General features: G+C 62.6%; 55 protein-coding genes, 1 tRNA gene and 2 pseudogenes (1 of these 58 cut by a window edge). 25 read left to right on the plus strand and 33 right to left on the minus strand.

What is annotated here, in order from left to right:
• Positions 1-862: 862 nt before the first annotated feature.
• Positions 863-1,642 carry a hypothetical protein gene (locus KHO23_RS29820; protein ID WP_211615890.1) on the plus strand — a complete coding sequence of 260 codons (780 nt, stop codon included), beginning with the start codon at positions 863-865 and terminating at the stop codon, positions 1,640-1,642.
• Between the two features lie 20 nt (positions 1,643-1,662).
• Here KHO23_RS29820 and KHO23_RS29825 read toward each other — a convergent pair whose 3' ends face one another.
• Together KHO23_RS29825 and KHO23_RS29830 are read right to left on the minus strand one after the other, a co-directional pair.
• On the minus strand, positions 1,663-2,751 hold the full coding sequence (locus KHO23_RS29825) for an asparaginase (RefSeq protein ID WP_211615892.1): 1,089 nt from the start codon (positions 2,749-2,751) through the stop codon (positions 1,663-1,665).
• Positions 2,752-2,911: 160 nt separating this feature from the next.
• Positions 2,912-3,832, minus strand: coding sequence for a LysR family transcriptional regulator (locus KHO23_RS29830; protein WP_211615893.1), 921 nt, complete (start codon positions 3,830-3,832; stop codon positions 2,912-2,914).
• Between the two features lie 123 nt (positions 3,833-3,955).
• Here KHO23_RS29830 and KHO23_RS29835 point away from each other — a divergent pair, with 123 nt between their 5' ends.
• Entirely contained in the window at positions 3,956-4,861 is a 906-nt protein-coding gene (locus KHO23_RS29835; protein ID WP_211615898.1) for a DMT family transporter, read from the plus strand.
• Between the two features lie 114 nt (positions 4,862-4,975).
• On the opposite strand, the pseudogene KHO23_RS29840 reads toward KHO23_RS29835, so the two are convergent.
• From KHO23_RS29840 to KHO23_RS29860, 5 genes and pseudogenes are all read right to left on the minus strand, one after another.
• A pseudogene (locus tag KHO23_RS29840) lies at positions 4,976-6,237 on the minus strand (MFS transporter).
• Between the two features lie 455 nt (positions 6,238-6,692).
• Positions 6,693-6,962 carry a hypothetical protein gene (locus tag KHO23_RS29845; RefSeq protein WP_211615900.1) on the minus strand — a complete coding sequence of 90 codons (270 nt, stop codon included), beginning with the start codon at positions 6,960-6,962 and terminating at the stop codon, positions 6,693-6,695.
• 86 nt (positions 6,963-7,048) lie between these two features.
• Positions 7,049-7,357: a hypothetical protein gene (locus KHO23_RS29850; RefSeq protein ID WP_211615902.1), complete on the minus strand. Its 309-nt coding sequence runs from the start codon at positions 7,355-7,357 to the stop codon at positions 7,049-7,051.
• A gap of 116 nt (positions 7,358-7,473) precedes the next feature.
• Positions 7,474-8,277, minus strand: a complete 804-nt coding sequence (locus KHO23_RS29855) for a maleate cis-trans isomerase family protein (RefSeq protein WP_211615904.1) — start codon at positions 8,275-8,277, stop codon at positions 7,474-7,476.
• Positions 8,274-9,518, minus strand: a complete 1,245-nt coding sequence (locus KHO23_RS29860; protein WP_211615906.1) for a D-amino acid dehydrogenase — start codon at positions 9,516-9,518, stop codon at positions 8,274-8,276. The genes KHO23_RS29855 and KHO23_RS29860 overlap by 4 nt, the downstream gene beginning before the upstream one ends.
• A gap of 418 nt (positions 9,519-9,936) precedes the next feature.
• Here KHO23_RS29860 and KHO23_RS29865 point away from each other — a divergent pair, with 418 nt between their 5' ends.
• The 9 genes from KHO23_RS29865 (at position 9,937) to KHO23_RS29900 (ending at position 18,926) form a co-directional block, all read left to right on the plus strand.
• On the plus strand, positions 9,937-11,136 hold the full coding sequence (locus tag KHO23_RS29865; protein ID WP_211615908.1) for a branched-chain amino acid ABC transporter substrate-binding protein: 1,200 nt from the start codon (positions 9,937-9,939) through the stop codon (positions 11,134-11,136).
• 25 nt (positions 11,137-11,161) lie between these two features.
• Positions 11,162-12,061, plus strand: coding sequence for a branched-chain amino acid ABC transporter permease (locus KHO23_RS29870; protein WP_211615910.1), 900 nt, complete (start codon positions 11,162-11,164; stop codon positions 12,059-12,061).
• 3 nt (positions 12,062-12,064) lie between these two features.
• Positions 12,065-13,870 (plus strand): branched-chain amino acid ABC transporter ATP-binding protein/permease, encoded by a 1,806-nt coding sequence (locus KHO23_RS29875; RefSeq protein WP_211615912.1) that lies wholly within the window; start codon positions 12,065-12,067, stop codon positions 13,868-13,870.
• Entirely contained in the window at positions 13,858-14,589 is a 732-nt protein-coding gene (locus KHO23_RS29880) for an ABC transporter ATP-binding protein (RefSeq protein WP_211615915.1), read from the plus strand. The genes KHO23_RS29875 and KHO23_RS29880 overlap by 13 nt, the downstream gene beginning before the upstream one ends.
• A 371-nt stretch (positions 14,590-14,960) precedes the next feature.
• Positions 14,961-15,659 (plus strand): YfiR family protein, encoded by a 699-nt coding sequence (locus tag KHO23_RS29885; protein WP_211615917.1) that lies wholly within the window; start codon positions 14,961-14,963, stop codon positions 15,657-15,659.
• Positions 15,656-16,915, plus strand: coding sequence for a diguanylate cyclase domain-containing protein (locus tag KHO23_RS29890; protein WP_211615919.1), 1,260 nt, complete (start codon positions 15,656-15,658; stop codon positions 16,913-16,915). The genes KHO23_RS29885 and KHO23_RS29890 overlap by 4 nt, the downstream gene beginning before the upstream one ends.
• A gap of 97 nt (positions 16,916-17,012) precedes the next feature.
• The gene (locus KHO23_RS29895; protein WP_211616031.1) at positions 17,013-17,522 is read left to right on the plus strand and encodes an OmpA family protein; all 510 of its coding nucleotides are present in this window, start codon (positions 17,013-17,015) and stop codon (positions 17,520-17,522) included.
• A gap of 301 nt (positions 17,523-17,823) precedes the next feature.
• On the plus strand, positions 17,824-18,249 hold the full coding sequence (locus KHO23_RS35255) for an Arm DNA-binding domain-containing protein (protein ID WP_236067049.1): 426 nt from the start codon (positions 17,824-17,826) through the stop codon (positions 18,247-18,249).
• The gene (locus KHO23_RS29900; RefSeq protein WP_236067045.1) at positions 18,237-18,926 is read left to right on the plus strand and encodes a tyrosine-type recombinase/integrase; all 690 of its coding nucleotides are present in this window, start codon (positions 18,237-18,239) and stop codon (positions 18,924-18,926) included. The genes KHO23_RS35255 and KHO23_RS29900 overlap by 13 nt, the downstream gene beginning before the upstream one ends.
• Positions 18,927-19,007: 81 nt before the next feature.
• Here the strand turns inward: KHO23_RS29900 and KHO23_RS29905 are convergent, their stop codons facing one another.
• Positions 19,008-19,448: a DUF4279 domain-containing protein gene (locus KHO23_RS29905; protein WP_211615921.1), complete on the minus strand. Its 441-nt coding sequence runs from the start codon at positions 19,446-19,448 to the stop codon at positions 19,008-19,010.
• Positions 19,438-19,719: a hypothetical protein gene (locus KHO23_RS29910; protein WP_236067046.1), complete on the minus strand. Its 282-nt coding sequence runs from the start codon at positions 19,717-19,719 to the stop codon at positions 19,438-19,440. The genes KHO23_RS29905 and KHO23_RS29910 overlap by 11 nt, the downstream gene beginning before the upstream one ends.
• Here KHO23_RS29910 and KHO23_RS35710 point away from each other — a divergent pair.
• Positions 19,667-19,981 carry a hypothetical protein gene (locus tag KHO23_RS35710; protein WP_407946085.1) on the plus strand — a complete coding sequence of 105 codons (315 nt, stop codon included), beginning with the start codon at positions 19,667-19,669 and terminating at the stop codon, positions 19,979-19,981. The genes KHO23_RS29910 and KHO23_RS35710 overlap by 53 nt on opposite strands.
• 25 nt (positions 19,982-20,006) lie before the next feature.
• Here the strand turns inward: KHO23_RS35710 and KHO23_RS35715 are convergent, their stop codons facing one another.
• The 6 genes from KHO23_RS35715 to acs all read right to left on the minus strand — a co-directional run bounded on the left by KHO23_RS35715 (position 20,007) and on the right by acs (position 27,452).
• Positions 20,007-20,270, minus strand: a complete 264-nt coding sequence (locus KHO23_RS35715) for a helix-turn-helix transcriptional regulator (protein ID WP_407946086.1) — start codon at positions 20,268-20,270, stop codon at positions 20,007-20,009.
• A 64-nt stretch (positions 20,271-20,334) separates the two neighbouring features.
• Positions 20,335-20,425: transfer RNA gene (locus tag KHO23_RS29920), tRNA-Ser, on the minus strand.
• Between the two features lie 60 nt (positions 20,426-20,485).
• On the minus strand, positions 20,486-22,504 hold the full coding sequence (locus tag KHO23_RS29925) for a sodium:solute symporter family protein (RefSeq protein WP_211615923.1): 2,019 nt from the start codon (positions 22,502-22,504) through the stop codon (positions 20,486-20,488).
• A 4-nt stretch (positions 22,505-22,508) separates the two neighbouring features.
• Complete coding sequence (locus KHO23_RS29930) at positions 22,509-22,883, minus strand: DUF4212 domain-containing protein (RefSeq protein ID WP_211615925.1); 375 nt, start codon at positions 22,881-22,883, stop codon at positions 22,509-22,511.
• Between the two features lie 111 nt (positions 22,884-22,994).
• On the minus strand, positions 22,995-25,088 hold the full coding sequence (locus KHO23_RS29935; protein ID WP_211615927.1) for a cytotoxic necrotizing factor Rho-activating domain-containing protein: 2,094 nt from the start codon (positions 25,086-25,088) through the stop codon (positions 22,995-22,997).
• Positions 25,089-25,469: 381 nt separating this feature from the next.
• Complete coding sequence (gene acs, locus KHO23_RS29940; protein ID WP_211615929.1) at positions 25,470-27,452, minus strand: acetate--CoA ligase; 1,983 nt, start codon at positions 27,450-27,452, stop codon at positions 25,470-25,472.
• A gap of 1,171 nt (positions 27,453-28,623) precedes the next feature.
• Between acs and KHO23_RS29945 the strand changes: the two genes are divergently transcribed.
• Positions 28,624-31,185: a hypothetical protein gene (locus tag KHO23_RS29945; RefSeq protein WP_211615931.1), complete on the plus strand. Its 2,562-nt coding sequence runs from the start codon at positions 28,624-28,626 to the stop codon at positions 31,183-31,185.
• 213 nt (positions 31,186-31,398) lie between these two features.
• The gene (locus tag KHO23_RS29950) at positions 31,399-32,517 is read left to right on the plus strand and encodes a DUF1521 domain-containing protein (protein WP_211615933.1); all 1,119 of its coding nucleotides are present in this window, start codon (positions 31,399-31,401) and stop codon (positions 32,515-32,517) included.
• 443 nt (positions 32,518-32,960) lie between these two features.
• Here KHO23_RS29950 and KHO23_RS29955 read toward each other — a convergent pair whose 3' ends face one another.
• Genes KHO23_RS29955 through sctC form a run of 17 tightly spaced genes read right to left on the minus strand, consistent with a single transcriptional unit; the run spans position 32,961 to position 47,022 of the window.
• The gene (locus KHO23_RS29955) at positions 32,961-33,389 is read right to left on the minus strand and encodes a hypothetical protein (protein ID WP_236067050.1); all 429 of its coding nucleotides are present in this window, start codon (positions 33,387-33,389) and stop codon (positions 32,961-32,963) included.
• The gene (locus KHO23_RS29960; RefSeq protein ID WP_236067047.1) at positions 33,389-34,717 is read right to left on the minus strand and encodes a FliI/YscN family ATPase; all 1,329 of its coding nucleotides are present in this window, start codon (positions 34,715-34,717) and stop codon (positions 33,389-33,391) included. The genes KHO23_RS29955 and KHO23_RS29960 overlap by 1 nt, the downstream gene beginning before the upstream one ends.
• An 8-nt stretch (positions 34,718-34,725) precedes the next feature.
• Positions 34,726-36,804 (minus strand): flagellar biosynthesis protein FlhA, encoded by a 2,079-nt coding sequence (locus tag KHO23_RS29965; RefSeq protein ID WP_211615939.1) that lies wholly within the window; start codon positions 36,802-36,804, stop codon positions 34,726-34,728.
• Between the two features lies 1 nt (position 36,805).
• Positions 36,806-37,546, minus strand: a complete 741-nt coding sequence (locus tag KHO23_RS29970; RefSeq protein WP_211615940.1) for an EscU/YscU/HrcU family type III secretion system export apparatus switch protein — start codon at positions 37,544-37,546, stop codon at positions 36,806-36,808.
• A complete protein-coding gene (locus KHO23_RS29975; RefSeq protein ID WP_211615942.1) occupies positions 37,543-38,265 on the minus strand; it encodes an EscT/YscT/HrcT family type III secretion system export apparatus protein in 723 nt (240 codons plus the stop codon). The genes KHO23_RS29970 and KHO23_RS29975 overlap by 4 nt, the downstream gene beginning before the upstream one ends.
• A 2-nt stretch (positions 38,266-38,267) precedes the next feature.
• The gene (gene sctS, locus KHO23_RS29980; RefSeq protein ID WP_211615944.1) at positions 38,268-38,543 is read right to left on the minus strand and encodes a type III secretion system export apparatus subunit SctS; all 276 of its coding nucleotides are present in this window, start codon (positions 38,541-38,543) and stop codon (positions 38,268-38,270) included.
• Entirely contained in the window at positions 38,540-39,184 is a 645-nt protein-coding gene (gene sctR / locus KHO23_RS29985; RefSeq protein ID WP_211615946.1) for a type III secretion system export apparatus subunit SctR, read from the minus strand. Before sctR ends, sctS begins: the two co-directional genes overlap by 4 nt.
• Positions 39,181-40,152 (minus strand): FliM/FliN family flagellar motor switch protein, encoded by a 972-nt coding sequence (locus tag KHO23_RS29990; RefSeq protein ID WP_211615948.1) that lies wholly within the window; start codon positions 40,150-40,152, stop codon positions 39,181-39,183. The genes sctR and KHO23_RS29990 overlap by 4 nt, the downstream gene beginning before the upstream one ends.
• Positions 40,149-40,928, minus strand: coding sequence for a flagellar biosynthesis protein (locus KHO23_RS29995; protein WP_211615950.1), 780 nt, complete (start codon positions 40,926-40,928; stop codon positions 40,149-40,151). Before KHO23_RS29995 ends, KHO23_RS29990 begins: the two co-directional genes overlap by 4 nt.
• Entirely contained in the window at positions 40,922-41,497 is a 576-nt protein-coding gene (locus KHO23_RS30000) for a hypothetical protein (RefSeq protein WP_211615952.1), read from the minus strand. Before KHO23_RS30000 ends, KHO23_RS29995 begins: the two co-directional genes overlap by 7 nt.
• Positions 41,494-42,423: a type III secretion system inner membrane ring lipoprotein SctJ gene (sctJ, locus tag KHO23_RS30005; protein WP_211615954.1), complete on the minus strand. Its 930-nt coding sequence runs from the start codon at positions 42,421-42,423 to the stop codon at positions 41,494-41,496. Before sctJ ends, KHO23_RS30000 begins: the two co-directional genes overlap by 4 nt.
• The gene (locus KHO23_RS30010) at positions 42,423-42,746 is read right to left on the minus strand and encodes an acyl carrier protein (RefSeq protein ID WP_211615956.1); all 324 of its coding nucleotides are present in this window, start codon (positions 42,744-42,746) and stop codon (positions 42,423-42,425) included. Before KHO23_RS30010 ends, sctJ begins: the two co-directional genes overlap by 1 nt.
• 1 nt (position 42,747) lies before the next feature.
• A complete protein-coding gene (locus KHO23_RS30015) occupies positions 42,748-43,206 on the minus strand; it encodes a tetratricopeptide repeat protein (RefSeq protein WP_211615958.1) in 459 nt (152 codons plus the stop codon).
• 55 nt (positions 43,207-43,261) lie between these two features.
• Positions 43,262-43,576 (minus strand): hypothetical protein, encoded by a 315-nt coding sequence (locus tag KHO23_RS30020; RefSeq protein ID WP_211615960.1) that lies wholly within the window; start codon positions 43,574-43,576, stop codon positions 43,262-43,264.
• 36 nt (positions 43,577-43,612) lie between these two features.
• Entirely contained in the window at positions 43,613-43,870 is a 258-nt protein-coding gene (locus KHO23_RS30025; protein WP_236067048.1) for a hypothetical protein, read from the minus strand.
• Entirely contained in the window at positions 43,848-44,945 is a 1,098-nt protein-coding gene (locus KHO23_RS30030) for an FHA domain-containing protein (RefSeq protein WP_211615962.1), read from the minus strand. Before KHO23_RS30030 ends, KHO23_RS30025 begins: the two co-directional genes overlap by 23 nt.
• Positions 44,935-47,022 carry a type III secretion system outer membrane ring subunit SctC gene (gene sctC, locus KHO23_RS30035; protein WP_211615964.1) on the minus strand — a complete coding sequence of 696 codons (2,088 nt, stop codon included), beginning with the start codon at positions 47,020-47,022 and terminating at the stop codon, positions 44,935-44,937. The genes KHO23_RS30030 and sctC overlap by 11 nt, the downstream gene beginning before the upstream one ends.
• Before the next feature lie 419 nt (positions 47,023-47,441).
• On the opposite strand from sctC, the gene KHO23_RS30040 reads away from it, so the two are divergent.
• From KHO23_RS30040 to KHO23_RS30085, 11 genes and pseudogenes are all read left to right on the plus strand, one after another.
• On the plus strand, positions 47,442-47,762 hold the full coding sequence (locus KHO23_RS30040) for a ribbon-helix-helix domain-containing protein (protein ID WP_211615966.1): 321 nt from the start codon (positions 47,442-47,444) through the stop codon (positions 47,760-47,762).
• Between the two features lie 138 nt (positions 47,763-47,900).
• Complete coding sequence (locus KHO23_RS30045) at positions 47,901-48,329, plus strand: hypothetical protein (protein ID WP_211615968.1); 429 nt, start codon at positions 47,901-47,903, stop codon at positions 48,327-48,329.
• A complete protein-coding gene (locus KHO23_RS30050; protein WP_211615970.1) occupies positions 48,295-49,044 on the plus strand; it encodes a hypothetical protein in 750 nt (249 codons plus the stop codon). The genes KHO23_RS30045 and KHO23_RS30050 overlap by 35 nt, the downstream gene beginning before the upstream one ends.
• 470 nt (positions 49,045-49,514) lie before the next feature.
• Positions 49,515-49,604, plus strand: a pseudogene (locus KHO23_RS35265) (TIGR00645 family protein); the annotation flags it as partial.
• A gap of 143 nt (positions 49,605-49,747) precedes the next feature.
• Complete coding sequence (locus KHO23_RS30055; protein WP_211615972.1) at positions 49,748-51,271, plus strand: fumarate hydratase; 1,524 nt, start codon at positions 49,748-49,750, stop codon at positions 51,269-51,271.
• Positions 51,272-51,453: 182 nt separating this feature from the next.
• Positions 51,454-51,933, plus strand: coding sequence for a bacterioferritin (gene bfr, locus KHO23_RS30060; protein ID WP_211615974.1), 480 nt, complete (start codon positions 51,454-51,456; stop codon positions 51,931-51,933).
• 191 nt (positions 51,934-52,124) lie between these two features.
• Positions 52,125-53,012: a glutamate racemase gene (murI, locus tag KHO23_RS30065; protein ID WP_211615977.1), complete on the plus strand. Its 888-nt coding sequence runs from the start codon at positions 52,125-52,127 to the stop codon at positions 53,010-53,012.
• Positions 53,013-53,227: 215 nt separating this feature from the next.
• On the plus strand, positions 53,228-53,464 hold the full coding sequence (locus KHO23_RS30070; protein WP_211615979.1) for a (2Fe-2S)-binding protein: 237 nt from the start codon (positions 53,228-53,230) through the stop codon (positions 53,462-53,464).
• Positions 53,465-53,772: 308 nt separating this feature from the next.
• Positions 53,773-54,501, plus strand: a complete 729-nt coding sequence (locus tag KHO23_RS30075) for an energy transducer TonB (RefSeq protein WP_211615981.1) — start codon at positions 53,773-53,775, stop codon at positions 54,499-54,501.
• A 27-nt stretch (positions 54,502-54,528) separates the two neighbouring features.
• Positions 54,529-55,260, plus strand: a complete 732-nt coding sequence (locus KHO23_RS30080; protein WP_211615983.1) for a MotA/TolQ/ExbB proton channel family protein — start codon at positions 54,529-54,531, stop codon at positions 55,258-55,260.
• A 16-nt stretch (positions 55,261-55,276) separates the two neighbouring features.
• Positions 55,277-55,696 carry an ExbD/TolR family protein gene (locus KHO23_RS30085; protein ID WP_211615985.1) on the plus strand — a complete coding sequence of 140 codons (420 nt, stop codon included), beginning with the start codon at positions 55,277-55,279 and terminating at the stop codon, positions 55,694-55,696.
• Between the two features lie 402 nt (positions 55,697-56,098).
• Here the strand turns inward: KHO23_RS30085 and KHO23_RS30090 are convergent, their stop codons facing one another.
• Positions 56,099-56,545: the end of a LysR family transcriptional regulator gene (locus tag KHO23_RS30090; protein WP_211615987.1), read on the minus strand. It continues 540 nt past the right edge of the window; 447 of the gene's 987 nt are visible here — the last part of the coding sequence; its start codon lies beyond the right edge, outside the window; it ends in the stop codon at positions 56,099-56,101.

The following is a 56,545-nucleotide window of genomic DNA, read 5'->3' on the forward strand; positions in this document are numbered from 1 at the left end:
GAGCTGACTGTCCATGTGGCGACAACTGATCGGGTCGACGCCACAGGAGGGAATATACAAGTAGGCAAAAGAAAGCGGCTCACACCGCCAGCTCTTAAGCGGGTCCCCCGCACAGCCACGCTAGTGGTGCATCTGGAATCTGTGTTCTCGCACATTCCACCTCAGTGACAAGGCAGTCATACCTCCGGCGGCGCTGCGCGCGCCGAACCGTAATTCATACCCCCCCTCCGTTTGATGCCCGCGTTTTACCCCCGTGCTATGACTCGTTATCGCATCGTCACTGCAATTGCTAATGCGGGTGCGGGGCGGGTGCGGCTGTAACTACGAGGCGTAGTGGGGCACATGGACATTTCATTTGAAATGGAGAATACCTCTGAGTGGGGAGGCGCTTTGCCGGGGCGAAGGCGACGCCCCCCACCGCGTCTGTGCGAAGCCCTTGGTTTGGAAGATGAATCCTTCTGGCGAGCACGCGGTGCGAGGCGGGAAGCATGACTGCCTTGTCACTTACGTCGACTGTGCGAGAGCACAGATTCCAGATGCACCACTACCGCAACTGTGCGGGGGACCCGCTTAAGAATTAGCGGTTTGAGCCGCTTTCTCTTGCTTACTTCTCTTTGCGGCAGGCAAAGAGAAGTGAGTGCCGCCCCGCACAGGGGCAACGCTAATAAACCACTAACAAATCAAGGAAAGGCCAAAACCGCAAGCGAACAACCAAAAAGCGCCGCGCAGGCAACAAAAATCAAAAAAAGCCCAACACCACAAACCAACAGAAATAAACCACCAAACAGGCAAAAAAACCCCAATTTCTATGTGACCATACCCAAACCCCAAACCCCAACCCGCACGGAGTGCAAAAAGCAAAATGCTACAACCAGACCCACTCCACCCCCTGCGTCCCTTCCTGAAAAACTACGTGTGGGAACACGGCCACATCGGCACTCGCTACATCAGCTGCGCCACCGGCGAAATCAGCTTCGATGACGGCAAAAAATCCCGCTTCGCGACAGAAAAATACCTCTACGTCCCGCTAGACAAAGACGCCGCCGACGACCCGCTGGCCACCGGCCCCTCCACCCAGGACGCCGCCCTCGCGCGCTTCCTGCGCGCCGCACAACTGGGCAAACCCGAAGAAGCCGGCTCCGCCGCGGAAGTCCAACGCGCCGTTCACGATTGCCTCGACCTGGCGATCTTCAGCGCCTATCAGCACGACGCGCTGCAAGCAGTCGACCACTACACGCAAGAAGCCATGTTCGACGACGAAATCCGCGCGGCACTCGTCAGCGATATTCGCCGGGTCTATACGCCCATGCGCGAACAACTCGCGCTCTATGACTTCACCGTGCTGCACGGCCTGCCCACGCCGCTTCTCTTCAGCGATTCGCCATTCATCGACTGGCGCGTGCGCGTCAAGCCGGCCATGCCGTTCGTCTCCCTGCCCCTCGGACCCTACGCATTGCTGGTCGGTACCCCGTCAGGAAGAACCAGCCGCGCCGCACCCGTCGCGTGGAAAACCGCCGTCTCGATGGGCGCGCTAAAGGATCACAATCGACTAATGGTCGAGCGCGCGCGTCTGTGGATCGTGGCCACCAGCGACGATCAACTGGTGGCTATACAGGATCGCTTCAAGAAAGACGACGCGTAACCGACGCCGCCCCCATACCCTCACGCCTCACGGCGCGGATGCGCTTCGAGCGCAAGCGAAAATGCCAGATGGCCGATCTCGATGCCCATGGTGTTGAACATCGGCGGCGCATGAAACGCACCCAACTGCGCACGTTGCTCAGGGCTACCCATTTCAAACCGCGCGAGCAATTCGGCAACGGTCGCATACAGCACGCCGATGTTGCCGTCCTCCACTTTCACGGCAATGCCGAGTGCACCGTCGGCGCCAAGCTGCGCGGTCTGCCGCGAAGCCCGCACGCCGATTGCATAGCTGCCGTCGGCGCCGACCTTGCCGATCAGCGCACCATCGAACGCGCGCATCAACGTGGTACAGAAACGTCCCTCGCCTGCCACCCACTCCGGATGCGCCGCCATCGCACGATAGATGCGCGCGAGCGCAGCAGTGCGTGGCGAAATGGAAGAAGAGGAAGCCGAAGTCTCATCCTCCGCGGCAGCGAGCTTCGCGAACAATCGGGCGAGTCGATCGAGCGGGAACGCCGGCGTCGGCAGATTGCAACCGTCGATCGACCATTGCACCGCGTCGTCCGGCAAGTCGCATACATCGGCGACGGTATGCTTTACGCGCACCTGCAACGGATGCTCCGGCAGTTCATAGCCGCGTATCGCCGCGCCGATCGAACGCGCCCCGGCCAGCATGCCGGCGTGCTTACCTGAGCAATTGCTGCACACCGCGTCCGGTTTGAAATCGCGCTTCAGCCAGTCGACATACACAGCGTCGGACAACGGGGGATGGCCGCCGCAACGCAGGTCGGTTTCGCTGACCTGCGCCTTGGCCAGCATCTGCCGCGCGCGTTCGATGTGGCGCGCCTCGCTGCTGTGCGAGGCGCACATGAGCGCGAGATCGGTATCGTCGAAACCGAAACGCTCGAGCGCGCCGGTTTCCAGCACCGCCAGGGCCTGCGCGGGCTTTGCCGCCGAGCGCACCAGCGTGATGCGCAACGGATCGCCAAATGAATACAGCAGGCGGCCGTCGGCCTGAACCACCGCGACATGGGCAATATGGGTGTTCTCGATCGCTTCGCCGCGATAGACAGTCGCCGCAACCGGCCCGGTTTCACGCAAGGTCATGTTCGTTCTCCTCCTGATCGCTTCAGTCGTTGCGATCGCTATGAATAGCGTTATGAATCGTCGTGACGCGAGCGATTCTACGTTCGTCGTTCGCTCAATCCAAATCGACGCTGTACAGCCACGGTCAGCGAGCGCGTTGCACGACGAGTTGGGCCAGTGCTTAAGCCGCTTTGTCAATATGTTCGATGAGGTAGTCGATCAGCACTCTCACCTTGGGCGGCAAAAAGCGGTTCGGCGGATACAACAGCCACACCGACCCCACGTAAGCGCGCGCTTCGAGATTCCAGTCGGGCAGCACTTGCACGAGTTCGCCGCTGCCCAATGCATCGGTGGCGGCAAATTCAGGCAGGCTCGCAATGCCGAAATCCTGCTGCGCGGCTTCGAGCCGCGCGCCCGCATGATTGGCGATGTAACGCCCTTTCACATCCACCGTTTGCGTCTCCGTGCCACGGCGGAAGCGCCAGCGGTTGTCGTCGGCAGTTTCGCCGAGGTAGATGCAATCGTGCTGAAGAAGATCGCGTGGTTGAGCCGGCGTGCCGCGCTCACGCAGATAAGCCGGCGATGCGCCCAGCAGCCAGCGCACCGAGCCCAGCCTGCGTCCTGCGAGGCCCTGCGGCGGATGCTCGGTCAGACGGATCACCAGATCGACATCGTCGGCGAGCGGGTCGACGTCGTGGTCGGTGAAAAGCAACTGCAGGTCGACTTCGTCGTAGGCACGCAGAAAGCCGGGGATCAGCGGGTGAATCACCGTCTTCGCGAACGCGGTCGGCGCGCTCACACTCACCTTGCCTTGCGGTCTCCCGGCCAGTTGCCCGGCGGCATCCACCGCGCCCGATGCGGCGCTCACCATGTCGCGGCAGAAACGCGCCACCTGTGCCCCGGATTCCGTCACCCGCACCGTGCGCGTGGACCGTTCGAGCAGGCGTGTCGCCAGGGCGTCCTCGAGGCGCTTGATCTGACGGCTGACCGTGGACGGCGTACTGCCGAGCTGACGCGCGGCCGCCGAGAAATTGCCGGCGTCGACAACGCGCGCGAAAACCGCCATGTCCGGCAGCAAGGCGAAAAGGTCGGTTGGGTTCATCGTGAGACGCTCGCCGGATTGAGTCGATTAATGCATCTGCGACATAAATGCTATGCACCGTGACCCGATTATCGCCTCCCGAGCAAAGTTCGACAATACGCGCTCATCTGCTCGAGGTCCGCCATGTCGAAACAAGAACGCCTGCTTCTGCTCTCCGATCTGATGCTGCTCGCGGTCGCCGTGGTCTGGGGCACCAGTTACGGCGTCGTCAAAAGCGCATTGGTGTTCTATCCGGTGCTGGGCTTGCTGGCGATGCGCTTTGGCATCACCTTCGTCATCCTGTCACCCGCTTTGCGCCACTTGCGCGCCGCCGATGCCCGCACCCTGCGCGGCGTGCTGATCGCGGGCGCCCTGTTGCTCGGCATCTTTCTCTGCGAGACCTTCGGCATTCTGCTGACGCGCGCGGCCAATGCCGCGTTTCTGATCAGCTTATGCGTGGTGCTGACGCCACCTGTCGAATGGTGGCTGCTCAAACGCCGGCCGACTCCTATCGAATGGGCGGCGGTCGCGCTTTCGCTGTTCGGCGCCTGGCTGCTGACGGGCGATGGCGCGCTGAGTTTCAATGCCGGCGACGCGCTGATTCTGCTCGCCGCGCTGCTGCGCGCGCTGACCGTGTGTGTGACCAAACGGGTGATGCGCGACTCCGCGTTGCCGCCTTTATCGGTAACGGCAGTTCAGTCAGGTGTGGTGGCACTCGGCAGCGCGGCGGCGGCGCTGCTGTTTGCGCCGCAACAGTGGCAGCCGGTGCCGCCGCTCGCTGGACACGCCATGTTCTGGGGCTATGTTGGCTATCTGGTGCTGGCATGCACGCTGTTCGCGTTCTTCGCGCAAAACTTCGCCATCAAACGCAGCAGCCCGACGCGCGTGTCGTTGCTGATGGGCAGCGAACCCGCCTTCGGCGCGCTGTTCGCGTGCATCTGGTTAGGTGAACGGATTTCAACGGCAGCCTGGATTGGCGGCACATTGATCGTCGCGGCGTCGGTTCTCGCGACGGTGCGATGGACGGCGTTGCGTGTGAGCGCCGCGTGAGCCGTTGCGGACCTGGATCGCCTTCACCGTTGGCGTGAAGGCGATGTCGCCCGGTCTTCAAATCGCGCGCTCGCGGCACCCGGGCAGTCCGCAAACAGCGCGTGGGGGCCTCGATCAACTGGTTGGCGCCAGCTCCTCTTCCCGCTCCAGCGAGCGCGTGCGCTTGAGTTCCGGAAAGAACCGCATCCACAGCAGTGCGATGGCGATCGTCGCGATGCCACCTACCAGCACGGCCGGTTGTGCGCCCCACCACCCTGCCGTCACGCCCGATTCGAATTCGCCAAGTTGATTCGACGTCCCAATGAAAAGTGAATTGACCGCGCTGACACGACCGAGCATGTCGTCCGGCGTACGCAGTTGCACGAGCGACAGGCGTACTACGACGCTAATGGTGTCCGATGCGCCCAGCGCCATGAGCGCGAAAAGCGACACGAGGAATTGATGCGACAAACCGAACACGACGGTGGCGGTGCCAAACGCGATCACGCCGCCGAACATCGCGGCGCCGGGCCGGTTGCGCAACGGGAAATGCGCGAGCCAGATGGTGCCCGCCAGCGCGCCGATGGCGGTGCCCGAGCGCAACAGGCCGAGACCGAGCGGGCCGGTGTGCAGGATGTCGCGTGCGAAGACCGGCAACAGCGCCGTCGCGCCGCCGAACAGCACCGCGAACAGATCGAGCGACAGTGCGCCGAGTATCACGGGTTCTTTGCGAATAAAAGCGATACCGGAGAACACCGACTCGAGCGTCACCGGCGCGCGGTTCGCCAGCCTGGCCTGCAATGGGATGGCCCACACGGAGGCCGCGGCGGCCGCGAATGTGAGCGTGCATGCGAGGTAGGCCGCGCCCGGGCCGATGCCGTAAAGCAGGCCGCCCAATGCCGGACCCGCGATCTGGGCGGATTGATTCGCGGAGGTGGCCCATGCCGTCGCTTTGGGCAATGCCCGCGTGGCACGACGCCCGGCAACAGCGATGCAACGGCAGGCGATTCGAACGCGCGGGCCGCGCCCACGCATGCAGCCAATGCGTAGATGACCGGTGCGCTGATCCAGCCACTGAAGGTGCCGAAGGCGAATAACAATGCAGCGACGCTTTCAAGACTCTGACAGATAGCCGCGATCCGGCGACGGTCGTAACGGTCGGCGACGTGGCCGACCACGAGTGTCAGCACGAACATCGGCAGAAATTGGGCGAGACCGACCAGGCCCAGTGCAAAGGCGCTATGCGTTAGCGCGTAGATGTGCCAGCCCATTGCCACGGCGAGCATCTGGAACGACAGCGATGAGAGGACACGGGTACACCAGAAACGTTGGAACGCAGGGTGTTTTGGCAAACTGAAACCAGGGTCGCCGACGGGGTCGGCTGGAGGCGGGGGCATGGATTTCTTGCTCTCAACTAGGCTGGCTGGGGCGGCACGTAGTGTAGAGCAAGTTTGTTTATTTTGTTTTTACGCTTACGCGAGGTTTGCTATCCGAGCTATCCAGTGCCTTTAGCGCTCGCTCGTAGCGCGGTGACCCAAGCTCCAGAAGCTTGATTTCGTAGACGATGTTGAGAAGACCGTAGTGCTCTATAACGCATACGACCGCCTCAATGCTGCCCCGCATTCAGCAGCATCCAGGTTTGCGTTCCTGGCTCGCCCGCAAGGAGGCGAACAAACGCCGCGCCGCAACGCGTGCAGGTGTAATGCTGCTCCGCTCTCGCATCCTTCACCGCACCGGCTCCGACCAGGGTCAGCGTGTCGTGTGGTTCAACCGTCGAGAGTTGTCCGTAAAGGTCCGCGCATGGCGTGCAGGGCTGAATCCAGAGTTCCATTTTGAACGTATTGAGCGATGGTCAGCCGTTGCCGGCACTCCACCCGCCTTCGGGAATCATGTCGACGCGCCGCTTGCCTTCGACATATCCCGCCTCGCGGGCTTCTTCTTCACTGCGGAAAGTGGCGGCAAGTTCCTCAAAACGAATGCTCTGCCCGGTGAGGTGAGCATGAGCACCGTGACGACAGATGTACGCCGAGTAATGCCACAAGGTAGCCGGAGCCGGCGGACCGTATGCCAGGATCGGAAGAACCCAGACTTCGTATCCGTTGTGCTCGATCTTGTCCCACATGGCAGCCTCCATTCGGAATTTTAACGGATCTTATGCGACTGCCCGCGGCATGAAAGTCGAGACCGCACGAGCATACCGGCGCTTCGTCAAACCTGCGGAAGATCGTCGATGGACTTTTCGACACTTCCGTCGGGCTCCTCTGTATCGATTCCATCGGGGCCATTGGTGTGCGCAACGATTTTTATCTTCGGCCCCAGAAATCTCACGCCGCCGAGGGTAAAAAGGGACCACCCTGCGTCGCCCGCGCGGATCGCCTTGACCACCTCGGCCACCTCGACAATCGCGGTCGGCGACAGCCAGTCATGCGTCCTCAGGTCGACGGGAGCCCAGCGCACGTGCGTGACACGATCCGTTGCAGGGTTAATGCGTACACCGTCGATTGCAAACGTAGTCATCTCTACCTCCATCATCCTGACAAAGGAATCCCAGTATTATGCCTCGCTTCTTTCCGGCTCTCCGACTCATTGCATGGCGAGATCACCTGCGACGCCGACGCGCCTTAAGCCAAATGCTACGCCCCATGGACGGTGTCCGGCAGGCAAAGCGCGAACAACCTCCCCAGATGCGGTTCGCCGTCCTCGACACCGGCGAGGCGCAACGCGTGCCAGGCCATCGCAAAGTTGCTCGATATCACTGGCTTGCCGATCCTTGCCTCGAGTTCCGGAATGAGCCCGGCGATGCGCAGGCTCGTGCAGGAGACAAAAACAGCGTCCACGTCGGCGTTCCGTGCAAGGTGCTCGACGGCGGCTCGCAAAGACGCAGCATCAATCCGCGCAACTTCGTTGTCGTTCGCATGTTCGAACGACGCAACCCGCGTGACGCCGATACCCCGCGCTTCGATGTAGTCGCGCATTGTGCCGTTGATCGCACGCACATAGGGCGTCAACAGTGCGGTGCGCCGCACACCTAGCGCGCGCAACGCGGCGAGCGCAGCGGTGATCGGCGTGGTGCACGCGACACCGGGACGCGCTTCGTGGATGCGCGCAAACACGTTTTCCTCGCCGATCACCATCGATGCCGACGTGCAGCCGAACGCCACGACATCGATCCGCTCGCCAGGCCGGATCAGCGCCACCGCTGCTGGAATGCGAGCGTCCATTTCCATGAGCCGTTCGGGCGTGATGTCCGCCGAGTTGTACACGCGGCTTTCGTAGAACGCCACACCATCCTGGGTGAGCAGCTTGCGCCATTCGTGTTCGATCGTATGGTCGGTGGCGAGCACCACGAGGCCAATGGCGGCACGCCGGCAGATGCCGTCGTCCAGCACGAAATCGAGTCTTGCGTAGGCGTCGTCCCGCCATGCATCAGTGCTCATTTCAGTGTCATCCCTGTCATGTCGATCTCGGGTTGGCGACCGGCCATGATGTCGGCCAGCAGCTTCGCGGTGCCGCACGACATCGTCCATCCCATGTGTCCGTGTCCGGTGTTCAGATACAGGTTCCTGTGACGCGTGCGACCGATCAGCGGCGTCCCCTCCGGCGTCATCGGGCGCAGGCCGGCCCAGTAGGTCGGACTGTCGTAGTCGGCGCCGCCGGGAAACAGTTCGCGTGCGGCCTGCAGCATGGTCGTGAAGTCGGCGGGGGTGTGGCGGGTGTCATAGCCGGCGAATTCCGCGGTTGCGGTAAAGCGCAGCCGCTGGCCAAAACGCGCCCACGCCACGAGGTTGTTCTCGTCGACGCCGCCAAGCTCCGGTGGACGGTGATCCGGTCCGACCGGGAACGTGGCCGAGTAGCCCTTTACCGGATACACCGGCAGCCGATAACCCAGGCGCCGCGCAATAATGGGCGACCAGGAACCGAGCGCCAGGACAAACTCGTCACCTCGCACGAGTCCCGCCGGCGTATGCACGCCGACTATCTGGTCGCCCGACGCCTCGATTGCGCTGACCGGTGTATTGAATTCGAAACGCACGCCAAGGCGTTCGCACGCCGTCTTCAAGGCGCAGGTGAACAGGTGCGCGTCGCCGCTTTCATCGGTGGGGCAATAGATTGCGCCGGCAATCCTGTCACGCGCGGCGCCAAGCGCCGGCTCCCGTGCGACGACCTGCTCCGCATCGAGCGTTTTGAGCGGCAGGCCGTTGTCCTTGAGAATCGCCATGTTCTGCGTGCCGCGCGCAAAAGACGCTTCGTCGCGATAGAGATACAGCAGGCCGCGGCTGATGCGGTCGTATTGCAGGTGCTCGGCGGCAGCCAGTTGTTGCAGTTGCGCCTGCGCGTAGCGGCAGAGCATGACCTTGCGGCTCGTGTTCACGCGCGAGCGCTCCGCTGTGCAGTTTCGCAGGAACTGGAGGCACCAGATCCACATATGCGGGTCGGCGTTGAGTTTGAGCCGCAGCGCCTGTCCTTCGACGAAGAGCGACTTCAGCAGGATTTTCGGTGCGCGCGGAGAGGCCCATGTGTACGAATGCCCTGGCGCAACCAGCCCGGCGTTGGCAAAACTGGTCTCGAGCGCGACGCCCTGCCGGCGGTCGATCACCGTTACCTCGCGGCCCTCTTTCGCAAGGTACCAGGCGGCCGTGACGCCTGCGATTCCGCCCCCCAGCACCACGCTTCTCATACGCGACTCCCTGTCGGCAGGAGTTAGCGCTTTAGCGCTTACTCCTGCCCCATGCACAGCTGTCGGCTGGAGTTAGCGCTTTAGCGCTTATTCCAGCCCCATGCAAAGCTGTCGGCTGGAGTTAGCGCTTTAGCGCTTATTCCAGCCCCATGCAAAGCTGCTAGCCGTTTAAATATAGCGCTGCGGGCACATTGGATGGTGGTTTATACGCGGATACCCTATCCCGCCCAATCTGCGGCGAGACCTATCATGAAAGGAGCACTTTCGTAACGGCGCCGCGATGAGCCTGCCCGACAAGCCATTGATCCAGCGGATCATGCATTGCACGCGAACGCACGTTTTCGTCCGCTCTCTGATGTCACCGGTCTATCCGCGTGGCGGATCGCTTCGATCCCTTTCACAATAAGGAGTCACTAACATGATTGCTCAGAAGAATGGCACGCCCGATGCAGTTCGCGTCTTGCGGCTAACGACGATCGCGGCCGTGGCCGCTCTGGCCGTGCTAGCCGGCACGGTCCCCGGTTCGGCGCGAGGCCAGGGTGCCACGATCAAGATTGGCGTGCCCGTGCCGCTGTCGGGCAGCAGCGCCAATGCCGGCCAGGACATCGTCAACGGTGCCAAGCTCGCCGCCGCCAAAATCAACGCGGCCGGCGGCGTGCTCGGCAAGCAGATCGAGCTTGTTCCGGAAGACGACGCGTGCGACGCACAGACAGCGGTCCAGGCCGCGCAGAAACTGGTCGATGCAGGCGTCGCCGCGGTGGCAGGCGGTTACTGCTCCAGCGCGGCGCTGCCGGAATTGACGACCTTTCACCGCACCGGCATTCCCTACGTGATGGACGCGTCGACCAATCCCAAACTGACCGAGATGGGCTACGAGAACGTGTTCCGCACGATCGGCCGTGACGACGAGCAAGGCCCGTTCGCGGCCAACTTCATCAAGAACTTCCTGCACGCAAAACGCGCGGCGGTCATCAACGACAACACGACCTATTCCAAGGGCCTCGCCGACAACACGGTGGAAGCATTGAAGAAGAACGGCGTCGACGTGGTCTACGACGATGCGATCACGCCGGGCCAGATGGACTACTCGCCGACGCTGACCCATGTCGGCTCACTGAAGCCGGACGTGATCTATTACACCGGCTATTTCGCCGAAGCCGGCCTGCTGGTGAAGGAGGCGCGGCAACTGGGCCTGAAGATGACGCTGATGGGCGGCGACGCCACCAACGACCCCACGCTGATGAAAACAGCCGGCCCCGCAGCCGACGACATGGTCATCACCACGGCCCCGCTGGCGCAGTTCCTGAGCGCCGCGCACGGCTATGTCGACGACTATACGAAGGCCTATGGGCAAGGTCCCGGCCCCTATTCGGTCTACGAATACGATGCCGTCGGGGTCACCGCAAAAGCAATCGCGAACGCAAAATCGACAGCGCCCGCGGCCATCAGTGCTGCTCTGCACAAGATCTCCGGCTATCAGGGCGTGACCGGGACAATCAGCTTCAACCCGAAAGGTGACCGTAGCAACGCGGTGTACATCGTCGTCACCGTGCGCGGCGGCAATTTCACGCCTTACCAGCGGCTCGATTCAAGCGGACACTGGATGGCGATGAAGTAGGCCCTGTCGCGCACCGGGCCCGGCCATGAGCACCTTTTTCCAGTTCGTCGTCGAAGGGCTGACGACCGGCTCGTTCTATGCCCTCGTCGCCCTCGGCTACACGATGGTCTACGGGATTATCCGGCTGATCAACTTCGCTCACGGCGACTTGTTCATGGTCGGTGCGTTCGTCGGCTGGACCGCTTTGACGGCACTTGCCGCGGTGCATCTGCCGCTCGCTCTCGCGCTGCTGATCGCGCTTGTCGCCTCAATGGCGGTCACCGGCGCCCTGGGCCTCGCCATCGAGCGGCTGGCGTACCAGCCGCTTTTGCGCGCGCCGCGGTTGTCGATCCTGATCACGGCACTCGGTGTTTCACTCGCGCTGGAGAACGGCGTCCTGCTGCTCTACGGCGCCGGCTTCGACACCTATCCGCACGTGCTCAGCCAGGCAGGATTCGAGCTGCTCGATGTGCGGGTCAGTTTCACGCAGATCGGCATCATCGTGGCGAGCCTTGCGCTGATGCTGGCGCTGTATTTCTTCGTCCATCACACGTTTCTCGGCACAGCCATGCGCGCGCTGGCGATCGATCAGGATGCGGCACGTCTGATGGGCGTCAACGTCGAGCGGCTGATCCAGTTGACCTTCCTGCTCGGTTCGGTGCTGGCCGCCGTTGCGGGTGTCATGGAAGGGCTCTACTACACGCAGATCAATTTCTTCATGGGCTTCGTGCTGGGTCTGCGTGCTTTCACCGCCGCCGTTCTGGGCGGCATCGGCAACATTCCGGGCGCGATGGCCGGCGGCATCCTGATCGGCCTCCTCGAGGCCTTTGGCGCCGGCTATGTCTCGTCGCAATGGACCGATGTGCTGGTGTTCGGCGTGCTGATCGGTGTACTCGTGATCAAGCCGACCGGCTTGTTCGGCGAACGCGTCGTCGAGAGAATGTAAGCCATGAGCGCGACGCACGCTTCAGCGCGTTGGCGCCGCCCTGCCGGCGTAGCGCTCCTTGCGGCCGCCGTGGCGCTGCCGGCTGTCGCCAGCAGCTATATCGTCGATGTCGGCCTGACCATCGCCACCTATTCGATCCTCGGCCTGGGACTGAATATCGTAGTCGGTTATGCAGGACTGCTGGATCTGGGCTATGCCGCCTTCTTTGCGATCGGCGCCTATACGACGGCGCTGCTGGAAACACTGCTTCATTTCTCGTTCTGGGAAACGCTGCCGTTCAGCCTCGCGTTTGCCGGTGCGTCGGGCATTGTCATCGGCTACCCCACTCTGCGCCTGCGCAGCGACTACCTGGCGATTGTCACGCTGGGGTTCGGCGAGATCACGCGCATCGTTGCCACTAATCTTCGGATAACGGGCGGCCCGAACGGCATCTACGGTATCGACAGCCCCAGCCTGTTCGGCTACGAGATCAGTTCGCCCCATGCGGTCTATGAACTGGGTATCGCGTTCCTCGTGCTGGTGCTCGTGTTCGCGATCCGGCTCGGCCAGTCGAGGCTCGGCCGCGCCTGGACCAGCATCCGGGAGGACGAGGCGGCCGCCGAGGCCGTCGGTGTGCCGACGCTGCGCGTCAAACTGCTTGCCTACGTCATGGGCGCGCTGATCGGCGGTTTTGGCGGCAGCCTGTTCGCCGCGCGCTTCGGGACAATCGACCCGACCGGGTTCACCTATCTGCAGTCCGTCACGATCCTGATCATCGTCGTGCTGGGCGGTCGAGGGAGCATTCCTGGCGTGATACTCGGCGCCGTCATCGTTGCCGGCCTGCCCGAGCTGCTGCGCTTCCTCAACCTTTGGCGCATCTTCGGGTTCGCGATCGGGCTGGTGATCCTGATGCTGCTCCGGCCGCAAGGCCTGTGGCCGGCGCCACTGCGCCGCGTAGCGCCGCCACGCGAGGGCGCCGGCGCAGCCAAGCCCGTGCCCCGCGAAACCGTCGCCGATGAAATCCTGCTCGATGTGCGCAACATGCAGCGTCGCTTTGGCGGGGTGCGGGCAGTCGACGGCGTGAGCTTCACCGTGCGCAGCGGAGAGATCCTCAGCCTGATCGGCCCGAACGGCGCCGGCAAGACCACGGTGTTCAACTGTCTCACCGGCGTGACCCGCCTGAGCGGCGGTCAGATTCTCTGGCGCGGCGCCTCGCTGGTCGGCGGGGCACCGCATCGCATCGTCCACCGTGGCATGGCGCGCACCTTCCAGGGCATCCGCCTGTTCGCCAACATGACGGCCTTTGAGAACGTGCTGATCGGCATGGACCATCGGCTCCGAACGCAGCTGATGGCTGAGCTGCTTGCGCTACCCTCCGCTCGTTCCGAGGCGGCCGATCACGCGACGGAGGGTCTCGGCTGGCTCAGCTTCGTCGGCCTCAGCGCCCGGGCTGGCGAACGCGCGGCCGACCTGCCCTATGGCGACCAGCGCCGGCTGGAGATCGCGCGTGCGCTCGCCAGCAACCCGTATCTCCTGCTGCTGGACGAGCCAGCAGCAGGGATGAATCCGACCGAGAAGCACGCGCTGATGGAATTGATCCGGCGTATTCGGGATCTGGGCGTGACGGTGCTGCTGATCGAACACGACATGATGCTGGTGATGGGCGTGTCGGACCGGATCATCGTCATGGACCACGGCGTGATCATCGCCGAGGGTCCGCCAGCCGAGATCCAGGCCGACCCGCGGGTGATCGACGCCTATCTCGGGACAGCCGAAACAGACGAAGCGGCTGACGATGCCGCCGGGGAGAAATCGCTGTGGGACTCCTAGAAATCCGCGATCTGCATGTGAGCTATGGGAACGTCGAGGTTCTGCACGGCATATCGCTGGATGTCGCGGAAGGTGAGATCGTGGCGTTGCTCGGCAGCAACGGGGCGGGCAAGACCACCACGCTACGCGCTATTTCCGGGTTGATTCGCCCACGTGCCGGACAGATCGTGATGGCCGGGCATCTGCTCACCGGACTGCGGGCTCACCAGATCGTCGCCCTGGGTCTCGGTCATGTGCCGGAAGGCCGTCGCATGTTCGGGGCGCTGACAGTGGAGGAAAATCTGCGGCTCGGCGGTTATCTGATCCGGGCGGACGGTGCCTTGCTGGAACAGCGGATGACCGAGGTCTATGAGAAGTTCACGCGGCTTGGGGAACGGCGCAGCCAGTTGGCCGGCACGCTCAGCGGTGGCGAACAACAGATGCTGGCGATCGCACGCGCCCTGATGCTGCGGCCTCGCGTCGTCGTGCTGGACGAACCATCCATGGGACTGGCGCCGAAGCTCGTCCGGGTGATCTTCGGCATGATTGCCGACATCTGCAAGCAAGGCACCTCGATCCTGCTCGTCGAGCAGAACGCACGCCAGGCGCTGCGGATCGCTCATCGGGCTTACGTGCTGGAAAGCGGGCGCATCGCGCTTGCGGGGCCTGCGAGGGAGCTGGCGCAGGATAGCCGGGTTCGCGCGGCGTATCTGGGTGGGAGTGCCGTGGCAACGGAGTGATGACGAAAATCAGGCATCCTTATCTTTTTTCATCAACTCGTCGAAACTGATTTTCCGAACACGCTCAAAATCCGTCGACCTATTTCTGATAGTCGTCACGCCCGCCGTCGCCGCCTCTCACGCCTGGTAAGTCGACAACGCCAGTCATTGATATCCACTGACAAATTCGACGGCGGATGCCGAGTTCGCCGGCATGGCCGCACGGAGCTAGGTCGGCGTTCTCCCCAACGCGCTCGCGGGTGTTTCCCACTGGTTGATCGCGCAACTTCGTGCGTAAGATGAACTGATCCGCGCGCGTGATACGGTGCGGGCCCGCGAATGGCGGGACGCAGGCGGCAGCGCCAGGATCGACGCCAACGAGTGTGTTCATCATGCATGCGAAGGTGTGCGCGGCGGCTGCCTGTCCTGCGGTCGCAATGGCGCCAAGGGACCCGGCGGCGATTGCCGCGCAGACGACGTCCGGTCGGCTTGGCCGGGCTGCCGCGCTTTGCCACGTCTTGATCGCAGTGGCTTGCGCGCTGGGCGCGGCGCCGGTTGCGCTCGCCGAGACACCCGCCAATGCAGTCGGTTCGGCCGACGCCGCGCGCGCCGTCAACACCGTGAGCCAGGCCGATTCCGCCATTTCGCCGCGCGACGACGCCGTGCGCCAGGTCGTGCTAGGGATTATCAGCTTCACGCACTGGCCGGCGTCGCCCGCCCGCCTGCGCCTGTGCGTGACGGGCCGGCCCGACTACGCGCACGGCCTCGTCGACACGCTGCAGGCCGGCTCGACGCCGCTCGACGTGCAGCGCATCGGCATTGACGATCCCGCCATCGGCGCAGCCTGCGACGTCATCTATTTCGGCAACCTGAGCGACGATGAGAGGCAGCAGGTCAGAGCCGCCGTGGCTGGCCATCCGGTCTTGACCATATCGGAACACAGCCCGTCCTGCACCGCCGGCAGCATGTTCTGCCTGAATCTCGATGACGAACGCGTCACGTTCGACATCAACCTCGACGCCGTGGCGCGCAGCGGCGTACGGGTTCACCCAAATGTGCTCAAGCTCGCGCGACCGCCGCTGACGCCATGAGACAGCCCGCGCCCCCCGACTCCCTTCCACGCCCGACGCTGCAAAGCGTGTTGCGCCGCGCGCACCTGCGCCTCGCGTTCGTCGCCGTGGCGATGGCCGCCGTGTCGTTGATCGTGGTGGCCGTGATCGCACTACGTGTCTATGCCGGCAACAATCTGAACCTGCTGGCACGCTCGCTCGGCTATACGGTCGAGGCGGCGCTGGTGTTCGGCGACCGCATCGCGGCAACCGAGGCGATCGGGTTGATCGCCCGCGAAGAGGATGTGGCCGAAGTCGTCGTGACAGATCGCAAGGGCCTGCCGTTCGCGGCGTGGCAGTTGCCCGCCGGCAGTGCGATCGGCACGTTCGAGCGGGAGGTCGCCGACATCGCACTGCCCGGGCCCGTGACCACGTTGGTGCTGCACGACGGCATCGTCGTCGGTCACGTCGAAGTGCGCGGCCAGGGTCACCAGTTCTTCGGCTTCCTGCTCGGCGGTGTCGGCGGCATCCTGGCCTGCCTCGCCGTCAGCGTGCTCGGCGCCTATGTCAGCTCGCAACGCGTGCTGCGCAACATCGTTGCGCCGCTGCGCGCGCTGGCCGGCGTCGCCTATGCGGTGCGGCGCGAGCGGGCGTTCGAGCAGCGCGTCAAGCCCGTGGCGATCGCGGAACTGAACCAACTCGGCGACGACTTCAACGCCTTGCTCGACGAGTTCGAAGACTGGCAAAACAACCTGCGCGAAGAGAACTCCTCGCTCGAACACCAGGCCAATCACGACGCCCTTACGGGCCTGCCCAACCGCGTGCAGTTCGAGTCGCGCCTCGGGCGCGCACTCCGCGAGGCCGCGGAGACGGGTCAGCGGGTCGCCGTGCTATATCTCGACTGCGACCGTTTCAAGGAGATCAACGACTGCTTCGGCCATGAAGCCGGCGACGCGGTGCTGATCGGCATCGCGGCGCGGCTGCGCACACAGTTGCGCGAGGCCGAACTTGTCGCGCGCCTGGGCGGTGACGAATTCGCCGTGATGCTGGCGCCCATGCGCGAAGCGGCCAGCGCTGGACGTATCGCCGAAGGCGTACTGGCCAGCATTGCACCGACGATCGTCTTACCCGATGGCCGCACAGTGACCACCATGATGAGCATCGGCGTTGCGCTGTATCCCGATCACGCGTGCGACGCGATCGGCTTGCTGCGCGCCGCAGATGCAGCGATGTACCGGGCCAAGCGCGCGCGGCCGGGCTCATGGCAGATTGCTGAGGGCGGCGCCGGACCGGCTTGATGGCACGGCCAGGCGCTGCAGCCGCGGTGCCGGCGGGGCCGCCGCAAGGGTTCGAAACTGCGCGTGCAAGGTTGACGCGCTAGAGGGGGATGTGATGATGAAACACTCGTTTCCTGCAAGCATTTGCCGGATGTGCCTTGGGAGCGCACTGCTCCTGTGCACGCTGCTCGTGGGCTGCCAGACGGCCCCGCTTTATCGCGGTCTGACCCAGACGCAGGTCAAGGCGCTCAAGTCGGAAGGATTCCAGGAGACCCAGCAGGGCTTCGAGTTCGGCTCGAGCGAACCGATCCTGTTCGAATTCGACCGCTACGACCTCAAGCCCGACGTCCGCCGGATCGTCGAGCACATCGGCCACACGCTCGTGTCGGTGGGGCTCAACAGCGTGCGCGTCTATGGCTACAGCGACGGGGTGGGCACGAGTGCCTACAACATTCGATTGTCCAAGCGCCGTGCGGAGACGGTGGCGAACGAACTGGTCGACACGGGCCTCCCTGCCGACCGCGTCGACACTATCGGGAAAGGCAAGCGCGACCCCGTGGGCGACAACCGCACGGCCGCCGGCCGGGCGCAGAACCGCCGTGCGGCGATTGTCGTTTCGACGCATTGAGGCGGCGGCGGCAGGTTGCCTTTGCTCCTGAACTGGCAATCGGGTTGGCAGGGGATTGTGTTCAAAACTCGCGCAGGACCCGAATAACCCAACCGCGTTCCAATAACCCAAATAGAAAAGGCCCCCAAATGAACTGCACCCCAAAAATTGGACACCCGTCCAACGATTTGGGATGTTTTTTCATGAGCAAGTACAGCGCACAGTTCAAGCGTTCAGTTGTCAAAGACTATCTGTCTGGCATCCGCCGATGGGCTGAGTGATGGGCTGAAAATTAGCATTAACAGACAGGCTGGCAAAAGCACTGCGTCCCGGCGACAAACCGGTCTTTGATGGCAAGGTAACGGGGTTGCTGCTAATGCCCACAAAAACGGGCTGCAAATGGACGCTGCGCTTTACCAGCCCGTTGACCGGCAAGCGGCGCGATGCGGGCCTCGGCACTTACCCAGAAACGTCGATCGCAGACGCGCGCGAGAAGGCGCTTGCGATGCGCAAGATCCTCGACGGCGGCGATGATCCGATTGAGCAACGCAACCGGGAGCGCGAAGCCGCCGCGATCGCCATAGCTGCGCTGACCTTCGCGAAAGCGACGCGCGAGCTTCACAAAGAACTGAAACCCGGCTGGAAGAACAAGAAGCGCGCCGCACAGTGGATCAGCACGCTAGAGACCTACGTGTTTCCAAAGATCGGCAACAGGAAGCTCGACGCCGCCAGCGCATGCACGCCGTGATGCAATGGGCGTGGGCACACGGCCATATTACGGCGAACCCGGTTTCCGTTGTCGATCACATCCTGCCGAAACAGAACCCCAGAAAGGAACACCAACCCGCGATGCCTTGGCGCGACGTGCCCGCGTTCGTCAAGACACATATTGCGGGCTACCAGCAAGGCGACAGCACCCGCGCCGCCCTGTTGCTTCTGATTCTGACTGCAGCGCGCAGCGGCGAGATTCGCGGTGCGGTATGGGATGAATTCGATCTGAAGGCCGGAATCTGGACCATTCCAGGCGAGCGGATGAAAGCGAAAGAGCCTCACCGCGTCCCGCTATCCGCGCCCGCGCTCAAATTGGTGAAAGCACCGAAAGAACAGAAGCAGCACGAAACCCTCGTCTTTCCGTCATTGCGTGAGAAGGTCCTCAGCGACATGACGCTGACCGCGCTACTGCAGCGGGTCAAGGCAAAGAGCGATACGCCGGGGCGCTTCGCGACGGCGCATGGTTTCCGTTCCAGTTTCCGCGATTGGGCCAGCGAACACGGTTATGCGTGTGACCTTGCCGAGCGGGCGCTCGCGCATACGGTCGCGAACAAGGTAGAAGCGGCCTATCACAGAACCGATCTGCTGGAACAGCGGCGGCCACTTATGGAAGCGTGGGCAAGGCACGTCATAACCGCGTACTCGTCCAAATAGACACCTGTACCGGACTGGAAAGACCGGTGAGGCCGACCCACGAAAGTCGGCTTTTTTGTTGAAGCGCAAGCGGACAACAGGCTACCGATATTCGTCAATCTCGATTGTGCCGTCCAAGGACTCCATCATGGCGCGGATATTGGCGGGTACATCGGGCACGCGGTCGCCCGATGGGTTAAACCAGAAACAGGAGAATCGCACTTTCGCGCCAGCCTGTTGCAAGACCTCCCGAAGATCCTCACGGGGCAAGCCAAGGCGATTTACAAGGTATCGTAAATGCGGGGCCAGCAAATTACTTTGCACAGCAAGCTCACTGCTGACGCCCCATAGACCGGTTTTCCCCAAGGCCTTGCTGGCCTTGCCTGACGGCAGTGTAAACGACCGCCCTTTAACAATCGTTGAATCGGGCGATACCTGAAAATATCCAGTCCAGAATTCTGGCGATACCGTGTCCCCAGTTATCAGGAAAGACGCGTATGCTCCGGCGTCTGCGTCCGGGGCTGAAGATTGTTCATGGTGCATAGTCGTGAATACTGTCCTCAAAGATCCGCCCATTGAATTCCACATCGCCATTATCGTGAAAGATGCTGTTATCAGCCGGTCCAAGGCCGTTGGCATCCTTGAACTTGTGCAACATCGTTCCGAACGTTTTGTAATCGTATCCAAGCATCTTTGCAGCAAACTTAGGGCTGTTAGTAGAAGCGGCCAGTTCCAGAGTGTCTCCGCTTACCGTGTCTGCGGTGTACTCGAAAGGCCGCGCATCGCCGAGCGGTGTAGACGTATACGCCATCATCGTCCTTGAAGAACACGCCAAGATCACTCACAACGAAACCAGCCGGCGGACGCACGGCCGCGCGTGCTGGAACCTCGCCGTTCCTATTCGCTTCCGTGTTGTTTGTGCTCTTGTTCATCGCCTTCTGGCGGCGCGCTTCAGTATACGAAGGCAGTTCGCCGCGCAAGCGCATCCAGAATTCCGCGCGCGCGGCTTCAATGGCTTCGGCGTCGTCCGGTTGCCCTTCCTGTCGTGCGGACACCGCTACACCTTCGCGCGATAGCCTGCCGGATCGGCGAGAAAGTGCTCTATTCCGCCCACACGCCAGCCGACAGAACGCCCCCATGTGGCCCGAGGGGAATCGGCGCTGGAAAGGTACCGTCCTTGATGCGTTGATAGATGGTTGAACGCGAAAGATCGCAGCAGGATGAGAAGGTCTTGAGCGTTCCAGCGCAGCGGGGGAAATCCCGTGAAGTGCGGGTCGAATGCCAGTCATCCATTAGCGCCTGACGCGAGGGAGACAACAGCATTAGCAAAAGTGCGCTGCGGAATTCAACCCGATGATGGGCCATTTGATGGGCCAGCAGAAAAAAAACCCCGTAAGCGATTTAACTTACGGGGTTTTTCATTCATTTCTGGCGGAGAGACGGGGATTCGAACCCCGGATAGGTTATTAACCTATACACGCTTTCCAGGCGTGCGACTTAAACCGCTCATCCATCTCTCCGGCGGGGAGCCGAATTATAGCAAACTTCGCGCCCTGCGCCACACCCATGCGCAAACCCGCCTAAGGATGCCGGATGTAGTCCACCAGCGCCCTCGTATACGCATCCGGTTTCCGGTCGATCAGACTCACCCCGATCGCCACCAGAAACCCCGCCGGCACACCGAACACGCCTGAGCTGATCGGCTCGATCCCAAACCACCGCGCGCCCGCGAAGCCCGTGATCTGCGTGAAGAACGGATACGTCGACACGATGTAGTAAATGCACACCACCAGCCCCGCCACCATGCCCGCCACCGCCCCAAGCCGCGTGGTGCGCTTCCAGAACACGCCCAGCACCAGCACCGGAAACAGGCTCGAAGCCGCCAGCGAAAACGCCGCCCCTACCAGAAACAGAATATTCCCCGTATTGAGCGAGGCCACATACGACGCGAACAGCGCCACCCCCAACAGCAAAATCTTCGAGATCGTGACGCGCCGCTGGCTCGATGCCGCCGGATCGACCATGTGATAGTAGACGTCGTGCGATAACGCGTTGGCGATCGTCAGCAGCAAACCATCCGCCGTCGAGAGCGCCGCGGCCAGCGCGCCCGCCGCGATCAGCCCGGACATCACGTACGGCAGCCCCGCAATCTCGGGCGCGGCGAGCACCACCATATCCGGCTGCATCTGAATCTCACTCCAGCGCACAATGCCGTCGCCATTCGTATCGGCAAGACTGATCAGACTCGGCTCGACCTTGCGCCACTGCGTGAGCCACTGCGGCAAATCAGCAAAGTGATGGCCGACCAGGTTGGTCAATATCTCATACTTGATGAGCACGGCCAGCACGGGTACGGTCAGATAGAACAGCGCGACGAAAAACAACGTCCAGCCGACCGAGCGTCGAGCGGAAGCCACCGAGGTCGTCGTGTTGTAGCGTGTCAGGATGTGCGGCAGGCTCGCCGTGCCAAGCGACAGGCACAGCAGCAACGACAGGAAATTGCGTTCGTGGGTGCGCCGGTCTTCCTCGCTTGTGACGGGAAACGGTTCGTGCATCGGCACCGGCGCGGCCGCGCGCATCAGCATCTCGTCGCGGCGTTGGGTCCAGACGATCTGCGCGGCGGCAGCGTCGCGTGGAAACTGTTCCAGCGCGCGCTCACGCTCCTTGATCTCTCGCAGCGGGCCATTGTGACGCCGCAAGTCCGCGACTTCCTGCGTGAGGCGCAGCTTCTCGTCAACGAACGATTGCGGCAGCGAATCGAGCCGGATCTGCATCAACCCGGCGCGCCGCCGATAGTCATCGCGTACGGTCTGCTCGAGCGGCGCCTCGCGCACCTGCTTTTCCAGGCTTTCGACGCGTTCCATCAAGCGGCCGTAGTTGAACTGCGGCACCCAGCCGAGGCCATCCTTATGCGCGATCATCGACACGGGAATCAGAATCGCCGCGATCAGGATGATGTATTGCGCGACCTGGGTCCACGTCACGGCACGCATGCCACCCAGAAACGAGCACACGAGAATGCCGGCAAGCCCACAGAAAATGCCGACCGCGAAATCCACGCCGATAAAACGCGTCGCAATCAGGCCGACGCCCTGAATCTGCGCGACCAGATAGACGAAGGAACACAGGACGGCCGCTAACGCAGCGAGTCCACGCACCGCGTTGCTCGAAAAACGCGTGCCGAGAAAATCGGGAATGGTGTAGCGTGCGAGCTTGCGCACGTATGGCGCGAGCAGAAATGCGACGAGGCAATAGCCGCCGGTCCAACCCATCAGGTACGCGAGACCGTCATATCCGGTTGCATAGATCGATCCGGCGAGACCGATGAACGATGCCGCGGAGAGCCAGTCGGCCGCAGTCGCCATGCCGTTGAAGAAGGACGGCACGCGCCGCCCGGCTACGTAATATTCGACCAGGTCAGACGTGCGCGACAGCAAGCCGATCACCGCATACACCGCGATCGGCACGAACAGGAACACGTAGCCGATCCACACGCCGGGGCCGGTGGTTCGCTCGATCCGCCACATCACGTAGATGAATAGCAGGAAGCCAAGCGTATAGAACGCGTATGAGCGGATTAGCCGGTTCGTGAGCTTCATCGGCTCAGCTTCCGTGCACAGTGGGCGCGCCGGAATCGACACTGGCACTGGCATCGGCATCGAAAGCGCGCTGCAGCCGGCGGTCGGCGCGCTGCATCAGCACGATATAAACGACGATCAACGCGACGTAGATCAGAATCGCCCCTTGCGCACCGAAGTAGAACGGCAATCTGAAGCCACCGAAGCGCACCTGCTCCAAGGCCGGCGCCACCAGCGGTAAGCCGAACGACACAACGAAACCCACCGTCATCAACGTCGCGATCAACGCGAGATTGAAGCGCCAGTACTTCTGATGCGCGCGCGCCATCGCTGCCGAGACCGCCGGGGGTTCGGGCGCGGGGTTGAGCGTAGCGTGAGAGGTGGGGTGCGGCGCGGCCATGCGCCTGTGTATCAAAAAGCCACCGGGCAGGCAATCGGGATTGTCCGCGCGGTGGCTTTAACAACACGCGATGTCAATACTGGCACCTCGCGCCTTATCAACAACGCTATCTCACTCCCCTGGCTTGTATTCGTACGTTTTTGCCTCCGTGTACGTATATTCTCCACCTTGACGGGACTTCGGCCCCGGTAGCTCGACTTCGCCCTTTTCCGCCAGCACACGCACAGTAACTACACCTTGTTTATCTTTGCGTATCACAGCTTCCGCCGTACCCAACTGCCCTACTTCCTGGTTTGAAATGTGGTAGTCGAAAGCGTACGTGCCATGATTTATCGCCCCTTGGTACTCGGTAATGCGTGCGTCAACAGGTTGGGGATCCGACGGCTTCAAAAAATTTCCACTCGCTGCCGGCACCTCATATTTCCCGTTGTAAACAATGACGGAAAACGGGTACTTATTGCCAACATGGACGAGGTCATTGTTATTGCCCTCATAGTTATGAGTATCCACGGACGTCTCAGTCTTCAACCTATTGCTTGCATATCGAATGGCGTTTGCGCCGTCATGCGATGTAGTCCAGCGTTCATTCCCCTCGCCGTAGGTTCCTGCATGATAGGCATAGAAATGGCCCGTATCCGACGCGAACATCATTGTGCAGCCACTCAGCGAGCCTCCGGTTACAACAACGGTCTGGCCGGGTTTCAGATTCTCATACGGGATTCTGATCGCACCGACGCCATTCCGACCGTTGGCTAGTTCGATGACACTCACATCTTTGGAAAGCCGCTTCCTCGAGGGTCCCCAGTGCTCCCCCAGACGGACCTTACTGTGGCTTTCCTCCGAGGTAACTTGTGAGCCGTTTCCTACCGTCAAGACGTCCTGTCGTACATGGGAGCGGAGATCCTTGGCCGACTGGGCTTGCCTCGTATCGATTCCGTAGGTCATCCCACCCTCTCCATCCTTCCGATAAAAATCGAAATTGACTGGGAACTCATGGATTCTCCGGCCTTCTTCCGCCGAATTGGCAGGAGGCTCGACGTTAAACGGTCCTTTTCCGATTAGCCGTTCCACATGACCATTGCTTACCGAAGTCTTTCTCAACCTGGAAAGCGCCTTCCGCACGACGCCGCCTACCCCTTTCGTGGGCTGTGTGCCAGTTGGCGGCTCCAACGGTCGCCGCGGTATCGCCCCGGTCGTTCCTTGAGTTCTCCACCGGGGATCCGGATTTCCACCACTGGAGGGCTCGGCGGACGGTTGCCTCTCGTGCGGACCTCGCGTACCAGAAGCCCCACTGGTCTGCGGCTCTTTTGGCAAACGGGGCGGCCGCGTCGGACTCAAAGGATAGGCGATCCGACCGTCGTCGAAGCGGGTAGGCGGATTGAAGTTCCTGGTCGGTGCATTGGTTTGACGCGACCGGCTGGGGTTATTTCCTGACATAGGGTCACGAACATTAGTAGCCGACTGCATTGCATCTACCATAGTCTCTGGCGTTAGAGGTTTGCCCAAACCTGCGTTTTTAATTACGTCCAACGTGGAGCCCGTCACGACCATCACTCGCCCCTGAGGGGCCATCGAATAAGCGGCGTCGATAAATTGAACATATCGATCAATTTCTTGCCCTTCCTCCCCTGATATGGGGCGCCCCTCGTTCATCTTCAGGTAGGTATCCGTTGCACTTCTCGCAAATGAAGAGAATGGCTTCCTTAACGCGTCTACGAAAATGTTAGCCCCTTCCTCGAACGTGTAGTCCCTCTTGATCTGGATGCCGCCAATATACTGCACGCGAGGGCCATCTTCCTTCTTGGTCGTGGGACCGGGCGTGGTCGTTTCAGTGCCGCTGGGATTATCCGAAACGCGCCGCATAGCGGTCGGCTCCCCACCGTTTGCCTTCCGCGGAAACAAGGGATCACTGCGCAACTCGTCGTACGCCGCCAATGCCGAACGGTCAACGTCAGAAAGCGTACCGCCTTCGCGTTGCCTTTGCTCAATCTCGTGAACATGATTCTCGAAGCCCTGGAGACGCGTCCAGACGACGTCCGGGTCGACAATCGGCAGCGACAATCTGTTCTGCAACGGCTTGATTGGGATAGATGCGTCCTGTGTTTGAGGCGCAGCCGAACCAGCGTGCGTCTGATCTGAACGATTATCTGTAGATGCCGAAGCACCCTGATCGTAACCCGATACATATTGGCTATTTACTCGCATGACCACGCCTCCAAAAATGAGCGCCAAACTCGCGCACCAGATGTCCGAAGTACTCGTTCACTCACTTGAAATGTCCAGATATTTCAAGGTGACTTATAGCGCTCCGTTCTCGGTGCGTGGTATGCACAATGTAGTGGGGCGGGTGCAGAGGATCTGTGCGGCGGCGGCATCGCGTGGAAACTGTTCCAGCGCCCTCTCCTGCTCCTTGATGTCGCGATGGGGGCCAGCGTGGCGGAGCCAATTAGCAAAAAGCCCCCGGGCGGACAATCGCGATTGTCCGCCCGGGGGCTTTAGCAGCCGAATCCACGTGGTCGATACCTGGGTCCGGTCAAGGGCACGTCGTTCGACATGCTCCTGCGACAAACCCAGGCAAACCCAAGCTCAGAGCGACTCGCCGAGCTGATCGAGAATCGCCGGGTTCTCCAGCGTGGACACGTCCTGCGTGATCTCCTCGCCCTTCGCGAGCGAGCGCAACAGGCGGCGCATGATCTTGCCCGAGCGTGTCTTCGGCAGGTTCTCGCCGAAGCGAATGTCCTTCGGCTTGGCGATCGGACCGATCTCCTTGGCAACCCAGTTGCGCAGTTCGTTGGCGAGCTTCACCGCTTCTTCGCCTTCAGGACGCGCGCGCTTGAGCACCACGAATGCGCAGACGGCTTCGCCCGTCGTGGCATCGGGACGGCCCACCACGGCCGCTTCAGCCACGATCGGGTTCGACACCAGCGCCGATTCGATCTCCATCGTGCCGAGGCGGTGGCCGGACACATTGAGCACATCGTCGATGCGGCCCATGATCGTGAAGTAGCCGGTTTCCTTGTCGCGCACCGCACCGTCGCCAGCGAGATAGAGCCTGCCGCCGAGCTCTTCGGGGAAGTAGCTCTTCTGGTAGCGGTCCGGATCGCCCCATACGTTGCGCAGCATGGACGGCCACGGACGCTTCACCACCAGAATGCCGCCCTGTCCGTTCGGCACGTCCTGGCCGGTTTCATCGACCACCGCCGCCATGATGCCCGGCAGCGGCAGCGTGCACGAACCCGGCACCAGCGGTGTGGCGCCCGGCAGCGGCGTGATCATATGGCCGCCGGTTTCGGTTTGCCACCACGTATCGACGATCGGGCAACGGCCGCCGCCGACGTTCTCGTGATACCACACCCACGCTTCCGGATTGATCGGCTCGCCGACCGTGCCGATGATGCGCAGCGTGGACAGGTCGTAGCTTTTCGGATGCACTTTCTCGTCCGCTTCGGCGGACTTGATCAGCGAGCGAATCGCCGTGGGCGCGGTATAGAACAGTGTGACCTTGTGTTTGGCGATCATGTCCCAGAAGCGGCCGGCGTTCGGATAGGTCGGCACGCCTTCGAACACGACCTGGGTGCCGCCTAGCGTCAACGGACCATAGGTGATGTAGCTGTGACCGGTGATCCAGCCAATGTCGGCGGTACACCAGAACACATCAGTGGGCTTCCAGTCGAAAGTCCACTTCAAGGTCTGCGCGGCCCACAGCAGATAGCCGCCGGTGCTGTGCTGCACGCCCTTCGGCTTGCCGGTCGAACCCGACGTGTAGAGGATGAAAAGCGGATGCTCGGCGCCGACCCACTCGGGCGGGCATTGATCCGATTCGGCCTGCGCGAGCTCGTGCATCCACAGATCGCGGCTTTCGTTCCATGCGATCTTGCCGCCGGTGCGCTTGTAGACGATCACGCTCTTGACCGCATCGCAGCCGCCCATGGCGATGGCTTCGTCGGCGATATTCTTCAGCGGCAAGGCTTTGCCGCCGCGCATCTGTTCGTCGGACGTGACGAGCGCGACGGCGCCCACATCCACCAGCCGCTCATTGAGCGACTTCGACGAAAAGCCGCCGAACACCACCGAATGCGTGGCGCCGATCCGCGCGCAGGCCTGCATGGCAACGACGCCTTCGATCGACATCGGCATATAGATCACGACCCGGTCGCCCTTCTTCACGCCGCGTTTTTTCAGCGCGTTCGCAAAGCGCGACACGCGTTGCAGCAGATCGTTATAGGTGACGTTGGTGACGGTGCCGTCGTCGGCTTCGAAGATGATCGCAACGCGCTCGCCATTACCGGCTTCGACATGACGGTCGATGCTGTTATACGACGCGTTGATCTGCCCGTCTTCGAACCACGTGTAGAACGGTGCCTTCGATTCGTCGAGCACCTTGGTGAAGGGCGTGTTCCAGCTTAGCGTCTCGCGAGCGAGGCGCCCCCAGAAACCCTCGTAATCGCGCTCCGCTTCGGCGGCAAGCGCCCGGTACGCATCCATACCGGAGATGGCCGCGCCAGCCGCTGCTTCAGCGGAGGGCGGGAAAACACGGCGTTCGTGAAGAACCGATTCAATCGCAGACATCGACAACCCCTTGGTGAAGATGAAACGTAAAACCTGTGCCGGCACGCCTATGGCGCGCCACATGATGTCGCGCGCAACAAGGCGGCGCGTGTCTCCTGATTCCTTGACGGTGTGGTCGCTGATGCCGCACGGTGCCATGCGATGCGACCCGTTGCCGACATGCTGCCACGATAGATGCCGCAACTTACCTGTCACTTACATCAGGGGGCGCTCGCGCGTCGTTTGCCGAGGCATTCGGGATTGTCATGTTAGCTGATACGGTCAGGCACTGTCATGGGCGGAGCCGATGCGATCTGCGTTTGGGTCGAGCGCAGGCACGATCGACACCAGGGTTATACCGGAGACGACGTTAGATTGTTATCTGGCGATTGGTGTTTACCCACGATTGAATGCTGCTGCGCGAGCGTTTCGTGACGACCCGCCGGTATGTCATACGCGGAGGGGAAACCCTGTCCGAAAGCAAACCTTCTCACGCCACGACGTCATAAGCGGAGTCAATCCCACTTCAATGCCGGCCGCAACCCGTCTGGCATGACATGCAAAGCGCGCAGTCATACAGGATTGACACCCGGCGTTGGACCTGGGGTGTTCCCATCGTCATGCATCACAACCGGTGTTAATCCGCGGACCCGGGTAAAGCGGGTCCGTCACCTTGCCATGCAAAAGGAGCATTCATTTGACGACCAGGTCCACTGACAGTACTGCCAGCACCACGTTGACCGAGCCGGGTCGCGACCCGGCCAGCGACACCGCCCCATCTCCCGACACGCCAGCGCCGGTGCAGCGACAGCCGACTCTGCGCGACACGTCATCCGATTCGACTGAGTCCGACGGGGCGCTCCTACGGAACCGGTATAGCTCAAGCGGCGGCGACCAGGTGCCGCCTGGCTCGCCGCAACTATCCACGCCTCGCAGCGACGTCACTGCAAGCCGGGGCAGCAGCGCTGTCGGCGGTGCTGCCCCGGCTTCAACGCCGTCTTCACCGCAGCTGGCCCCGTCGGCTGCATTGGCGAAACCCTCCACGGCTGCACCACCCTCCGCACCCTACACGCGAGCGCTACTATCCGGCGTCACACGCGCCGAGCTTGAGCACCTGCTCGACGCGCACGACACAACGCCGCTACCTAACGGGACACGCCTGTCGAGAAGCAGCGACCAGGACGAGAAAAATATGGCGCGGCTTGGCACCGCCCTGCAGCAAAACCTCACAGGCTACCCCCCAGAGGTTCAGCTGTTCGAGCAAAGGGTCAATGACATGCAGGCGCAGCTCGCCACGCTACCTCAGGCTGAACACGAGGCCTACGCGGGTGCCGCAGCGACGCTCGATGTCGCGTTCCGCGACAGCAGGAACGCCGAAGGTCGGCAACGTGCCGACGAACAACTGTCGCAACTGGGCAGTGCGCTGCTCGCACGCGCCACCATCATGGACAACGATCCGGTCGGCCGGGCGTTGAGCGTCTTCAACCGGCCGGTCGGCGGCGGCTACTTGACGGGATTGGCGGACCAGCAGCAACTCGGCGCACTGGGGCGCCTGCGCCAAGGGTTCGTCACTGCCGCGACGCCAGCTGCACGTGAGCACTATTTCACGCAGGCCACAGAGCTAAAGGACACTCTGCAACACAGAATCGCCACGGCGATCGACCAGCATACGACGCAGGAAGCCGGTAAATGGGGCGAGGCGAAGGCGGAAGTTGACCGGATCCTCCACGAAGCCGACGCGCTTACCGACGCTCCTGGCAAGCGCTACGAGTTGATCGGCAGTCAGTTGTATAGCACCAATCCCGGCACCGGCCGCGACGACCTGGCCGACCGCCGGCTGCTCGCTTTCACGCAGCGAATGCGCGACGATCCCACGCTGCACGACAAGCTCGTCAATTGGTCAGTCGACGCGGGACGAAAACTCAACACCTATGACGTCGACGCTCAGAAAAACTATCCGGACATCCTGAATAACCTGCCACCGGCCGGCCCCGACTATGTCCGCGATCTGGCGGACCAGTACAACGCCGTGCTGCACGACACGTCGTACAAAAACGAGTCGATCACGCCGCATGCCCGTGCGGAAAAGCTGGCTGAGCAAGTCTTCGAAGGTACCGCTCGTTTCCTGCTGGGCATGACGCCGTTCGCGCCGCTCACGGCAGCGTTCGATGCGCACTCGGCGTTGTCGGAAAACACGCGGCTAGGCATCGACCTCGCGTCCGGTCTGGTCGGGCTCGTCGCGGGCGAAGGTGCGACTGCTTTCACCGAACGGCTTGCCGCGAAGAGCGCCACCGCCGTTGTCAAAGCGGGTTCCGAAGGGCATTCTCCTGGCGAAGCGATTTCCGAAGCGCATTTACCCGCGCGGGCGATCGAGACGGGCGACGATAAGATCGCCATCCACAATGCGCCGTCCGTGCAGCCTGGCAAGACCGGCGCGGCCGGCGTGCAAAGCACGCCGCCGGCGGGCGATACTGCAGCGCAAGGCCTGCGTGTGGACGAGGCCGTCGCCGAGGCATCGCAGCGCATTAACGGCGAGAAGTCAGGCTTACCCGACGACTACGCCGTGCAGACCGCGCCCGATACACTGAAACAGGCCCCTGGCCAGCAAGGCGTGCTCACGGACGGCAACGGGCAGCGCTATATCCCCAATAGCGGGAAGATCTACCCCGCCCGCTTCGACCGCGACAACGGCACCTGGCGCGTGTATCAGCCCAATAACGCGTACCGGCCTCAATATCCAGTCAGGCTAGACGCCCAAGGCGACTGGAAGGTCCACTCCGATGTGGGGCTCAAGGGCGGCATGAACCCGAACGATTCGCCGCCCCCGGGACTTCAGCAAGCGCGGCCGTTCGGGGAAAACTATCGGGTCTCGACCGCGACCGGCGCCGCCCCCTCCGCCGATATGCTGCGAACGCTCAATCCAGAGTCATGGCACTCCGATGCGAACCACTGGCTCGAAAACCAGGTGTTCAGCAGACGATACCAAACCGCGTTCGACCGTCTTCCCGATGAGCAGCAACAAGCCCTCAGAAGCTGGACGTATGTGGATACCAGCGATACATACTCGACGGGCTCCGGCTACGATGACGACGTCAACTACGAACTCAACCAGCAACTGCGCGATCGCACCCACGAAAGCGGCACCGCCGCGCGCGCCAAGGTGTTGCAAACTGCTCTGGGTGGTCTGCCGAGGCCCGGCGGCGAGAGTCGCCTGATTCGCATCGGGGAGGTCCCCGCCGACTATGCAAGCAAGCTTGCGGCAGGCGACTACGTGACCAACTCGCCAGCGTTCATGTCCGCAGCCAGCGACAGCGAATACGCACAAACAACCCTGAGGGACGGCGAGTTTGGGGATGCCCCCGGGAGTGCGTTCGCGCTTTACGACATCCAGTCGAAGTCGGCAACGCCCTTTGTTCATCGCGTCACCACGTTGGCCCTCGGCGAGAACGAATGGCTATTCCGACCCAACACCCTATTCCGAGTCGACGAAATGGCGACGGCGACGTCTCAAGACGGAAGTACCACTCCCCGTATCGGTTTGCGTCTAAGCGAGGTGCCAATCGAATCGCCCACCTTCGCGAAGAACATTTACACAGGCGAGCAGGAACTAGTCTATCCGCAGGGAACGACACCGGTCTATGCGCCGCTCCAGGCGACCCGAACGCCACCGGTCAAGCCATCGCCGCCCACCCCTAACCAGCCACCGCCACCTGCGCATGGCGATCCCAACCAGCCGGGACCGTTCATGGCGTGACATCAACGCGATCACGACGCCCCACCGCAAGGAGGGCACCCGTCGCATGTGCAACCAACCAATCCGCCGGACGGTGTGCAGTTCTATATATAAGTATGGCCTGCCGCCGCGGCTTCGCACCTACTATTCATACGCGGGACCCACCTCGTACCGTCGGCCACGCGGTTCCGGCCGCACAGCCCAGGCCGGCTCTTTTACTTCAGGAATATCGACATGCAAGCAGCAACGCAATTCAACTCTCCACAAATCAGCAATCCTTATCTCTCGTTTCAGGGCAACCTGAACACCCTGTTTGGCGGCGGCGCACAGTCACAGCTTTCGCGCGGCGCCGGGTCCAATAACAGTTCCAGTTCGTCCAGCCAGATGTCGAATATGCTGAGCGGCTTCTCCAAGGCGTCGTTCTCAGTCTTCAGCCAGACCACGGGAAACGGCCAAAGCAGCACCTACTTCGCACAGGGAAGCATCACCAGTCGCGGGCCGGCCGCGAACCAGCAGCCGGCAAATTCCGGGCGCAATGACGATCGTGGCGGCAACAGCAGTTCAACCGGCGGCAAGAACTCCACGCCCTCGCGCAACGATTACGGCGGCAATAACCCCACGCCCCCGCGCAATGACTGCGGCGGCAAAAACCCCACACCCTCGCGCAACGACTGCGGCGGCAAGAACCCCACACCCTCGCGCAACGACTGCGGCGGCAATAGCCCCACGCCCCCGCGCAACGATTGCGGCGACAAAAACCCCACGCCCCCGCGCAACGACTGCGGCGGCAAAAACCCCACGCCCTCGCGCAACGACTGCGGCAAGGACTCGGGCAGGAGCAACCAGACGCAGTGGAGCAACACCGCGGTTTGCGACAACAAGTCGAGTATCGATCTGGGCAACTACAAGCTCGATTTCAACAAGGCCGATTCGTCGATGATCATGACCAACGCCAAAACCGGCGATACAACGAAAATCTGGGGGGATCCGCATCTCACACAGCACGCCAACGGCGCCAACTCATCGACTGCGATGTTCAACGGCCCGATGACGTTCATGCTGCCTGACGACACCAAGGTCACCGTCGGCACCCAGCCGGCCGCGAACAACAAGTCTGTCTCGTTCGCGGACCAGGTGACGATCACCCACGGCAATCAGGCCTACCAGGTCACGGGGCTGAGCGAGCAGAACAAGGCGGGCCTCAACGTGCAGAAGAGCAACAACGGCCGCGCGTTAGACGCCGCCGTGCCGGACGGCTACACCGTCCTGGCCGCTCGCAACGGCAGTGGCTGGATCGATCCGACCACCGGCAAGGAGCCAACTGCTGACAACATCAGGAATGCCAATAAATAAGCGCATCGCACGATGATGGGGTAACCGCATCAGTCAGTGCTCCAAAAGGATGCCGCACGCACACTCGCCGAATGGGTGCGGCATCCAATCTCCTCCATGAACTCACCTGGGCTCGTCTGGGCCGCCAATCCGCATCAAGCCGCATCAATCCGCGTTGTCCACCAGCGGCCAGCTTCATGGTCGTGACAGGCAACCCGCCACGCCGTCTTGGAACCCGCATAGGCACACTGCTTTCCGCGCGTGAACCGTATAGTTCGGTTCCACCAGGATCGGACGGCGAATAAATGGCGGGCTGTTGATTCGAATGGGCAGAGAGACTGTCAGTGTTTGATTTTTGAATCGCCGCCCACTCCATTATTATTTGCCGGGCCACTGGTCTGCTGAGCTACATTCGCACCGCTTGACGATGCGTTTGAATCGTCACTGGAAAACTAAGCCTGGCTTTAGCGTTCGTCACGGTCGCCGCACGCCACGCGCGCGACGGCCGCTCTCCATCGGTACTTTGCGTCGTCATGCCGGACCCGCTCGACATTCCAGTCCCGCAGCGCTTCTCCCGCTTCGTGGCGCGCCGCCGCGTGCGCGTGCTGCGCGTCGCTCAGTTGCCGCTGCAGCATGGGCATCTGTGCGTCGTGGGCACGGAGCGTCGCATGCCACTGGCCGCCGGCCCTCTGATCGCGCCGGCAGAACGCAAGCACGCGCTGCCGCTGCGCTGCGTGCCGTTCCAGCGCGGCGACCTGTTCACCCACCGCAGCGGCCGCCCGCCGCTCACGCCGGCGCGCGTCGGCCAGCGCGCGAAGCCTGCGGCGCACCCGCAAACCGCGCACCCTCGTGAGCCGCCGCCAAAGATCCGCCTCCTGCGCCGCGCCGCGCATCACATCGGGGGGGCGCCGGCGCACAAGCCGTGCAGCTGCGCGCGCGTTTCGGACCACGAACTGCAGCGGTCGTACGGCTGACACAGAAAGCGCTGGATGTCCGGGCGCAGGTCGATCGCCCGGTCCGTCTCGAGATCGTTACCCCGCTCGTATTCGCCGATCTGCAACAGCATCTCAACCTCCTCATAACGCGCCAGCCAGTCGCGCACGCGGTTCGCATCGGCGCGCTGCGCCGCATCCGCCACGCGATTCATCAGGCGGCTGCGGCTGCGCAGAATGTCGATCGCCGGATAATGCCCAGCCGCGCCCAGTTTCGACGACAACTGGATGTGCCCGTCCAGCAGCGAACGCGCCTCTTCCGCGACCGGGTCGGACAGATCGGCCTCGTCGGCGAGCACGGTATAGAAAGCGGTGATGCTGCCCTGCGCCGTCACGCCGGCCGATTCGATCAGCCGTGGCAACTGCGCGAACACGCTCGGCGGAAAGCCACCGCGCAACGGCGGCTCGCCGACCGCCAGGCCGAGCTCGCGCAACGCCCGCGCATAGCGCGTCAGCGAATCGAACAACAACAGCACATTGCGTCCAGTCGCTCGCAAGCCCGCCGCGACTTTGGCCGCGAGTTCCGCCGCCTTGATCCGCTCCGCGGCGGGACGGTCGGACGTCGCGGCAATCACGATCGTCGACGCGCGCCGGTGTTCAAGATGGTCGTGAATGAATTCCGCCACCTCCCGGCCCCGCTCGCCGATCAGGGCCACCACCACCGCATCGGTCGATGCGCCGTTCGCGATCATGCCCATGATCGTGCTCTTGCCGCCCCCCGCTGGCGCGAAGATGCCCGTGCGCTGACCTACGCCGCAGGTGAGCAGGCCGTCGATGGCGCGCACCCCGGTGGCAAACGGTGTGGCGATGACCGGCCGTTCGAGCGGATTGAGCGTCGCCCCGGCATCGGCGTGCGCCACCGCACCGGCCGCGAGCGGCTGGGGCGCAGGACCGCCGTCGAGCGGGTTGCCGAGACCGTCGATCACCCGTCCGAGCAGGCCCGCCGCGTCGAAGGTGCCCCACGCTGAGCCGCAGCCTTGCACCTCGGTAATATCGGAGAGGCCCGTCAATCCGGCGAGCGGCATGACGAGTGCGCCATCGTGCGCAAAGCCGACCACTTCGCCGTATTGCACCTCGAACGTATCCGGGCGCACCAGCCGCACCTTCTCGCCGATGCGCAGCGACACCCCCACCACCCGCGCAACCACGCCGCGCGCTTCGACTACCCGGCCGCGCAACGCCGGCGCAGAGGTCAACACCGGTACGCTATTTCCGGACAATTGCGTCATGTTCCTGCTCATGTTGCACCGAGCGTCGCGACAGTCTGGATACGGTAGACGTCGAGTGGAATCTCTTCGATCGCCAGCACCTCGATGCGCCAGCCGAAGTCGCGCACCAGACGCGCAAGGTGCGGACGCAGCACAGCCTGCGTGACGATCAGACTGATCCCGGAGAGGTCCGCAGCAAAGATCTGCTGCGCCCGCGTCAGATCTTCAGCGGAGAGCACGCACTGCGGCTCGCCGTCGACACCGCTTCTGATCTGCGCCTCGAGACTGGCTTCCCATGCCGGCTCCAGCACCGCCGCGGCGAGCGTCCATGTCTCGAGGTCAGCGTAGCCGCGCACGAACTGCCGTCCGAGCTGGATGCGCGCGTCCCGCACCATCCGGTCAATCGTGCGCTCACCCGCCGGCACGCGCACAACGGCTTCGAGAATCGCGCGCAGGTTGCGAATCGGCACCCGCTGCTGCAGCAGTTGCCGCAGCACGCTCGCGAGCTGCACCGTGCTCGCGGCCTGCGCCACCTGCGCGACCAGTTCACGAAATTCGATCGCCAACTGATCGAGCAGGAAACGCGTTTCCTGCGTGCCGAGAAAATCGGCAGCCGAACGTTCGCAGACTTCCGTGAGGTGATTGCATAGGGCTTCATCGACGGTCGCCTTGCGGATGCCCGAATCGTTGATCGACGCCGCCTTTGCGGCCGCCACCCAGACCGATTTCGCGGCACGCGGCTGGTAGCCCTCGACGCCGTCGAACGTAATCAGGTTCTCATCTCCGCTCACCAACAGGTGGGCGGGGACCAGCGTGCCACTCGCAAACGGCACGTCCTCGATATCGAAGATGTAGCGCTCCGGGTCGAGCCTCGCGTCGCGCAGCAACGCGAGGCCAGGAAACGGCACGCCCAGTTCGACCATCAGGTGTCGGCGCAACTGGCCGAGTTGCCGGTTCAGCGCCTCGGGCCGCAACGCATCGAAAGCCTTCAGGCCGAGCCGCAGCCGCAACGTCGCACTGGTGCCCAGTTCGACATCGTCGAGGATGCGCGGCACATAGTTGCCACCGTCGCGCGTCATCTCAGGCATCAACGCGCGCTGTGAGTTCGCCGCGACCGCGGCATTGCGCATTAGCGTAATCGCCAGCGCAAGCAGCAGGCCGCCGGCAACCAGAAACTGGATATGCGGAAAACCTGGAATCGCCGCCAACGAGAGACATGCCACACCGGCCATCGCGATCGCTTTCGGATGCAGCGCGAGTTGCCGGTAAATGTCGCCGCCCAGATGCGCATCCGCGTTGTCGGCCGAAGCCACGCGGGTAACGAGGATGCCCGCCGCCACCGACACGATCAGCGACGGAATCTGCGACACCAGACCGTCGCCGACCGTGAGAATCGTATAGGTGTGCAGCGCGTCGCCGAACGACATGCCGCGCTGCGCGATGCCGACCGCCAGGCCGCCCACGATATTCACCAGCGCGACGACGAGCCCCGCCACCGCGTCGCCCTTGACGAATTTCATCGCGCCGTCGAGCGAGCCATAGAAGTACGTCTCGCGTTCGAGCGCCGCGCGCATCCGGCTTGCCTGCGCAGCCGTGATCACCCCGTTGCGCATGTCGGCGTCGATGCTCATCTGGCGGCCCGGAATGCCATCCAGCGTAAAGCGCGCGGCCACTTCGGCCACCCGGTCAGCCCCCTTCGCGACCACGATGAACTGGATCGCCGCGAGCACGATGAACACCACCAGTCCGACCGCGACGTTGCCGCCCACCACCATTTCACCGAATGCGGCGATGATCTGGCCGGCGTGCCCATGCAACAGGATCATCTTGGTCGACGCAATTGCCAGCGCAAGGCGCAGCAGCGTGGTGATCAGCAATAGCGACGGAAAACTCGCGAGTTCCGCGGCCTTCGACACGTACAGGGTAGTAGTCAGCATCGTCAGGCTGGCAGCGAAGCTCACGCAAATGAACAGATCGAGCACGAATGGCGGCACGGGCACGATCAGGAGCGCAAGCACGGCAAGCATGCCGATGCCTACCGCGAGATCCGCGTGACGCGCAAAGAAAGCCGAAAGATCGTAGCGGCTGAGAATGGAACGGTTCGACATGTTATTGACCAAGCTCCCGATGAAGCGTGCGGCGACGGTTCTTGACGTACGGGTCGCCTTCGTCGTCGCGGAATTCCCGTTTGATTTCGCTCTTGTCCATGCGCAAACCGCGCAGCCACAGAAAGCGCTGGATGAAATAGTCAGCGGCGCCGGGCACGATCTGCGATGCCGCCATCCAGGCAAGCAGATGCGAGTGCGATATCGCCGTATAGCCGAGGTGAACCGGCAATGAGAAGACCCAGATGGGCGCAAGCTGCCGCAACCACGCGGCGAGCGCCTGCGCGAACAGAAATAGCAGGATCGCGAACTGCAGCAGCGTGAGTACCACGTCCCACAGCAGGCGCAGGCTGAACATCTGCTTGAACCCGTTCACCGGGTTCAGACGCTTCATGTCGGGTGTCACACGCTTCCACGCGATCATTGCGCGCGTCTGCATCAATTCCGGCACCAGAACCGCCAGTACACCGATGCCGAGCGTGGTCAGGATGGCCGGCACGAATGCGCTCAGCGCGGCGAGCGTCGACGCAAACCGGTCGCCGAACGGAAGGGCGGCGTCTAGCGTCGTGATATGCAGCATCAGCCTCGTGCCCAACGCATAGAGCCGCGGAGCCTCGATGAACAGATACAGCCACCAGAACAGACCGCTGAACGCGACCGTCAGATGCGTGCTCTTCGCGATTTCGCCGTCCTGGCGCGCACGGCGGATTCGCCTGGCGGTTGGGGCTTCGGTCTTGTCACTCATCGCAGATGGATCACATGATCGAACGCGATGCGCAACTGGGCAAACAGCGGCGGCACGCTGAGCATCGCGGCAAACGAGAGGATCAACGCCTTGACGGTGCGCGCGGTGGCAAACGGATTGAGCCGCTTTGCATGCCGCGACATCAACCCGAAAGCAACGTCGATCAGCAGTGCGAGACCGAGCAACGGACTGGCGAGCCGCACGCCTTCGGTCAGCGAGCCGGGCAGGTCGCGCAGTGCAATGTCCCGGAACACGTCGCTCAGATCAAGGTGCCAACGGCCGGGTGGCCATAACACCCACGCATCCGTAAAGAAGCCAAACAGAAGCGGCAGGCCTGGCCCCGTAAAGAGCGTCAGGGCGGCAAACTGCGAAAACATCGTTTCGAATAACGCCGCTTCCTGCTGGAAGTGCGGATCGTAAACTGCCGCGCTGGAGTAGCCGCCCTGCTGGTCGAGTATTGCGCCCGCCGCCGCTGCCGCATGAAAAATCGTGCCGAGCAGCAGACCGAGCGCAGCACCCGTTGCCGCTTCGACGCAGATCGCCGGCAGCAGGTGCGCCGGCCAGCCGATCTGTTGAGGCAGCATGGCCAGCGCAAGCAGCATCGGCAGCCGCAGCAGGATGCCGAGCGAACCGCTCTGACCGAACGGCATCAGGAACAGCGCCACTGCGGGCCTGATCGCACAGAACGCAAAACCCTCGAGATAGCCGGTGTAGTTCATGTTCAGTGCAGGCGCCCCGCCGCGATAAAGGTGAACACATGGGTGAGAAAGCGCGTGAGCTCGCGGCTCCCCCAAGGACCGGTAACGATCAGCGCCGCACCGACGCAGATAATCTTTGCGCCGTAAGGCAGGCTCTGATCCTGTATCTGCGTGACCGACTGCAACAGCCCGATCAGCAGACCGACAAGGGTCGCCACGGCGAGCGCCGGCAGCGACAACCAGAACACCAGCATGAGCGCATCGCTGGACAACGTGGCAAGAGAGGGAACACTGTTCATTTGGCATAGCCGACGATAAGGCCGTGCATCAGCTTTGAGATACCTGACACCGACACAAAGATGAAAAGCTTCAAGGGGATCGATACCGTGCTTGGCGACAGCATCATCATGCCCATGGCGGTTAGCACGTTGGCGACGACCAGATCCACCACCAGAAAAGCGATATAGAGCAGAAAGCCCGCCTCGAAGCCGCTCGATATTTCGCTGATCAGAAACGCGGGAATCAGCAGTTGGAAATCGGTCTCGCGGGCGTCGTGCCCGGGATCGATCCGCTTCGCGGCGCCGACGAGAAACGCCCGCTCGTCGGGCCGCGAATGCTTCAGCATGAATTCGCCGAGCGGACCGCGCACCGCCTGCCACAGTTCGGTGGGACGCGGCATCGCAACTTCACCGCTGTCGCTGGCCGGCAGCGCGGCTTCAATCTTCGTGATGGTTGGCGACATCACGACCAGCGTCGCCGCGAGCGCGATCCCCGAGATCACCAGGTTGCTCGGTGCCTGTTGCACGCCGAGTGCCGAGCGCAACAGCGTCAGCACGATGCTGAACTTCGTGAACGAAGTCGTCATCACGACCGCAAGCGGTAGCAGGCCGAGCATGAAGAACACGCCGATGGTCTGCACCTGATCGAGTTGAGCAGTCATGCCGGCAGATCCTCATGAGTGAGTCGGGTCACACGCACGCCTAACGACCCCTCGATCTCGATCAGCTCGCCACGCGCAAACGGAATGCCCTGGCACAGCAGCGTCACCTTTCGCTCAGTGGCGGGCAGGCGGAATGCGACGATCGAACCCTGGCGCAGATGGGCCAGTTCAGCGACCGACAACGACAGCGTGCCGAGCACCGCGTCGAACGCGAACGTCAGGGCGTCGATAGGCAACAACTCACTGGTCACTTCAACGGGCTGGGTTTCATCATTCAGGACATGGTCTATCAAGGTGTGCTCCTCAGTGAACTTCAACAAAATCCGGCACGCGCCCAAGCGCAATGGCACGCGCAGGTAACACGAATGACGGTCGAACAGCAGTGCGTCGCCCACCTGGATCTTGCGCAAACGCGGCAGCGACATCGACGGGCCGGGCATACAGATCGGCATACTCACGTACAGGCGGCGCAGCAGCGCCTCGCTGGACAGCGGCGCCGGCATGCGCCGTTGCAGCCAGGCATCGACCGCGGGGCTGCAAACCGCGAAATGAGCAGCGCGGCCGCTCGCCGCGTGCGTGACGGCGATGCCGTATGCGCCCGGCTGCGTGCGCGCATCGACAGCGACGGTGGTGACGTCGATCGTGAAACCGAACAGCCCTTCAAGCGCGCACAGCCAATCGCTCAGCGCGTCAACGACATGCGTCAGGGCTGTGTCGCCGCGCTCGGCGATCACGGTTGGCGACAGTTCCGGCAGCAGCGCGCCGGCATCGCACGCGGCGCTAAATGACGCGTGCGCCGCCATGCCGGACACCAGCAAGGGATAGCGCGCGCGGCACGCCTCGAACTCCAGCGTGAAGCGGCGCGTGCCGACTCGCACTGCCTGTGGCCGCCCAAAGTGCCGGATTGCCAGGTTGTGGCGCTCGGCATCGGCTCGCGCGAGGGTTTCCATATCAGGCCAGAGACTCATGCGGCCTCCCGCACGAGCCGCCGTTGCACGACGCGAGTCTGAATCGGCGAGGTGGGCTGCGGCGGCGGGGGCGCCTGGGACCTGGCCAGCACGGCCAGCGTCAGCCGCACGCCACGCTCGATGTTGTCGAGCGCCGTGCGTCCCGACCCGTCAGCCAGGTCGTAGGTATGCAACACGTGCGCCACGCCGTCACGGATGCCGCGCTCCAACGCCCGCAGTTGCATCTTCAGGCCACCATCGATCACGCCAGCTTCGGTTTCGATAACGCACGAATGGGCGGGCAATTCCGCATCGGCCAGAACCGTGCAAAGCGGCGTACCGAGCTCCTGCTCGATCGTTGCGATCAGTTGGGTGGCGTCCTTGAAGACCGGCGTGGCAACGCGCACGGACACGAGTCGTTGCGACTGCGACACGGCGACCGCGCGGCGCAACTGATTGGTCAACGTGGCCGACGGCGGCAGTCCGCCGACAATGTCGCACACCGCGCTCAGCACGATCTGCGTCAACCGGTCCTGTAAGCGATGCGCGGCAAAGGCCGCGGCAGCCGCGCGGCCGACGTGTTCACGCAACGCAGCGGCCTTACCGGCCGAATGACCGCGGCGCCACGCGCGGCGTTTGAGTTCACGCACCTGCATGGCGAGGTGAGCGCGTTCTTGTGCCGCTTCGGCTGCGCGCTCAGCTTCGACTGCACGAAGGCCTTCGAGCGACGCGAGTTCGAGCGCGCTCAAATGGCCGTCAGATTCGATTCGCCACACGCCCATTCGACAGATCAGCATGAGTGCGCCTCCATCAATCGCCGCGCATCGGCAAGCAGTTCCCGCGCTTCGAGCGCCGACAAGCCGTGCACGCGATAGCGCGTCGCCGCATTCGATATCTCGTGCGGCAGGCGCAGGCTCCACCAGAACGCATAGTGGGAGTCCGTCGCGGTCTGCATCGCCAACGCCAGTCCAAGCGCCGTCATGTCGTGCCGGCTGGATAGCGTCGGTGGCGGCTCGACTTTCAGGTCGGCCGCGTCGGCACGCGGGTGCCGTTGAATCGCAGCAAGCAGGCGCGGCGCGACGCTGACCGCCAGCGCGGCACGCGCCCCGGCAGCGACCACGTGGCGCAACGAACGGGCGAATGCGAGTGCGGCCACGATCCGGCACAAGCGCGCGCACGCCGGCCGCGGCCAGAGCGGCAAGACGGGTGGGACGTCGGCAAGCACCACCTGAATGAGTTGCGGGTAACGGCTGAACAGAAAGGCATGGGCAGCACGCGCGGCACGCTCGTTTCGAATCGGCTGCCCGGCTTCAAGCCAGCTGTGATGCGCCCATTGGGCAGGTGCGCAGGTATAAGCGTGCTTCATGTGTCATCTCCGGTGCGGGTCGTGGATTTCGAAGGACCGGTGCCGGCGCCGGCCGTATCGACGGTGTTCGCGTCAGCGCCGTCGCGTCGCCCGTTCCACACAGACTGCCGGGAATCTACGGGCGGTAGTCCGGCACTGCGCCCGCGCGGCTGCCGTTTGAACCACGTGCGCGTTTCCGAGTGCCACCACCACATGAAGCCGGTCCCCAGCAGCACGAGCACGGCCAACGCGCACAGCATCGCCGTGGTGCGTCTCGACGCCTTGCCGCTGTCTTGCCCGCAGGGCATCGCCTCGACCGCGCCCGCGGCACCGGCGACGTCGGCGCCGTCTGTGCAGTTGCCAGGAAAGCTCAGCACCGGCGTCACCGGCAGCATCGTCAGCGACACGCGCGCGGGCGTCAGCCCCTCTACACTGCCCGCCACCAGTGCGCGAATCTTGTCGCGCATCAGTTCGAGGTTGTAGTCGCTGCGGTAGCGCATCATCACGGACGCCGACGGCAGCGTGTCCTGGGCGGGATCCATCGGATCTTTTTGAGGCAGCACGATGTGCACGCGGGCGAGCAGGACGCCGTCCATCTTCTCGAGCGTTTCGGACAGTTCCTGCGACAGCCCATACACATAGCGGACGCGATCTTCCTCGGGGCTCGAGATCAACCCCTGGCGGCTAAACAGGTCGCCGAGATTCGCGTGGCCACCGCGCGGCAGCGCATACGCGCTGGCCAGTTCGGTGGCGACCACCGCATCGGCGTCGTCGACCGAAATGTTCCAGGTCCGGTCCGCGTTGCGCTCCTTGTAGCCGTTGATGCCGTGATGGCTCAGCGCGGCGACGATGCGATTCGCCTGGTCCTCGTCCAGGCCTTCAAAAAGCGAGGTTCTGCAGCCGACGAGGAAAAGCAGCACCGGCAGCAGGATCAGGGTGCGGCGCATCAGCTTCGTTGCGTCAGCGTCTGGATCGCGCGGCCGATCTCGTCGGCCACACGCACCGTCATTTGCACCTTCACCCCGAAGGCGCCCATGTCGGCCTGAAGACGCAGCATGTCAGACGTCGAGATGCGGCCAGTGTCGAGTTGATCGAGGTGCTGCGACAGTTGCTTCGCCGACGTATCCTGCACGTTCTGCGCATGCGCCAGCAGACGCTCGACCAGCGAAGCTTCGGCACCCGAACCGGCAGCGGACAGGCCCGCGGCCGGCGTCACAGGGGACAATGGGCCGGCTTGCGTCGGCATGGTGGTGACCGGAGGTTGCAACATATCAGTGCCCGCCTAGATTAGTTAGTCGTTCTATGGTTGAAAGGGGAGTCGCAGCCTGCGCGGCATGCGCGGCGCGAGCGGCGCGGGTATACGGTGCGCATTCGGGCAGGTTCAGAAATGCCGCAGCCATCGAACTCGCACCCGGTTCGTCGCTATCCGCCACCGTGATCAGCGTGCGTACGCCGAGCGCGTAGTGGCCTTCGAATATCCGGCACACGCCGAGCCAGGCGCGTGCCAGCGCGCTGTCCGGTACGACGCCGAGCGCCCGGCCGAACAGCAGCGATGCGCCCCGGTAATTCGCACGATCGATCTCGACAAGACCCTGCCCGAGGTACGGAAAGGCCCGCTGCGGATACAGCAAGGCCAGCCGGTCGAACAGGTAGTCCGCCTCGTCGAAGCGTCGATGAATGCGAGCGTAGTGACCGATCGAAATCAGCAGCTCCAGTGTGTCGTCCTGCATCTGCAATGGCTCCCGAAGACGCCGCGAGGGCGTCTCCGTCCTGGTTAAAAAAACGTTAGCGAGACGCGCGCGCGGTTTCCTTCTGTGCGTCGGTCAGGCCCTGCACCATTGACGTTGCAGCACTCTGGGTCGTATTGACCGCACCCATCGCCTGCTGGACTTTCAGCATTTCGACGTTCTGCTGCTTGTTGGGGGCGGCTTCGGCTTTCTGCAATTTGTTGTCGAAATCCTGGTTCTGCTTTGAGAGAATCTTCGCCAGCACTTCGACAACCTTCTGGGCCGATATACCGCCTCCGTCGCCGACCACCGAATCGCCGCCACCGCCCCCCGCACCGCCGGAGAAACCGCTGCCGCCAGAATTCGGAGACATCGTTGTATTAACCTGACTCATCTTTGGATTCCTCAATTAATCTCGAGCGTTTGTGAAGCTCGCGCTTCGTTCCACCACCTGTCGAGCCGCTCGCAAACACTCGACAAGCAGAACCAGTTCATTTTTCACGGTCGGCGCAGCGGTCACCAGCGCATCGCTAATGCGGCCAATCTCAGCAGTCAGCCGTGCCGCGACCATCTCGCGACCCGCGCCGCCGGCTTCGGCAAGTTGAGCCTCTAGCGGTAACTCGGCGCACGCACCAAGCGTGCTCTTACTGGCAATTTTTTGGGGCATGGGCAGCATCCATAAAAAATTCGTATACCGAACCATCGTCGTCGCGCACGACATACGCGGAGCAAGCCGAGATTCGCGTGATCCGTCCGATAGGCAGTCGTGCACCTGGGAAGTAGCGCACGCCCTGCGCATCCGTGAGCCAGACTGCGTGAGGACTGACCAGCAGATTCAGGCCGAGCGCTTCGAGCGGCACGCGCACCCGCTCGCCTTGCTGCGCGTGGCCGGGAAAAGTGACATCACGCAGCCCGCTGATCTCGGCACGCGCCAGGCGGGCGACGCGTGCGTAATCCCACGATTCGGGCGACAGAAACCCCTGGACGACTGGCAGCGTCGCCGTGAACGTCCCGGGCTCCGCCGGGCGCACCTCGGCGCCCCGGTAATAGCGCGCGAGAAACTCGCCGACCTGCTCCTGCAACTGCGCGAGCACGATCACGTGCATGACAAGTGCGCGCTTCTGCGACCACGCACCGGCGGTCAGGGCGGCCAGATCGGCGGGCGACTGTACGTACCCCTCGTAGACGAGCGCGCCGGACTTCGGGTCGATATGCGTCGTCACCAGATGGAAAGCCTCGTTGGGACGCGTCGCGCGCGGTACTCCGGACCACGGGTTCGACGCGATCCACGTCAGCAGCACAAATGCGAACGGCGTCGCGAAGACCATTGCTTTCGTCACCGGCGCTGCATCCGACCAGCGTTCGGCGAGATACGCCAGTGGCGCATGACGCAGCAGATAGGCACGCTCGGCGTCACGCGCCATCGTCGCGCCCGGCGCATCGCGGCCGCTGAACTGAAACGTAACGACACCCGCCGAAAACCACGCGCCGCGCGCAAGCGTCACGCGCCGCCCCGGCGGCACGGGCCGGCCGAACACCGCGACCTTTGCATGGTGGGCAACCAGCGCAAGCGCCGCACCGTGCAGCTCGACGGTGACGTGCAGTGGTTCGACGCTCTCGTCGATCACCATCAGGTCTGCGTCGCCGCCGCTGCCGATCCGCAGCGGCCGGTCGCCCGGCAGCACTACGCTCGCGCCGGCGTGCACGCCGTCTGTCACGACAATCAGCGCATCAGCGGTCATAGCGTCTCTCCCACGGCATCTTGCTCACCGGCGGCAAAACGGGCGATGACAAAGACGACGGTAATGGTGATGGCGGCGACGCCGGCGCGCCTCGCGTAGCGGCCTGCGCCAGCGCCCGCGATACAACGCCGGTGTTGGGCGCAACAGCTGTCGCCGGTTGGACGGAATCGACGGAGCCGGCCGCGGCACTGGCCGCTATAGGCAATGGCAAGGACAACGAAGCCACCACATCGGCTCGCTGTCCCAGCATGGCGTCCGGACCCGAACTCGCGGCGCCCATCGCCGTTCCCGCGACAGCCAGCGCCGTGGTCGGCTCTGCGTCACCCGACACGCGTTTCAGGCTCGGCGTGATCAGGATCAGCCGTTCGAGGCGCTCCTGCGTGGTCTGGGTATTGCGGAACAGCGCGCCGAGGTACGGCACGTCGCCGAGCACGGGCACTTTCGATGTGACGCTCTCGCTACGCTCGTATTGATAACCGCCTATCAGCAGACTCTCGCCGTCGCGCACGATCGCCTGGGTGACGACCGAATGGTTGTCGACCTTCGGAATGCCGTCCACCGCCATCGACGTGTTGAATGTGCCGTCTTCGATCTGGATATTGAGCCGGATATTGCGGCGCGGCTCGCCACTCGATTCGACGCTCGGCGTCACCTTCAGCGTCAGCCCCGTGTCGATGCCGAAGAGGTCGACGGCCTGATTGCCCGCCACGCGCACATACACCGAACTGCGCGAAGTCAGGGCCGCTTCCGTGTTGTTCAGCGTGAGCACCTGCGGGCGCGACAGCACACGCGCCTTCCCGGCGTCTTCCAGTGCATGGATCCGGGCAAACAGGTACTGCGCCGAGTTGCCGACCAGCGTCGCGAGATTCAGGCCGGCCATCGCGCCGGCCGGTGTCGCCAACTGCGGGGCGCCGAACGAAAGCGGCGCGTTCGCGGTCCCGGAGGCGCCGTTGATGCGTCCATTTGCGCCGCCCCACTGCACGCCGAGCGAGCGTGCAGCATTCGACGACACGTCGATCACTACCGCGTCGATCTCGACCAGCTCCTGCGGCTGATCGAGCATGGCGATGGCGCGCTCGTAGTTCGGCATCATCGACACGAGGTCGCTAATGACCACCGCATTGGTGCGCTGGTCGGCGACGATGTTGCGCCGCGCGGGGGTCGCGACTGGCTGCGCGGTGTCGGTGTCGGAGTCGGGCAGTGGCGCCCGCTCTTCGTCGGCGCGAGGCAACGCGCTGCCAAAACCGAGGCCGAGCAGGCTTGGCAGCGGCGGCGGCCCGCCGCGCGCGCTACGGTCGTTGGCGCGCGCATCGGTGCGCGCACGCGTTGCGCGCGGCGCGGTCGCCTGCCAGGTGTCTGTCATCAACCGGCGCAGCAGCGAAGCGACGCCCGGCACGACCTGCTCCTGCGCCCCCACGTTGTAACGGACGTCCACCGCCTGCGCGTAGCGCAGCGGAAAAACGCGGATAACGGTCTCATCGAATGACGGCTCGACCGTAGTCTGCCGCTGCGCCTTATCAATCGCCTCCGTCACCGCGTCGACGAATTTCGATGGGCCTGCAACCTTGACCGTGGTCGCTGAGTATCGGATCGGCAGGCGGGGGTCGTCGAGATCGAGGTTGCGAAGCAACGACGCGACCGCTTCGCGGGTCATCGGCGCAAACGGGATGACCCGACTGCGCACGTCCGAAGCCGTCGCGACATGCATCGCCTTGCCGTCGAAATACCAGACGAGGCCGTAAGCCTCGACCAGTTGGGTGAAGACGTTTCCCGGCGTATCGTCGAAGCGGCCGTTGACCGCTCCTTTGACGTCGCGGCCGATGTCGGCACTCAGGCCCTCGACGGCGAGCACGTCGCGCAGCACATCCGGCAGTGGTGCGCCGTTCACTGCGTAGTGAATCGGTGCGCCGCGCCAAACTGGGGTTGCGGCGTCGGCCGCGGACATCAGCAGCGCCGGACAAGCCACGGCGAGCAGCCCCGCAAGGTGGCGCACGGTGGCCCGGACCGCGCACGGCGGCAAGGCCTGAGCTCCGCCGCCCTTCCTGATGATCGAATCGTTGCGCCACATCACTAGCATTAAAAATCCCTGGCTACGTTTATTGATTACGTTAGCGAGAAATTTAATGGCGTTTCAATGCCCTCGGGTCGTACACATATACGACATCCGTCAAATGCCAAACACGCTGCATCGCCCCTTATCCAGCAGAATTTCAATACGCGAAATTCATCTGCGCGTCGCATTCATCCAGCCGAATTCTTATATCCCGAAAATAGGATTAAGTTACGTGTTTCAGAAAGTCGTATATCTGTATGACCCGCCGCCCTGGCAACAAGCGAGGATTGACGAACGGCCAACTTCATTAATCCGATCATGACAGTCGATCCATTGAACTCAAGCTGCAACGCTCCAACTCTCTCGAATCTGTTGAAGGCATTGATGGGCTTCGAGGCCTTAACAGAGGCTTTGCACCTACCAATCCCTAGACCCGCACCGACATGCGGATAACGCGGTATTGCAACTTCAGTCCTCACCTTGCGAAACCTAGGCTGCGCTCCGTCAGAATTAACGGATTTGCAACATGTCTGCGACTCGAGGAGATTTACTGGCGAATCATCGAAGAAATTGCGCGTCAGGAATCTCTGACAGTGGGCAAGCTAATTTCCAAATGGGCTATCGATATCGATATGACACAAGAAACCGTCTGCAATTTCACTGGACTTATCAGGATAATCTGCGTGACACAAATAATCGAACAAAATCACCCGATCGATATGAAGACGCTCGATCCGGACGCATCAGCCAACGCGCTTCAATAACTTGCAAGGAGGTTCATCGGAATAGACACATTCACTTTCCCCTATGTAGCGATGCGGCAACCGCCGAATACGGCGCGCAATTACTCACGCGAAAAAAACAACTGACCGGTTTAATTTTTTAATCACAAGGATTTGATCATGACGAATGCAATCAACAACATGGGCAACAGCACGCCGCTCGACATGGGCAACGCGTCCGTGGCGGCGCAAAGCAGCATGCAGGCCGGCACGCACTTCTCCTCCGTGCGCATGTTCTCCACCGACAGCAGCGGGGATGCCGGCAATACGCATGCGTCTTCCGCGGGAGGGGCGCAGCATGCCCACGCCCATCACGCCCACCACGCAGCCGCGGGCGGCGACAGTGACGGCTCAGCTTCACAGAGCGCCGGCGCAGCGGGACAGGGAGGTAGCGGTAGCGACGCGTCGGGAGCGATGAACCAGATCTTTGACATGATCAAATCGGTCATTTCCGCCGCGACCGAACTGGTTTCGCCAATTCTCGGCATGATCACATCGATGATGGGCCAGGCGGATGCGTCGGGAAAATCGGGAGCGGGCGCCGCTTGACAGCGCCCTGAACAGCGCGGCCTCGGCCGGCCCGGGGCGGCATCCGGTATGCCGCCCCGCTTCTAACCCCGCTCTTTTCCTTCAGGATGCAATGAATAATTCCTTCGGACCTGGTCGCGTCGATCTCCAGCGAATCGACGGCCTCGTACGACGCTCCAATGCAGGGCTGCACACGGCCATTACCGGTTTTGTCGACGGCGGCTATCGTCATATCGGCGAAACGCTGCGCAGCGCCGCGCCGCCAGACGCGCTCGTGCAAGGTTTCCTCGACGAATTGCAGTTAATGGAGGATTACGTGGGCACCTCTTACCGGGTGTCGCAGATATCTCGCGACGGCCTCGCCGCGCTACAACGCGGCCGAGGCCGAGGCCGAGGCCGGCATTTTGTCGACCTCGGCGTACAGTGCGCCTTTGTCCTGCCTTGCAACGCGGCCGCATGGGCGATAAACGCGGCACAAGCGCGACCGCGCGACGGTGCGTACCAGCTGTTCTCGATCTTTGACGAATCCGTCCCGCAGAAGAATCTGTCGACAGCCCTGCTCGCCGATCATGTCATCGTGCCCCCCGGAACCCCGCTGCGCCTGACGGGTCTGCGCATCATCAGCGGCCGAGGTGCAACGGGCTCCAGGTGCCCTCGCATCGTCGCGCATTTCGCCCGGGCCGATTCTGCATGCGGCACACCCTATGACCTCTACAATGGCGTTCGAGGTGCCTGACATGAGTTGCCGGCGTGTGAGATCGACCAACCGCTCCGGCAAACCAGCGTGCTGATGCGCGCTCTTATCCGGACCTTCGACCTGGATTGCTACCCCCTGCTTCTCACTACCTCGATGCAACGGGTCGGCAGCCAGCTCGGAAGCTGTCGGTCGATCTTCGAATTCGTCCCCTCCCGTGGTTCGCGCTGGCGTCGTGGCGCTGCCCGGCGCCAGCGCGCTCGGCGGCTTCGACGACCTGCCCGCGTCGCTGCGGCAAATTCACGCGCCGCTGTACAATAGCGCGCCTGACGCGGGCCTTTCCGGCTTGCTTGGGCCGCGCACCGCGCCGTCTGTGCCTGATTTGCCGGTTTGATCAGCGCGGTTAGTCTGCGCATTTCGTCCATGTTCCGTCAACTGCGCTTCATCTGTGTCCTGCCAGAGTCTTGCCTATGTCTGCCTCGCGACCCGAGATTGCCCGTCAGCGCCGCCCGATGCGTCCGCGACCCGGCATCTTCTTCATGAGCCGCTGGCGGCAAGTACCGCTCTACCTCGGCCTGATCGTTACGCAATGCATGTACGTCGCCTACGCATCCGAAACATTTTCAGGAACCCACGGCGCTGCATGTCGTGAGTTCACACGGTTCCACTCCCCTGAAGGCGCACGACTGACCGCACTGCCCTGCGTGTCCGTACAACACGCGCCATTGTCCCCACTGAGCTAGCCATGACCGTCATCAAACAGGAAGATCTGATTCAGAGCATTGCTGATTCGCTTCAGCACATCAGCTATTACCACCCGCTCGATTACATCCAGGCCTTGGGCCGCGCTTACGAGCTCGAAGAGAGCCCGGCCGCGAAGGATGCGATCGCGCAGATCCTCACCAACAGCCGCATGTGCGCCGAAGGCAAGCGCCCGATCTGCCAGGACACCGGCATCGTCACGGTGTTCGTGAAGGTCGGCATGGACGTGCGCTGGGACGGTGCGACGATGGGCGTCACCGAGATGATCAACGAAGGCGTGCGCCGCGGTTATCTGAACCCGGACAACGTGCTGCGCGCGTCGATCGTGAGCCCGCCGGAAGGCGCGCGCAAAAACACGAAAGACAACACGCCGGCCGTGATCCACTACGAGATCGTGCCGGGCGACAAGGTCGACGTGCAGGTTGCGGCCAAGGGCGGCGGCTCGGAAAACAAGTCGAAGTTCGCGATGCTGAACCCGTCGGATTCGATCGTCGACTGGATTCTGAAGACCGTGCCGACCATGGGCGCAGGCTGGTGCCCGCCGGGTATGCTCGGCATCGGCATTGGCGGCACCGCTGAAAAAGCGATGGTCATGGCCAAGGAATCGCTGATGGATCCGATCGACATTCAGGACGTGATCGCCCGCGGCCCGAAGGACTGGATCGAAGAATTGCGTGTCGAACTGCACGAGAAGGTCAACGCGCTCGGCATCGGCGCACAAGGTCTCGGCGGTCTCGCCACTGTGCTCGACGTCAAGATCATGGCTGCACCGACGCACGCCGCGAGCAAGCCGATCGCGATCATCCCGAACTGCGCGGCGACCCGTCACGCGCACTTCACGCTGGATGGCTCGGGCGTGGCGAAGCTCGAAGCACCGTCGCTCGACGCATGGCCGAAGGTGCAGTGGGAACCGGACACGGAAAAGAGCCAGCGCGTCGATCTGAATACGCTGACGCCGGAAGCAGTCGCAGCCTGGAAGCCGGGCCAGACGCTCTTGCTGTCGGGCAAGATGTTGACGGGCCGCGACGCCGCACACAAGCGCATCGCCGATATGCTCGCCAAGGGCGAAAAGCTGCCGGTCGACTTCACGAATCGCGTGATCTATTACGTCGGCCCGGTCGATCCGGTACGCGACGAGGCAGTCGGCCCCGCTGGCCCCACCACCGCCACGCGCATGGACAAATTCACTGAGACCATGTTGTCGCAAACCGGTCTCATTTCGATGATCGGCAAGGCCGAGCGCGGCCCGGTTGCGATCGAGTCGATCAAGAAGCACAAGGCCGCGTACCTGATGGCCGTGGGCGGTGCTGCTTATCTCGTGTCGAAGGCGATTCGCAGCGCGAAGGTCCTCGCATTCGAAGACCTCGGCATGGAAGCGATCTACGAATTCGACGTGCAGGATATGCCGGTGACGGTCGCTGTCGATTCGAACGGCACCTCGGTTCATCAGACCGGCCCGAAGGAATGGCAAGCGAAGATCGGCAAGATTCCGGTCGCGACGGTTTGATTCGCCGCTAACGCCTGTCACGCGTATTAAAAGCCGGGACTTCGGTCCCGGCTTTTTCATTCTCGCGCAAGGCGCGGCGCGTGATGCCAGAGACAACGTCAAAAGTTGCGTCCGTTTCCTTGGCTTTTTCAGGTCTGGCGTTTATTGTTGTTGAAAATTCAAAGCCCCTAAAAGGAATCCCCATGCAAGGCGACAAGAAAGTTATCGAGTATCTGAACTCCCAGCTCAAGAACGAGCTCACCGCCATCAACCAGTACTTCCTGCATGCACGGATGTACAAGCACTGGGGCCTCGAGAAACTCGGCAAGCATGAATACGACGAATCGATCGGCGAAATGAAGCACGCCGACTGGCTGATCGAACGCATTTTCATGCTCGACGGCCTGCCGAACCTACAGGACCTGCACAAGCTGCTGATCGGCGAGGAAACCAAAGAAATCCTCGAATGCGATCTGAAGCTCGAGCAGATTTCGCAAAACACCTGTAAAGAAGCGATCGTGTATTGCGAATCGGTTCGCGATTTCATCTCGCGCGAAATCTTCGTGAAGATTCTCGACGACACCGAAGAACACATCGACTGGCTCGAAACGCAACTGGACCTGATCGACAAGGTCGGCATCCAGAACTACCAGCAAACTGCAATGGGTTCGGTCGAGTCCTGATCGAACCAGGTTGAAAAGCCCGCGCGCCGCTTCATGGGCCGCTTCATGGGCCGGTTCACACGCCATCTCGCCCGGCAGCCTGTTTGCCGGCTGATTTGTCAGGACAGGCACCGCGCGGACGATATACTTGCGCACTTCCCCGTTTTTGTGAGTTTCCCGTGACCGCTGTGCCGCGCGACTCCTCATCGCTTATGCCCGCAGAATCGCCGTCTTCGAGTGCCGTGATTGCCACCTCAGGTGGCGGTTCGCGGGCGCCGGTCGGCATTTTCGACTCGGGTCTCGGCGGTTTGTCGGTACTGCGGGCGGTCCGTGCGCAATTGCCCGGCGAAACGATCATCTACGCCGCCGACTCGCTCTACGCCCCCTACGGCGAACGCGACGACGATTTCATCGCCGACCGCACCCTCGCTATTGGGGAATGGCTCACGAGGCAAGGCGCGAAGGCGCTGGTGGTCGCATGCAACACGGCGACCGCGCAGTCGATCGCGCTGGTCCGCGAAAAGCTGGCGATTCCGCTGGTGGGGGTCGAGCCGGGTATCAAACCGGCCGCGCTGCAATCGAAAACGCGTGTTGCCGGCGTACTCGCCACACAGGTGACCTTGCGCAGCGCCCGCTTTCAGGCACTGCTGGAGCGCTACGCCGCCGATTGCCGTTTTCTTTGCCAACCGGGCCACGGGCTCGTGCAGGCGGTGGAACGCTGCGACGTAGGGTCCGCTGAACTGCGCGCATTGCTGCGCGGCTACCTGCAGCCCATGCTCGATGCCGGTGCCGACACACTGGTGCTCGGCTGCACCCACTACCCGTTTCTCGACGCAGCAATCCGCGATATCGTCGGCGACCGGTTGACGCTGATCGATACGAGCGTCGCCATTGCGCGCCAGCTGGAGCGGGTACTCGACCAGCACGGGCTGCGTGCCGCACCGGAAAGCGCCGCTGCTGTTCTGCCCCGCTTTTTTTCGACCGGCGACGGGACGCATCAGCAGCAGCTCGCCGCGACCCTGCTACACATCGACGCCACGGTCGAGCAGGTCGTGATCCCGTCGCGCCGCACGGCAGCGCCGGATTCCCAAGCCGCATAAAGTCCTTCCTCGCCGCGTTTTAGGCCGCCACGTGGCCTTTCTGCGTGCTTTTTAGGCATTTTTGCGCCCTTTCCGCCACTCGCGCCGACTCTCTCCCTGTCAGCAAAACCCTTCTAAGGGTCTGGTTTTGTTACAAAAAATCAGGCAGGACGCTTGCCAAACGGGTCAATCAAAATGATAATAGTTCGCATTAACGTTATCTATGACGCCCTGCCATGATTGTCTGTGTCTGCAAGTCTGTTTCTGACCGAAAGATCCGTGCCTCGATCGCGGAAGGCGTCGACTCGTTCGACGAACTCCAGTTCGAACTCGGCGTCGCCTCCTGCTGTGGCAAGTGCGCGGATTCTGTGCGCGACGTCATGATGGAAAGCGGTGTGTGCGCGAGCCGCTGCGGCTTCGAGTCTCACCCGCAGGCTATGCCGCTCACGTTTTACGAACGCAAGGCCGCCTGAGGCCAGTTTTCCGGTGCGGCCCACGCCGCGCCTCGGGCGTTCACCGCCTCACTGCTTCGGGCACTGCTTTTTGACGCTGCTTCACATCCTGTTTCACGTCCTGTTTCACATCCGGTTTCACGCGTTATCCCACTGCCGTCAGCAAGCCAGTATCCGTACCAGCCAGCTACCCGCTCACCCGTTAAAAGGAGTTTGAGATGGAATTGCTGATTGGTTTCGTGACTACTTTGTTCATTTCGCTGCTGATCTTCCGAACATGACGATGTCTTGTCTGACGTGCCGCATCGACGGCGCGTCGCTACGCTAATATGCAGGCTTCGCATACCGTTTCAGCCGGCCCCGCGCCGGCTTCGTCCGTCCGAATGAATTCCCGTGCCTTGACCGCGACTGCCGCGGTTGCGGCGATTCACGTCGCGTTGCTTGCTGTGATCCTGACGTTGCGTCATGAACCCGTGCAACCGTCACTCGAATCGCGCGTCATGACCGCACAACTGCTGGCGCCGGCACCGGTCGCCGCGCCCGTCGCACTGCAATCGATCGCGCCGCCACCACCCAAACCGGTGCCGCCAGTTCATACCAGGACCAAAGTCCAGCCAAAGCCGACACCAACGCCCAAGCCAACGCCTACGCCGTTGCCTGAGGCCGCCGCGCCGTCGCCCACGCCCGTTGCAGTTGCTGAACCGACGCCGCCGGCGCCGGCTGCTCCCCCTGCTCAGGCCGCGCCGGCAGTCGGCCGTCCGACGATGGAAATCACCGCGCCGAAAAATGTCTCGCACCTCGACTGCAATATCGCCAAACCGGACTACCCATCACTGTCCAGGCGGCGCGGCGAGACCGGCACCGCGTATATCAAGTTTGTTGTTGGCCTGACCGGCAAGCTCGAGAACGTCGAACTGAAGAAGAGCAGTGGTTTTCGCCGCCTCGACGACGCCGCGCTCGCCGCCGTGCATGCGAGCGCCTGCAAACCCTATCTCGAGAACGGACAGCCGATTCGGGCCGCGTACACCCAGCCTTACGACTTCAATCTGAACGATTGAGGCAGATTTTAAAAAAAAGGAATTGCAATGCAAAACTACGGATTGGCGCACGTGTGGGCGCAAGGGGATTTCGTGACGCGTGGTATCGCGCTCGCGCTGTTGATCATGTCGGTGATGTCGTGGAGCGTAATCGTCGTCAAGGGCTGGAATGTGATGCGCCTGAAACGTCTCACGAAAAACGCCGAACAGCAGTTCTGGCATTCGGACGACCTCGCCGACGGCGTGAAGAAGCTCGGCGCCGGATCGTCGACACCGCAGGACAACCCGTTCCTCGCGCTCGCGCTGTCGGGCCAGGAAGCCGCCGATCACCATCATCAGACGCAGCCGCACCTGCACGACCGCATGGACGTGTCGGATTGGGTGACACGCTGCCTGAAGGACACGATGGATGAAAGCGTCGCTCGCATGCAGAGCGGCCTGGCAATTCTCGCGTCGATCGGCAGCACGGCCCCGTTCGTCGGCCTGTTCGGCACGGTGTGGGGCATCTATCACGCATTGCTGGCGATCGGTGCGAGCGGCCAGTCGTCGATCGATCAGGTCGCGGGCCCGGTCGGCGAAGCCTTGATCATGACCGCGTTCGGTCTGTTCGTCGCGATTCCGGCTGTGCTCGGCTACAACGCCCTGACGCGCGCCAACAAAGCAATCGTCGCCAAGCTGAGCCGCTTTGCGCATGGTCTGCACGCATTTTTCGTGACAGGCGCCCGTCTGTCGTCGTCCAAACGCGGCGACGGATTGCGCCTCGCCACGCGCACCAACTGATCGACGAGGCATTCCGATGGCAATGAGCCCTTTCGCCGGCGACGATGACGACGGCCTGATGAATGAAATCAACATGACGCCGCTCGTCGACGTCATGTTGGTTCTCCTGATCGTCTTCATGGTGACGATCCCGGTGATTCGTCACGCGGTCAAAATCGATCTGCCGCATGCGAGCAGTCAGAAGGAAGACACCAAGCCCGCGCAAGTCACGGTCGCGGTCGATGCGAACGGCAACGTGTTGTGGGACGACAAGAAGGTCGACGAAGCAGCACTGCGCGCGAAGATTGCAGAGGCCGCGCAAGCAAATCCGCAGCCGGAGCTGCATCTGGACGCGGACCGCAAGGTCGCGTACGAGAAAGTGGCTGAAGTCATGTCGGCGGCGCAGGCCGGTGGCCTGACGAAGATCGGCTTCGTCACGCAGCCTAAAGGCAAATGAACGCGGGTGATCCGCACGTAGCAACGCGCCACTGCTAAGCAGCGCCTGCCGAAAACCAGAAAAACCCTTGAAACAAGGGCTAAAAGTAAAAGGCCCTCATCGTCAGATGAAGGCCTTTTTTTGTGCGCACTCGGCGCCTTCGGGCGGCGGGATCATTTACCATCAGAAGATGACTGATAGCTCGAGTCACCGCATGCGACAGCCGTGATCGACACGGACAGCGCGGTCAGCCCTATCAGGCCCACTATCATAGAGGCCATGAGTTTTCGCATAAGAGACTCCTTAGCGAAGGGATTTCACTATAGGCCCGCGAGCGCGCGCATTCAAGCAAACTGTCATTGAAAGTACTCATGACAAGCCACGCTTAAATGCTAAAAGCGATGTAGCAGCGCGTAATAAGTGCTATGACGCGACCGCGAAAACGGGCTGCACCGCTTCTTGCGCTGCACGCGTCGGACACTCACCCGTGATGTGTTTTCCTTCGTCCGGATCGAGCATTTCGACCAGATAATCGACGAACGTGCGCACAGCCGGCACCATCCCCTGCCGCGAGACGAATACGGCGTACAACTGCGGTGTCGGCAGGGTCCAGCCCGGCATCACCGGCGACAATTGCCCCGCACGCAATGCACTGCCGTACATCATCTCCGGCAACGCGGCGATACCGACGCCGGACAGCACCGCTTCACGAATCGTCATCAGATCGGCGGTGACGAGGCGCGGCTCGTGCTCGTGAGCGTGGCGCGTGCCGTCGGGGGCAATCAGATTGAAGACGTGGCGGCCGTCGCTGGTCGGCACGTCGAGTGTTTCGAAGCGTCTCAGATCGTCCGGCAACAGCGGCGGCGCATT

The sequence above is a fragment of the Paraburkholderia haematera genome, from assembly GCF_905220975.1.
Lineage (GTDB): Bacteria > Pseudomonadota > Gammaproteobacteria > Burkholderiales > Burkholderiaceae > Paraburkholderia > Paraburkholderia haematera.

What these genes read in the sequence shown, in the direction of transcription:
- acs (WP_211615929.1), bottom strand. Translation starts at nt 27,452, where the DNA reads ATGTCTGCGATTGAATCGGTTCTTCACGAACGCCGTGTTTTCCCGCCC.
- KHO23_RS29825 (WP_211615892.1), bottom strand. Translation starts at nt 2,751, where the DNA reads ATGACCTTGCGTGAAACCGGGCCGGTTGCGGCGACTGTCTATCGCGGC.
- KHO23_RS30015 (WP_211615958.1), bottom strand. Translation starts at nt 43,206, where the DNA reads ATGCAGGACGACACACTGGAGCTGCTGATTTCGATCGGTCACTACGCT.
- KHO23_RS30080 (WP_211615983.1), top strand. Translation starts at nt 54,529, where the DNA reads ATGCAAAACTACGGATTGGCGCACGTGTGGGCGCAAGGGGATTTCGTG.
- KHO23_RS30050 (WP_211615970.1), top strand. Translation starts at nt 48,295, where the DNA reads ATGCGTCGGGAAAATCGGGAGCGGGCGCCGCTTGACAGCGCCCTGAAC.
- sctC (WP_211615964.1), bottom strand. Translation starts at nt 47,022, where the DNA reads ATGCTAGTGATGTGGCGCAACGATTCGATCATCAGGAAGGGCGGCGGA.
- sctS (WP_211615944.1), bottom strand. Translation starts at nt 38,543, where the DNA reads ATGAACAGTGTTCCCTCTCTTGCCACGTTGTCCAGCGATGCGCTCATG.
- KHO23_RS30020 (WP_211615960.1), bottom strand. Translation starts at nt 43,576, where the DNA reads ATGTCTCCGAATTCTGGCGGCAGCGGTTTCTCCGGCGGTGCGGGGGGC.
- KHO23_RS29925 (WP_211615923.1), bottom strand. Translation starts at nt 22,504, where the DNA reads ATGAAGCTCACGAACCGGCTAATCCGCTCATACGCGTTCTATACGCTT.
- KHO23_RS35715 (WP_407946086.1), bottom strand. Translation starts at nt 20,270, where the DNA reads ATGGCCCATCATCGGGTTGAATTCCGCAGCGCACTTTTGCTAATGCTG.
- sctR (WP_211615946.1), bottom strand. Translation starts at nt 39,184, where the DNA reads ATGACTGCTCAACTCGATCAGGTGCAGACCATCGGCGTGTTCTTCATG.
- KHO23_RS30055 (WP_211615972.1), top strand. Translation starts at nt 49,748, where the DNA reads ATGACCGTCATCAAACAGGAAGATCTGATTCAGAGCATTGCTGATTCG.
- KHO23_RS29855 (WP_211615904.1), bottom strand. Translation starts at nt 8,277, where the DNA reads ATGAGCACTGATGCATGGCGGGACGACGCCTACGCAAGACTCGATTTC.
- murI (WP_211615977.1), top strand. Translation starts at nt 52,125, where the DNA reads ATGCCCGCAGAATCGCCGTCTTCGAGTGCCGTGATTGCCACCTCAGGT.
- KHO23_RS30030 (WP_211615962.1), bottom strand. Translation starts at nt 44,945, where the DNA reads ATGACCGCTGATGCGCTGATTGTCGTGACAGACGGCGTGCACGCCGGC.
- KHO23_RS30045 (WP_211615968.1), top strand. Translation starts at nt 47,901, where the DNA reads ATGACGAATGCAATCAACAACATGGGCAACAGCACGCCGCTCGACATG.
- KHO23_RS29990 (WP_211615948.1), bottom strand. Translation starts at nt 40,152, where the DNA reads ATGAGTCTCTGGCCTGATATGGAAACCCTCGCGCGAGCCGATGCCGAG.
- KHO23_RS29820 (WP_211615890.1), top strand. Translation starts at nt 863, where the DNA reads ATGCTACAACCAGACCCACTCCACCCCCTGCGTCCCTTCCTGAAAAAC.
- KHO23_RS30025 (WP_236067048.1), bottom strand. Translation starts at nt 43,870, where the DNA reads ATGCCCCAAAAAATTGCCAGTAAGAGCACGCTTGGTGCGTGCGCCGAG.
- KHO23_RS29935 (WP_211615927.1), bottom strand. Translation starts at nt 25,088, where the DNA reads ATGCGAGTAAATAGCCAATATGTATCGGGTTACGATCAGGGTGCTTCG.
- KHO23_RS29965 (WP_211615939.1), bottom strand. Translation starts at nt 36,804, where the DNA reads ATGTCGAACCGTTCCATTCTCAGCCGCTACGATCTTTCGGCTTTCTTT.
- KHO23_RS30010 (WP_211615956.1), bottom strand. Translation starts at nt 42,746, where the DNA reads ATGTTGCAACCTCCGGTCACCACCATGCCGACGCAAGCCGGCCCATTG.
- KHO23_RS29955 (WP_236067050.1), bottom strand. Translation starts at nt 33,389, where the DNA reads ATGCGCGGCGCGGCGCAGGAGGCGGATCTTTGGCGGCGGCTCACGAGG.
- KHO23_RS29845 (WP_211615900.1), bottom strand. Translation starts at nt 6,962, where the DNA reads ATGTGGGACAAGATCGAGCACAACGGATACGAAGTCTGGGTTCTTCCG.
- KHO23_RS29835 (WP_211615898.1), top strand. Translation starts at nt 3,956, where the DNA reads ATGTCGAAACAAGAACGCCTGCTTCTGCTCTCCGATCTGATGCTGCTC.
- KHO23_RS29930 (WP_211615925.1), bottom strand. Translation starts at nt 22,883, where the DNA reads ATGGCCGCGCCGCACCCCACCTCTCACGCTACGCTCAACCCCGCGCCC.
- KHO23_RS29905 (WP_211615921.1), bottom strand. Translation starts at nt 19,448, where the DNA reads ATGCACCATGAACAATCTTCAGCCCCGGACGCAGACGCCGGAGCATAC.
- KHO23_RS29890 (WP_211615919.1), top strand. Translation starts at nt 15,656, where the DNA reads ATGAGACAGCCCGCGCCCCCCGACTCCCTTCCACGCCCGACGCTGCAA.
- KHO23_RS29875 (WP_211615912.1), top strand. Translation starts at nt 12,065, where the DNA reads ATGAGCGCGACGCACGCTTCAGCGCGTTGGCGCCGCCCTGCCGGCGTA.
- KHO23_RS29900 (WP_236067045.1), top strand. Translation starts at nt 18,237, where the DNA reads ATGCACGCCGTGATGCAATGGGCGTGGGCACACGGCCATATTACGGCG.
- bfr (WP_211615974.1), top strand. Translation starts at nt 51,454, where the DNA reads ATGCAAGGCGACAAGAAAGTTATCGAGTATCTGAACTCCCAGCTCAAG.
- sctJ (WP_211615954.1), bottom strand. Translation starts at nt 42,423, where the DNA reads ATGCGCCGCACCCTGATCCTGCTGCCGGTGCTGCTTTTCCTCGTCGGC.
- KHO23_RS29970 (WP_211615940.1), bottom strand. Translation starts at nt 37,546, where the DNA reads ATGAGTGACAAGACCGAAGCCCCAACCGCCAGGCGAATCCGCCGTGCG.
- KHO23_RS29975 (WP_211615942.1), bottom strand. Translation starts at nt 38,265, where the DNA reads ATGAACTACACCGGCTATCTCGAGGGTTTTGCGTTCTGTGCGATCAGG.
- KHO23_RS29895 (WP_211616031.1), top strand. Translation starts at nt 17,013, where the DNA reads ATGAAACACTCGTTTCCTGCAAGCATTTGCCGGATGTGCCTTGGGAGC.
- KHO23_RS30085 (WP_211615985.1), top strand. Translation starts at nt 55,277, where the DNA reads ATGGCAATGAGCCCTTTCGCCGGCGACGATGACGACGGCCTGATGAAT.
- KHO23_RS30070 (WP_211615979.1), top strand. Translation starts at nt 53,228, where the DNA reads ATGATTGTCTGTGTCTGCAAGTCTGTTTCTGACCGAAAGATCCGTGCC.
- KHO23_RS29910 (WP_236067046.1), bottom strand. Translation starts at nt 19,719, where the DNA reads ATGATGGCGTATACGTCTACACCGCTCGGCGATGCGCGGCCTTTCGAG.
- KHO23_RS29950 (WP_211615933.1), top strand. Translation starts at nt 31,399, where the DNA reads ATGCAAGCAGCAACGCAATTCAACTCTCCACAAATCAGCAATCCTTAT.
- KHO23_RS29960 (WP_236067047.1), bottom strand. Translation starts at nt 34,717, where the DNA reads ATGACGCAATTGTCCGGAAATAGCGTACCGGTGTTGACCTCTGCGCCG.
- KHO23_RS30075 (WP_211615981.1), top strand. Translation starts at nt 53,773, where the DNA reads ATGCAGGCTTCGCATACCGTTTCAGCCGGCCCCGCGCCGGCTTCGTCC.
- KHO23_RS29850 (WP_211615902.1), bottom strand. Translation starts at nt 7,357, where the DNA reads ATGACTACGTTTGCAATCGACGGTGTACGCATTAACCCTGCAACGGAT.
- KHO23_RS29870 (WP_211615910.1), top strand. Translation starts at nt 11,162, where the DNA reads ATGAGCACCTTTTTCCAGTTCGTCGTCGAAGGGCTGACGACCGGCTCG.
- KHO23_RS29945 (WP_211615931.1), top strand. Translation starts at nt 28,624, where the DNA reads ATGGCGCGGCTTGGCACCGCCCTGCAGCAAAACCTCACAGGCTACCCC.
- KHO23_RS29995 (WP_211615950.1), bottom strand. Translation starts at nt 40,928, where the DNA reads ATGCTGATCTGTCGAATGGGCGTGTGGCGAATCGAATCTGACGGCCAT.
- KHO23_RS29830 (WP_211615893.1), bottom strand. Translation starts at nt 3,832, where the DNA reads ATGAACCCAACCGACCTTTTCGCCTTGCTGCCGGACATGGCGGTTTTC.
- KHO23_RS29885 (WP_211615917.1), top strand. Translation starts at nt 14,961, where the DNA reads ATGCATGCGAAGGTGTGCGCGGCGGCTGCCTGTCCTGCGGTCGCAATG.
- KHO23_RS30040 (WP_211615966.1), top strand. Translation starts at nt 47,442, where the DNA reads ATGCGGATAACGCGGTATTGCAACTTCAGTCCTCACCTTGCGAAACCT.
- KHO23_RS29865 (WP_211615908.1), top strand. Translation starts at nt 9,937, where the DNA reads ATGATTGCTCAGAAGAATGGCACGCCCGATGCAGTTCGCGTCTTGCGG.
- KHO23_RS29860 (WP_211615906.1), bottom strand. Translation starts at nt 9,518, where the DNA reads ATGAGAAGCGTGGTGCTGGGGGGCGGAATCGCAGGCGTCACGGCCGCC.
- KHO23_RS30000 (WP_211615952.1), bottom strand. Translation starts at nt 41,497, where the DNA reads ATGAAGCACGCTTATACCTGCGCACCTGCCCAATGGGCGCATCACAGC.